Origin of the sequence: Mycolicibacterium iranicum, from assembly GCF_002101705.1 — a bacterium.
GTDB classification, from domain to species: Bacteria; Actinomycetota; Actinomycetes; order Mycobacteriales; family Mycobacteriaceae; genus Mycobacterium; species Mycobacterium iranicum.
This window is the reverse complement of the sequence record NZ_LQPC01000079.1, coordinates 1-44,051: the sequence shown is the minus strand read 5'-3', so window position 1 is coordinate 44,051 and position 44,051 is coordinate 1. Positions and strand designations below refer to the sequence as shown.

The 44,051-nt window shown below is 63.8% G+C and carries 44 protein-coding genes and 3 pseudogenes; 21 read left to right on the top strand and 26 right to left on the bottom strand.

Features of this window, described 5'->3' with window-relative positions; translation table 11 throughout:
* Positions 1-274: 274 nt before the first annotated feature.
* A complete protein-coding gene (locus tag AWC12_RS30115; RefSeq protein ID WP_005148625.1) occupies positions 275-664 on the bottom strand; it encodes a heavy metal-responsive transcriptional regulator in 390 nt (129 codons plus the stop codon).
* 56 nt (positions 665-720) lie between these two features.
* Here AWC12_RS30115 and merA point away from each other — a divergent pair, with 56 nt between their 5' ends.
* Genes merA through AWC12_RS30090 form a run of 5 tightly spaced genes read left to right on the top strand, consistent with a single transcriptional unit; the run spans position 721 to position 4,507 of the window.
* The gene (gene merA / locus AWC12_RS30110) at positions 721-2,124 is read left to right on the top strand and encodes a mercury(II) reductase (RefSeq protein WP_005148655.1); all 1,404 of its coding nucleotides are present in this window, start codon (positions 721-723) and stop codon (positions 2,122-2,124) included.
* Positions 2,125-2,150: 26 nt separating this feature from the next.
* Positions 2,151-2,792, top strand: coding sequence for an organomercurial lyase MerB (gene merB, locus AWC12_RS30105; RefSeq protein ID WP_005148656.1), 642 nt, complete (start codon positions 2,151-2,153; stop codon positions 2,790-2,792).
* Between the two features lie 32 nt (positions 2,793-2,824).
* Positions 2,825-3,115, top strand: coding sequence for a mercuric ion transporter MerT (locus AWC12_RS30100; RefSeq protein ID WP_005148657.1), 291 nt, complete (start codon positions 2,825-2,827; stop codon positions 3,113-3,115).
* Positions 3,108-3,662: a TlpA family protein disulfide reductase gene (locus AWC12_RS30095; RefSeq protein ID WP_024444597.1), complete on the top strand. Its 555-nt coding sequence runs from the start codon at positions 3,108-3,110 to the stop codon at positions 3,660-3,662. Before AWC12_RS30100 ends, AWC12_RS30095 begins: the two co-directional genes overlap by 8 nt.
* Positions 3,659-4,507, top strand: coding sequence for a cytochrome c biogenesis CcdA family protein (locus AWC12_RS30090; protein ID WP_024444598.1), 849 nt, complete (start codon positions 3,659-3,661; stop codon positions 4,505-4,507). The genes AWC12_RS30095 and AWC12_RS30090 overlap by 4 nt, the downstream gene beginning before the upstream one ends.
* 136 nt (positions 4,508-4,643) lie before the next feature.
* On the opposite strand, the gene AWC12_RS31800 is transcribed toward AWC12_RS30090, so the two are convergent.
* On the bottom strand, positions 4,644-5,075 hold the full coding sequence (locus AWC12_RS31800; protein ID WP_225503056.1) for a hypothetical protein: 432 nt from the start codon (positions 5,073-5,075) through the stop codon (positions 4,644-4,646).
* A 371-nt stretch (positions 5,076-5,446) separates the two neighbouring features.
* Here AWC12_RS31800 and AWC12_RS30080 point away from each other — a divergent pair.
* The 3 genes and pseudogenes from AWC12_RS30080 to ripB form a co-directional block, all read left to right on the top strand.
* Positions 5,447-5,869: pseudogene (locus AWC12_RS30080) on the top strand (sterol desaturase family protein); the annotation flags it as partial.
* A gap of 366 nt (positions 5,870-6,235) precedes the next feature.
* Positions 6,236-7,459: a L,D-transpeptidase gene (locus AWC12_RS30075; protein WP_024444600.1), complete on the top strand. Its 1,224-nt coding sequence runs from the start codon at positions 6,236-6,238 to the stop codon at positions 7,457-7,459.
* Positions 7,460-7,938: 479 nt separating this feature from the next.
* Positions 7,939-8,685 carry an NlpC/P60 family peptidoglycan endopeptidase RipB gene (gene ripB / locus AWC12_RS30070; RefSeq protein WP_024444601.1) on the top strand — a complete coding sequence of 249 codons (747 nt, stop codon included), beginning with the start codon at positions 7,939-7,941 and terminating at the stop codon, positions 8,683-8,685.
* A gap of 58 nt (positions 8,686-8,743) precedes the next feature.
* Here ripB and AWC12_RS30065 read toward each other — a convergent pair whose 3' ends face one another.
* The 6 genes from AWC12_RS30065 to AWC12_RS30040 all read right to left on the bottom strand — a co-directional run bounded on the left by AWC12_RS30065 (position 8,744) and on the right by AWC12_RS30040 (position 14,115).
* Positions 8,744-9,490, bottom strand: coding sequence for a winged helix-turn-helix transcriptional regulator (locus AWC12_RS30065; RefSeq protein ID WP_024444602.1), 747 nt, complete (start codon positions 9,488-9,490; stop codon positions 8,744-8,746).
* A 110-nt stretch (positions 9,491-9,600) separates the two neighbouring features.
* Positions 9,601-10,866, bottom strand: coding sequence for an MDR family MFS transporter (locus AWC12_RS30060; protein WP_024444603.1), 1,266 nt, complete (start codon positions 10,864-10,866; stop codon positions 9,601-9,603).
* Positions 10,863-11,981: a PLP-dependent cysteine synthase family protein gene (locus AWC12_RS30055; RefSeq protein ID WP_024444604.1), complete on the bottom strand. Its 1,119-nt coding sequence runs from the start codon at positions 11,979-11,981 to the stop codon at positions 10,863-10,865. Before AWC12_RS30055 ends, AWC12_RS30060 begins: the two co-directional genes overlap by 4 nt.
* Positions 11,982-12,083: 102 nt before the next feature.
* The gene (lpqS, locus tag AWC12_RS30050; protein WP_024444605.1) at positions 12,084-12,500 is read right to left on the bottom strand and encodes a putative copper homeostasis (lipo)protein LpqS; all 417 of its coding nucleotides are present in this window, start codon (positions 12,498-12,500) and stop codon (positions 12,084-12,086) included.
* A gap of 332 nt (positions 12,501-12,832) precedes the next feature.
* Entirely contained in the window at positions 12,833-13,753 is a 921-nt protein-coding gene (locus tag AWC12_RS30045; protein ID WP_024444606.1) for a M56 family metallopeptidase, read from the bottom strand.
* Positions 13,753-14,115, bottom strand: a complete 363-nt coding sequence (locus AWC12_RS30040; protein ID WP_024444607.1) for a BlaI/MecI/CopY family transcriptional regulator — start codon at positions 14,113-14,115, stop codon at positions 13,753-13,755. Before AWC12_RS30040 ends, AWC12_RS30045 begins: the two co-directional genes overlap by 1 nt.
* 342 nt (positions 14,116-14,457) lie before the next feature.
* On the opposite strand from AWC12_RS30040, the gene ripA reads away from it, so the two are divergent.
* Positions 14,458-15,861, top strand: coding sequence for an NlpC/P60 family peptidoglycan endopeptidase RipA (gene ripA / locus AWC12_RS30035; RefSeq protein ID WP_024444608.1), 1,404 nt, complete (start codon positions 14,458-14,460; stop codon positions 15,859-15,861).
* On the opposite strand, the gene AWC12_RS30030 is transcribed toward ripA, so the two are convergent.
* Positions 15,839-16,093 carry a hypothetical protein gene (locus AWC12_RS30030; RefSeq protein WP_234788710.1) on the bottom strand — a complete coding sequence of 85 codons (255 nt, stop codon included), beginning with the start codon at positions 16,091-16,093 and terminating at the stop codon, positions 15,839-15,841. The two genes, ripA and AWC12_RS30030, sit on opposite strands and share 23 nt — an antisense overlap.
* A gap of 137 nt (positions 16,094-16,230) precedes the next feature.
* Between AWC12_RS30030 and AWC12_RS30025 the strand changes: the two genes are divergently transcribed.
* The gene (locus AWC12_RS30025) at positions 16,231-16,977 is read left to right on the top strand and encodes a response regulator (protein ID WP_024444609.1); all 747 of its coding nucleotides are present in this window, start codon (positions 16,231-16,233) and stop codon (positions 16,975-16,977) included.
* Positions 16,974-18,158 (top strand): sensor histidine kinase, encoded by a 1,185-nt coding sequence (locus tag AWC12_RS30020; protein ID WP_024444610.1) that lies wholly within the window; start codon positions 16,974-16,976, stop codon positions 18,156-18,158. Before AWC12_RS30025 ends, AWC12_RS30020 begins: the two co-directional genes overlap by 4 nt.
* 17 nt (positions 18,159-18,175) lie before the next feature.
* On the opposite strand, the gene AWC12_RS30015 is transcribed toward AWC12_RS30020, so the two are convergent.
* The 7 genes from AWC12_RS30015 to AWC12_RS29985 form a co-directional block, all read right to left on the bottom strand.
* On the bottom strand, positions 18,176-18,868 hold the full coding sequence (locus AWC12_RS30015) for a DUF305 domain-containing protein (protein ID WP_024444611.1): 693 nt from the start codon (positions 18,866-18,868) through the stop codon (positions 18,176-18,178).
* A 532-nt stretch (positions 18,869-19,400) separates the two neighbouring features.
* Positions 19,401-20,054, bottom strand: a complete 654-nt coding sequence (locus AWC12_RS30010; protein WP_024444612.1) for a DsbA family protein — start codon at positions 20,052-20,054, stop codon at positions 19,401-19,403.
* A gap of 84 nt (positions 20,055-20,138) precedes the next feature.
* Complete coding sequence (locus AWC12_RS30005) at positions 20,139-20,600, bottom strand: HXXEE domain-containing protein (RefSeq protein WP_051226470.1); 462 nt, start codon at positions 20,598-20,600, stop codon at positions 20,139-20,141.
* A gap of 89 nt (positions 20,601-20,689) precedes the next feature.
* Positions 20,690-21,082: a DUF3703 domain-containing protein gene (locus AWC12_RS30000; protein ID WP_024444614.1), complete on the bottom strand. Its 393-nt coding sequence runs from the start codon at positions 21,080-21,082 to the stop codon at positions 20,690-20,692.
* Between the two features lie 53 nt (positions 21,083-21,135).
* Positions 21,136-21,831, bottom strand: a complete 696-nt coding sequence (locus AWC12_RS29995; protein ID WP_024444615.1) for a class I SAM-dependent methyltransferase — start codon at positions 21,829-21,831, stop codon at positions 21,136-21,138.
* A gap of 28 nt (positions 21,832-21,859) precedes the next feature.
* Entirely contained in the window at positions 21,860-23,398 is a 1,539-nt protein-coding gene (gene resB, locus AWC12_RS29990) for a cytochrome c biogenesis protein ResB (RefSeq protein ID WP_409506450.1), read from the bottom strand.
* Positions 23,399-23,445: 47 nt separating this feature from the next.
* The gene (locus AWC12_RS29985) at positions 23,446-24,216 is read right to left on the bottom strand and encodes a cytochrome c biogenesis CcdA family protein (RefSeq protein ID WP_024444617.1); all 771 of its coding nucleotides are present in this window, start codon (positions 24,214-24,216) and stop codon (positions 23,446-23,448) included.
* A 236-nt stretch (positions 24,217-24,452) separates the two neighbouring features.
* On the opposite strand from AWC12_RS29985, the gene AWC12_RS29980 reads away from it, so the two are divergent.
* Genes AWC12_RS29980 through AWC12_RS29965 form a run of 4 tightly spaced genes read left to right on the top strand, consistent with a single transcriptional unit; the run spans position 24,453 to position 29,534 of the window.
* Entirely contained in the window at positions 24,453-25,430 is a 978-nt protein-coding gene (locus AWC12_RS29980) for a cytochrome c oxidase assembly protein (protein WP_024444618.1), read from the top strand.
* Between the two features lie 32 nt (positions 25,431-25,462).
* On the top strand, positions 25,463-25,837 hold the full coding sequence (locus AWC12_RS29975; RefSeq protein ID WP_024444619.1) for an ArsR/SmtB family transcription factor: 375 nt from the start codon (positions 25,463-25,465) through the stop codon (positions 25,835-25,837).
* Positions 25,830-27,965 carry a heavy metal translocating P-type ATPase gene (locus AWC12_RS29970; protein WP_024444620.1) on the top strand — a complete coding sequence of 712 codons (2,136 nt, stop codon included), beginning with the start codon at positions 25,830-25,832 and terminating at the stop codon, positions 27,963-27,965. The genes AWC12_RS29975 and AWC12_RS29970 overlap by 8 nt, the downstream gene beginning before the upstream one ends.
* A gap of 24 nt (positions 27,966-27,989) precedes the next feature.
* Positions 27,990-29,534, top strand: coding sequence for a fused MFS/spermidine synthase (locus AWC12_RS29965; protein WP_064280687.1), 1,545 nt, complete (start codon positions 27,990-27,992; stop codon positions 29,532-29,534).
* A 31-nt stretch (positions 29,535-29,565) separates the two neighbouring features.
* Here AWC12_RS29965 and AWC12_RS29960 read toward each other — a convergent pair whose 3' ends face one another.
* Positions 29,566-30,363 (bottom strand): serine hydrolase, encoded by a 798-nt coding sequence (locus AWC12_RS29960; RefSeq protein ID WP_370476083.1) that lies wholly within the window; start codon positions 30,361-30,363, stop codon positions 29,566-29,568.
* Positions 30,364-30,872: 509 nt separating this feature from the next.
* On the opposite strand from AWC12_RS29960, the gene AWC12_RS31795 reads away from it, so the two are divergent.
* Positions 30,873-31,184: a hypothetical protein gene (locus AWC12_RS31795; RefSeq protein ID WP_234814211.1), complete on the top strand. Its 312-nt coding sequence runs from the start codon at positions 30,873-30,875 to the stop codon at positions 31,182-31,184.
* 171 nt (positions 31,185-31,355) lie between these two features.
* On the opposite strand, the gene ctaD is transcribed toward AWC12_RS31795, so the two are convergent.
* Entirely contained in the window at positions 31,356-33,101 is a 1,746-nt protein-coding gene (ctaD, locus tag AWC12_RS29950; RefSeq protein WP_024444624.1) for an aa3-type cytochrome oxidase subunit I, read from the bottom strand.
* A gap of 114 nt (positions 33,102-33,215) precedes the next feature.
* Between ctaD and AWC12_RS29945 the strand changes: the two genes are divergently transcribed.
* Entirely contained in the window at positions 33,216-33,812 is a 597-nt protein-coding gene (locus tag AWC12_RS29945) for a TlpA family protein disulfide reductase (RefSeq protein WP_024444625.1), read from the top strand.
* Here the strand turns inward: AWC12_RS29945 and AWC12_RS30915 are convergent.
* Positions 33,783-34,079 carry a hypothetical protein gene (locus AWC12_RS30915; RefSeq protein WP_131809428.1) on the bottom strand — a complete coding sequence of 99 codons (297 nt, stop codon included), beginning with the start codon at positions 34,077-34,079 and terminating at the stop codon, positions 33,783-33,785. The genes AWC12_RS29945 and AWC12_RS30915 overlap by 30 nt on opposite strands.
* A gap of 328 nt (positions 34,080-34,407) precedes the next feature.
* Here AWC12_RS30915 and ctaE point away from each other — a divergent pair, with 328 nt between their 5' ends.
* On the top strand, positions 34,408-35,001 hold the full coding sequence (gene ctaE, locus AWC12_RS29935; protein WP_024444627.1) for an aa3-type cytochrome oxidase subunit III: 594 nt from the start codon (positions 34,408-34,410) through the stop codon (positions 34,999-35,001).
* Between the two features lie 250 nt (positions 35,002-35,251).
* Here ctaE and AWC12_RS29925 read toward each other — a convergent pair whose 3' ends face one another.
* Complete coding sequence (locus AWC12_RS29925) at positions 35,252-36,169, bottom strand: M56 family metallopeptidase (RefSeq protein WP_024444629.1); 918 nt, start codon at positions 36,167-36,169, stop codon at positions 35,252-35,254.
* Positions 36,166-36,543: a BlaI/MecI/CopY family transcriptional regulator gene (locus AWC12_RS29920; RefSeq protein ID WP_024444630.1), complete on the bottom strand. Its 378-nt coding sequence runs from the start codon at positions 36,541-36,543 to the stop codon at positions 36,166-36,168. Before AWC12_RS29920 ends, AWC12_RS29925 begins: the two co-directional genes overlap by 4 nt.
* A gap of 286 nt (positions 36,544-36,829) precedes the next feature.
* On the opposite strand from AWC12_RS29920, the gene AWC12_RS29915 reads away from it, so the two are divergent.
* Complete coding sequence (locus AWC12_RS29915) at positions 36,830-37,483, top strand: class I SAM-dependent methyltransferase (protein WP_024444631.1); 654 nt, start codon at positions 36,830-36,832, stop codon at positions 37,481-37,483.
* 33 nt (positions 37,484-37,516) lie between these two features.
* On the opposite strand, the gene AWC12_RS29910 is transcribed toward AWC12_RS29915, so the two are convergent.
* Positions 37,517-38,437, bottom strand: coding sequence for a M56 family metallopeptidase (locus AWC12_RS29910; protein WP_024444632.1), 921 nt, complete (start codon positions 38,435-38,437; stop codon positions 37,517-37,519).
* Positions 38,434-38,808 carry a BlaI/MecI/CopY family transcriptional regulator gene (locus AWC12_RS29905; protein ID WP_024444633.1) on the bottom strand — a complete coding sequence of 125 codons (375 nt, stop codon included), beginning with the start codon at positions 38,806-38,808 and terminating at the stop codon, positions 38,434-38,436. Before AWC12_RS29905 ends, AWC12_RS29910 begins: the two co-directional genes overlap by 4 nt.
* A gap of 288 nt (positions 38,809-39,096) precedes the next feature.
* On the opposite strand from AWC12_RS29905, the gene AWC12_RS31430 reads away from it, so the two are divergent.
* On the top strand, positions 39,097-39,249 hold the full coding sequence (locus tag AWC12_RS31430; RefSeq protein ID WP_162562186.1) for a hypothetical protein: 153 nt from the start codon (positions 39,097-39,099) through the stop codon (positions 39,247-39,249).
* 529 nt (positions 39,250-39,778) lie between these two features.
* Positions 39,779-40,381 (top strand): annotated as a pseudogene (locus AWC12_RS29900) (NlpC/P60 family protein); the annotation flags it as partial.
* 7 nt (positions 40,382-40,388) lie between these two features.
* Here AWC12_RS29900 and AWC12_RS29895 read toward each other — a convergent pair.
* From AWC12_RS29895 to AWC12_RS29885, 3 genes and pseudogenes are all read right to left on the bottom strand, one after another.
* The gene (locus AWC12_RS29895) at positions 40,389-41,657 is read right to left on the bottom strand and encodes a L,D-transpeptidase (protein ID WP_051226997.1); all 1,269 of its coding nucleotides are present in this window, start codon (positions 41,655-41,657) and stop codon (positions 40,389-40,391) included.
* 113 nt (positions 41,658-41,770) lie between these two features.
* Complete coding sequence (ripC, locus tag AWC12_RS29890; RefSeq protein ID WP_207548301.1) at positions 41,771-42,865, bottom strand: peptidoglycan hydrolase RipC; 1,095 nt, start codon at positions 42,863-42,865, stop codon at positions 41,771-41,773.
* Positions 42,866-43,134: 269 nt separating this feature from the next.
* Positions 43,135-44,051: pseudogene (locus tag AWC12_RS29885) on the bottom strand (hypothetical protein); the annotation flags it as partial.

Sequence of the window (44,051 nt, the reverse complement as noted above, 5' to 3'; positions counted from 1 at the left end):
ACTTGAAATCCGTCATCGTTCCGTCCGTCCAATCTCCGCCAAGCATGCTCAAGCTTCACGATTTTTGCAACAGAGCCTGAACGAGTGTGGCTGGGCTCAGCACGGCCAATGCGACCAGCTTCGAGTGAAATCCCACCGCATCGGGTGAGCCTACTGCTCAGCAGGCCCCGCGCTCCCGCGCACCAACGACCTCCAGTGGGGCGGAAATTCATGACGACTGCCGGGGTCAACGGACTTGACGAAATACATGCCTCCGGTGCCACGGAGGTGGCTCCTAGAGGTATCGACATACGTCATCGGCGCTGCATGATTCCGGGTCGACGCTTTCGGCGCCCTGCCGCAGCCGGGCGATGGTCTCGCGCAGTGCCACCAGTGCGCTGATCTGCTCGTCGAGGTCGGTCAGTCGGATGTCGAGCAGGTCGCGCACGTGCGTGCACGGCGCGTGGCCGCTGTCACGGATGTCGAGGATCTGCCGAATCTGGGCGAGGCTGAACCCGGCGGCCTGTCCCCGTCGGATGAAGCCGACCCGGGCGATCGTGTCGGCGGCATAGTCGCGATACCCCGCCGGGGAACGTTCGGCGGGCGGGAGCAGGCCTTCGTCTTCGTAGTAGCGCAGCGTCGCGGTGGTGGCCCCGGTCGCCTCGGCGAGCTTCCCGATTCTCACGATGTCTCCTCAGAACACTTGACCTTCAAGCCTACTTGAAGGTCAAGGATGGGTGCATGAGTCAGGGATTGGACCTCGCGGTCATCGGTTCCGGCGGCGCGGCGATGGCCGCGGCGATCCGCGCTACCGCGCTCGGCAAGTCCGTCGTCATGATCGAGCGCGGCATCTTCGGTGGCACGTGTGTCAACACCGGCTGCGTGCCGTCAAAGGCCCTGATCGCAGCGGCCGAGGCCCGGCATACCGCAGCCGACACTGCCCGGTTCCCGGGGATCGCCACCACGGCCGGCCCGGTGGACATGGCGGCCCTGATCGCCGGCACGCACGATCTGGTGGAGTCGCTGCGCTCAGAGAAGTACCTCAACGTGGCCGAATCGTATGGCTGGCAGCGCATTCAGGGCCAAGCGCGGTTCGCCGGAACCCCGGACGCGCCCGTCATCGAGGTCGGCGATGCCACCATCGAGGCCGAGCACTACCTGATCGCCACCGGCGCGAACCCAGTCATCCCGCCCGCATTCGAGGGCGTCGCCTACCTGACCTCGACCACCGCGATGGAAGTCACCGAGGTCCCGGAGTCGCTGCTGGTGATCGGCGGCGGCTACGTCGCGTTGGAGCAGGCGCAACTGTTCGCCCGGCTCGGGTCAACGGTGACGGTGCTGGTCCGCTCCACGCTGGCATCGAAGGAAGAGCCGGAAGTCGGCATGGCGCTGCTGGAGGTGTTCGCCGACGACGGCATCCGGGTGGTGCGCCGCGCCACGGTGAGCGAGGTCGAGCAGGCCGACGATCAGGTCACGGTCACCGCGACCATCACCGGCGGAACGCAGCAGTTCCGTGCCGCGAAAGTCCTCGTCGCCACCGGCCGCCGTCCGAACACCGACGGCCTGAATCTCGAAGCGGTGCAGGTCAAAACCGGCGAGAACAACGAGGTCGTGGTGAGCGACGGGCTGCAGTCGTCGAACCCACGGATCTGGGCGGCCGGCGACGTGACCGGGCACCGCGAGTTCGTCTACGTCGCCGCCCATCACGGCGCGATGGTCGCCGACAACATCTTCACCGACGCCGGCCGCAGGGTCGACTACCGCCATCTGCCCCGCGTGACGTTCACCAGCCCCGCGGTCGGTGCGGCCGGGACGACCGAGGCCGAGCTCCTCGCCGCCGGGACACGGTGCGACTGCCGGGTGCTGCCGCTAAAACATGTGCCGCGTGCGGTGGTCAACCGAGACACCCGCGGTTTCATCAAACTCGTCGCCGACGCCGGCACCGGCCGCATCCACGGCATCACCGCCGTCGCCAAGGATGCTGGCGAGATCGCCGCCGCCGCGGTCTACATCCTCGACGCCGCGATGACCGTCGACCAGGTCGCCGGGTCCTGGGCCCCGTATCTGACCATGGCCGAAGGCATCAAAATCGCCGCCCAGTCCTTCAGCGCCGATATGTCCCGACTGTCCTGCTGCGCATCCTGACGCATGGCTCACTCGAAAGGTTCCTGATGCCCAATTTCCTTGACCGCCTGACCATTCCGGAAGAGTCCGGGCTCGACCCGACGATGCTGGTGCCGTTGCTGCGGCTGCTCGCCGCCGGCGAGCCGGTCACCGTGGAGGCGCTCGCCGCGGCCGTCGGCCTCCCGGTTGACGAGGTGACCCGGCGTCTGGCCGCGGTACCCGACACCGAATACGACGAGCAGGGCCGCATCGTCGGCCAGGGCCTGACCCTGCGCCCGACCCGCCACCGATTCACCGTGGCCGGCCAAGAGCTCTACACCTGGTGCGCCCTGGACACCCTCATCTTTCCCACCATCCTGGACCGGCCCGCCAGCATCGAATCCGAATCACCCGTCAGCGGGCACCCGATCAGGGTCTCGGTCGGCGAAAACGGTGTCACCAGCGTGCAGCCCGAGACCGCGGTGGTCTCGCTGGTCAACCCCGACGACCTCACCTCGATCCGGTCCTCATTCTGCAACCAGGTGCACTACTTCACCTGCGCGCAGGACGCCGCGCCGTGGCTCGCCGAGCACCCCGAAGGTCAGATCGTCAGCGTCGCTGAGGCCCACCAACTCGGCGCAGCCCTGACCACACAAATCCTTACCCAGCTCCATACCCCGCCAACTGCCCACCCCGGCTGCTGCAGCTGACCAGCCGCACCCAACCTGATGAGGAGAAATCAATGAATCAACGTCCACGAAGAAATCCCGTGCTGCTGGGTGCGGCAGCGGTGCTGGTGACGGCCCTGTGTTGCGCCGCGCCAGTCCTGATCGCCGGCGGCGCGCTCGCCGCCGTGTGTGGACTGCTCGAGAATCCATGGGTCATCGGGGCAGCCGTCGCGCTGCTGCTGGCGGCTGTGGTCGCCTTCGCCCGCCGCGGTCAACGCGGCGATCACTGCTGTCCCGCCGACAGCCATTCACCCGCGACGCACACGCTCGACGACCTGACGAAAGGAAGCATCGACAATGTCTGAAACGCGTTCGTTTACACCCCACAGGTGGGCGGGCGTTACGGCTGTGATGCTGGCAGCGGGCGCGCTGACCGCGTGCGGCCAATCGGCCACAACCAGCAATCCGACCTCACCGCCACACGCCAACGCCACAACCCAGGCGACGGCGGCGACACTGACCACGGTGGACGGCAAAACCGTCGAACTGCCCGCTGCCGCCCCGACCGCGATCCTGTTCTTCTCCTACGGGTGCGGCGAATGCGTCGGCGGCGGTAAATCCCTGGCCGCTGCTCGGGCGGCCGTGGAGAAAGCCAGAGGCAGCGCCAAGTTCCTAGCCGTCGACATCGTCCCCACCGAGAAACCCGCCGATGTTCGCCACTTCCTGGACCAGATCGGCGGCACCAGCCTGCCCGCGGTCGTCGATACTAACGGGGCCCTGACCAGCCGCTACCAGGTGACCGCGCCGACCACCGCCCTCGTCATCGACCCGTCCGGGCAGATCAGCTACCGCGGCCACGCCCCGTCCCAGGATCAGATCCTGGCCGCCCTCGGCAGCAGCGCCGCACGGTGAACCTGCTCGCGCTCGCGTTTACCGCTGGCATGCTCGCCCCGGTCAACCCCTGCGGGTTCGCGCTGCTACCGGCGTGGATCACCGGCACCATCGCCACCGGCGGCACCGATGCGGTGCTCGTGCGGCTGGCCCGGGCACTGCGCACCGGGGCCGTCCTGACCATCGGGTTCACCGGCACCCTCACCCTCGCCGGTATCGCGATCAGTGCCGGTGCCCGGACCCTGGTGACGGCTGCTCCCTGGCTCGGGATCACGATCGGGCTCACCCTGGCCATCTTGGGCGGCTTCATGCTCACCGGCCGCACCATCGGTCTGCGTATGCCTGCCCGGACGCGTCATCGGCCGGACTCCCCAACAGCCGGTGGTGTGCTCGCGGCCGGAATCGGCTACGCCCTGGCGTCACTGTCCTGCACCTTCGGGGTACTGCTCGCGGTGATCGCCCAGGCCCAGGCCACCAGCGGATGGGGCGGTCTGCTGGCAGTGTTCACCGCATACACAGCCGGTGCCGCCACCATCTTGATGCTGGTCAGCGTCGGCACCGCCATCGCCGGCACGGCCCTGACCCGGCATCTGGGTATCCTCGCCCGCCACGGGACCCGCGTCACCGCCGTTGTCCTCATCGCCACCGGCGCCTACCTCGCGTGGTACTGGCTGCCCGCGGCCACCGGGCACACCGCCAGCGGCGGCAACCTGCTCACCGGCTGGTCGGCCACCGCGACCGGATGGCTGCAGGACCACGCCCTCCCGGCCAGCGTCATTGCCGCCTTCGCTGTGGTGGTCAGCGCGGTGGCCGCGTGCTGGACCACCCACCGCCGGCCAATCACCGGCAAGCAGCGCCGCCGGTGATGATTCACCGGCCGATACACCCAGCCAGATACCACTGTCCCTAACGATTAGAAAGCCGATAGATACAACCGTCGGACACAGTCAGATGCACACCACAAGTGCCTTACTGATAAGGCACATTCAAGACTGCCGACCCCTAAGCGCGACACGCCAGTTCTGCGCCGTCTGAGCGTGTCGTCAATACGGCAGTGGCGAATAGGCGTCGGTACTGCGCCCATTGCTCGACGGGGGTGGCGTCGGCATGGTGGGCGCCGGTGCGTTCGTTGATGCGGTCGAGCAGTAGCGTCGGCCAGGCGGGTTCCGTTGGCGTCCTGGGCTGTTCAACCCGAGGGCGAGCTGTGAGCAATGTTGCGGCTACGGCGATCACATCGGGGTAGGCCACCACGTGCGCTTCTAGGCCATTCTGCAGAATCCCCGCCGCCACGTGACGCTCTGCGTGAGCCCAGAAGACCAGGATGTGGCGGGCGTCGCCCAAGGCGTCATGAAGGTCGACCTCTGAATACTGACGGGCCAAGCGCCGATGCGTGCGCCCGGCACTGAGCACCGTGGGCCGGTCACGAAGATCCACCTGGTCGTCAAGAACGCGCGTTGGTGAACCGATCCAGCGTCGGTGACGGTGGCATACGGAGACATGTGCAGGCAGGTAGCAGTAGACGGGTTCGTGTATTCCCTTGCGTGCCATACATCTTTGACACAAAGGGCGGCGGAGATATTGCTTGAGCGCGGTGGGGTCGCCAGCAAGCCCGCAGAGACGGGACCGGATTACCTGCTCAGGTTGGCCGCTGACGACGGCCAACCAGTCCGGTCGCGGCCGGGCTGCGCATGATTCGGCGACATGGCCGCGCAGTGTGGAGACGCCGATATGGTTGGCGCGGGCCAGCCTGTCGATGTAGGACGATACGGCTTCCCAACGGAACGGTGCGATCGTTCGCGGGAGCCGCTGGTGTGGCACCGCTCATCCTGATCGGTCTGCCCGTCAACGTCGCCTCCCTGCTCGCAATCGCGGTGGCGATCCAGCTGCTGCTGCAGCACTCCAACGCCGACTACCGCGTGGGCCCCGCCAAGCACGTCTTGGCTCTCAACGAAGGCCACCGCTTCCATCACCTCAAGTGGGCCGGCATCGGCGACGTCAACTTCGGGCTGTTCACCCTGGTCTGGGACCACCTCATGCGCACCTACTCCTATAACCCCACCCGCCGATTCGACTCCACCCAGCTCGGCATGGCCGCACACCCCGACTACCCCACCGCGTACGGGCGGCAGCTGATACACCCCTTCACCCCCGCCGGAGGGTGCAGCCTCAAGTCCACCACCGCGACGAAGGACCCCACCGCGACGAGACCGACACCGGAGCAGGGCTGAGAGGGACCAGCGTCTAGCGCTCCCGGACCGTGATTGCCTCAAGCGTTCCCGATCAGCCCAAAACGCGTACTAGACCCATAGCCTTCTACGTGGCCCATTTCGCGCCACGGTCCGACGATCGACGAACAAACGATCGGCAGCCCGTTCGGCGCCTGCCAGAGCTAGCCGGATGCCATGTCGGGCAGACCAGAGCGCAAGTCTGCGTCTTTACTGAATCTTCATCGAAGGACTAAGAAAGCCAAATGACGCATCAGCACACTTGAACCATATCCGTGAACGGTGCACCGCCGCCCGCGAACGGCCGTCGCGGCGCACGCAGTGCCCGCTCATCAGCGATGTCAACATTCGGATACGGAGACCACACTGATGCCGCAGGCGACTTGCCTCACACCGTTTCGCAGGACGGCGCAGTGGCTGCGGACGGCCGTCCTGGCGATGGCGGTGCTGCTGATCGCGGCCGCGTGCAGCTCGTCGCCGGCCGCCGCGCCCCAGCCCGAGGTCATCACTGATAAAGGCACCCCGTTCGTCGACCTGCTAGTGCCCAAATTGCAGGCGTCGGTGACCGACGGAGCGATCGGTGTCGCGGTGGACTCCCCTGTTACCGTGTCCGCCGGTGACGGCGTTCTCGGCCAAGTCTCGTTGACCAACGAAGCCGGCGAACTCGTCGACGGACAGCTCAGCCCCGATGGCGTGTCCTGGTCGTCTGCCGAGCCGCTGGGCTACAACAAGCAGTACACCCTTCATGCCCAAGCCCTTGGACTGGGCGGCGCGACCACTACGACAGCGACCTTCGAAACCCACTCGCCCGACAACTTAACGATGCCCTACGTCCTGCCCAACGACGGCGAGACGGTTGGCGTGGGCCAACCCATCGCGATCCGCTTCGATGAAAACATCACCGACCGGATTGCGGCGCAGCAAGCGATCAACGTGACCACCACCCCCCCGGTCGAGGGAGCCTTCTACTGGCTCAATAATCGCGAAGTACGTTGGCGCCCAGCCGAATACTGGAAACCGGGCACAAAAGTAGAGGTGGCGGTCAACGCCTACGGCGTCAATTTCGGTGACGGGCTGTTCGGTCAGGATGACGTCACTACCCGGTTCACCATCGGTGACGAGGTCATCGCCACCGCCGATGATGCCACCAAAACGATGACTGTGCGGCGCAATGGTCAGATCGTCAAGACCATGCCCATCTCCATGGGTAAAGCCAAGACCCCGACCGATAACGGCGCCTACATCATCGGAGATCGTTACTCGTTTCTGGTGATGGATTCGTCCACCTACGGAGTTCCAGTCAACTCTCCCGACGGATACCGCACCGAGGTGGAGTGGGCGACCCAGATGTCCTACAGCGGGATCTACGTGCACTCTGCACCGTGGTCGGTGGGCAGCCAAGGCATCGCCAATGTCAGCCACGGATGCCTCAACGTCAATCCGGCCAACGCCCGATGGTTCTACGACAACACCCGACGCGGCGACATCGTTGAGGTCATCAACACCACCGGCCCCACGCTGTCGGGAACAGACGGTTTAGGTGACTGGAACATCCCTTGGGATCAGTGGAAAGTCGGCAACGCCAACCTCTGAAATCAGATCAGAAGCGGAGACTCACAACCGCCGCCTCCCAGTCACCTCGTGGCACCAGTTACGCGTGTCAGCAGGACGTTCGCATCCACCGAACCGGGTTTCGCATGCCGAGTGTCACCCAAGCATCGCGCGCCGTGGGGCCCACGCCGCACAGGTAGCGCAGCCCTTTCCGCTACGACACCTTTGGTTTGCCGCCCCCAGGTAACGGCGTTTTCACATGTCCGGACCACCGCTACTTCGTAGTCCCGCCATCGACGATCGACTCTTTCAGGCACCCATCGCAAAACACCATTCGCAATTTCAGCCGAAATTCCAGCATTGTAATTATGTTGCTGATGTTACTAATGAGGCATATGTGAGTTAGGCTGATCTACGTATTTGCTACGTATATCGTTGCTGCGCAGTATGGAACGCTCTGTTTCGCCTTTGTTGGCGAAACCAATCACCGGCGCTCCGACAGCCGAAAGAAAGAACGCCATATGGAACCGATGGCCCGATGCGTCCGCCCGGAGGAAGGCCGCGTATCTGCGTTCGGCTTTCGCCTGACTGGGGTGATCGTTGCCGTCGTCGCGACGGTACTTCTGGCGTGCACGCCAGCAGCCTCCGCCGAGCCGACAGGCGGTCCGTGGGATCCACTCCTGCCCAAGATCCCGAGTGCGGGAGCGCCCGGCGATCCGGTTGCCATCGCCAACGCGTCCTTGCAGGCGACGGCCGTTGCCACCCAGACTGCGATGGATTTGGGGCGTAGCTTCCTGAGCAGTCTCGGACTCGTCAGTCCCGCGGCAAGCCCCCAAACGAGCGTCCGCGGCAACCGCCTCTACGGTGCCCAGGCGATCGAATACGTTATCCGCAGGGCAGGAACGCAGATCGGCGTTCCCTACTCCTGGGGAGGGGGCAGCCTCACCGGCCCTAGTCGCGGTGTCGACCAAGGCGCAGGCACCGTCGGTTTCGACTGCTCAGGACTGACACGATTCGCCTTCGCCGGCGTCGGAGTACTGTTGCCGCGATGGTCCGGCGACCAGTACAACGCTGGCCGCAAGGTACCTCCCGCGCAAGCTAAACGCGGTGACCTCCTGTTCTGGGGGCCCGGCGGAAGCCAACACGAAGCGATCTACCTGGGCAACGGAAAAATGATCGAAGCGCAACAAACCGGCGTTCCCATCAAGGTTTCACCGGTGCGTACCGCCGGGATGACACCCTACGTCGTACGGATTATCGAGACCTGACCGAACGCTTTCGCCACAGCTCCTCCCACCAAAAGCCTTGTCCGCACCGGGTAACGGTTCAGCCGGCCAGACAGTAGCCGATGCCGCGGACCGTCCGGACATAGCGCGGACAAGACGGGGCGTCACCGAGCTTGCGACGAAGATTGCCGATGTGCACACCCAGTGCCGACCGCCCGCCGGGCTGCGTTGCCCCCCAAAGGGCTTCCTGAAGTCGTCGGCACGTAACGGGCTCCCCTGGATCATCGGACAAAACCCGGAGGATCGCGAACTCCGTTCGAGTCAGCGATATGACGTTGCCGCGCTGATAGACCCGCCGGACCCCCACGTCGATCACCAGATCGTCGACGTGGCGTCGCTGCGCGCCGCCGTCCTCGCTGCGTTGGTGAGAATGCCTGAGTGTCCGCCGTATTCGCGTGCTGAGCATGTCGCGGGAGCCGATGGGAACCACTCCGACGCGCGATACCAGAGGCGCCACCTCTGTGTCGGCGAGCGCGACGACGCCGCACTGGGCAGCCTGGCGAACACGGTCAAGGACGACGGCGCCGTGCGCGGATGATCCCAGGCACACCACCACCACGTCGGGGTCATCGTCGCGCACCGCGGTGAGCGCTGCAGCGTGTGAGCGTGCGACGTCGACGGCGAACTCTTCGGCGCGCAGGGTGCGGGCCAACATGTCGGCGTAGATGCGCCGAGGTTCAACCAGCAGAACGCGAATGCGCCCAGCAGCTATCGCCGGAGAGGCAACGCTGCCCGAAGCGGGGTGCGGCTCGATGGTCGTGGCAGTCTCCTTGCCAGCGTGGGCCATTCACGGCGTGAAGGTGTTCGCGCGGATGCTGGAACCAGCATATCGCCATCTACGTAGTTATTACGTAGATGGCGATATGGGGTGTCGGGCATGTTCGCGTCTTCGGGTGTTCAGCGGGGGGTTTGCGGGCCAGAGGATGTCAGCTGTTCGGGTTGAAGTCGGCCGCGTCGGTCCAGCCGGAACAAGGCCGCTGCGGAGGCCAGCCCGATTGCCGACAGCAGAACCCACAGCAGCCAGGGTTGCCCGAGATCTCGGGCGGCCTGCATCAGCGAGCCGGTGGCCAGATTGCCGACAAGAATGCCGACTCCGACGATAGTGTTGTAGAAGCCATAGTGCGTTCCGATGAGACGGTTGTTGGCCAATGAGACGACGGTGTCCATCTCGAACGGGAAGACGGCCGCCGACCCGACCGCCAGCACCGCCGTGGCGACGAGTAGCGCGGTCGCGGCGGCGACTCTGCCTGCCCTGGTGTCATCGGGCAGCACGATCAGCGGCAAAAACGACGCCGCGAGGATCAGCATGCCGATCACCAGGGAGCGGCCGGCGCCCCAGCGGTGGGCGAACCATCGGGTGATCCGCATCTGGCCGAGGACGGCAACCAGACCCGAGACCACGAAGATCATGGCGGTGACAACGGAATCGTTGCGCGGAAACAGGTCTCGCGCCTGAAGCGGCAATGCCAGATAGACCTGGAATGACAAAACATACGACCCGATCATGGCCGCGGCGAAGAGCAGAAAGGAGCGGTTGGCCGCTACTGTTCGCCAGTCCTGCAGCACCGATGTCTTCTCATCAGGCGTCCCCGCGGCGCGGTGGGGCAATGCTAAGAGTTGGGCCACGGTCAGCGCTGCGAACACGACCGCTGCGGCGGCTGCTGTCATTCGGAAATCGACGAACATCAAGGCCAGCCCGACAAGGGGTCCGGCCAGGATGCCCGCCTGATAGAACACGTTGAACACCGCGAAGGCTTCCACGCGCCGTGGGCCCGCGTCGGCCGCCAGATAGGCGCGCACCGCAGGATTGAACAGGGCGCCGGCGAAGCCGGTTGCTGCCGAGGCGATCAGGACCGCCGGCAGCGATTCGGCGAAGACGAGCAGGCCGAATCCTGCTGTCCGTAGGACACATCCGCAAACGATGAGCGGTTTGTAGCCCAGCCGGTCTGCCAGAGTGCCGCCGATGAGAAACATGCCTTGCTGGGAGAAGTTACGTACACCCAGCACCAGGCCGATGGCCCACGCGGCCAGCCCCAACGGGCCGGCGAGGTAGCCGGCCAGGTAAGGCATGAGCATGTAGAAGCCCAGGTTGATGCCGAATTGGTTGATCATCAGCATCCGGCTGGGCCAACCAAAACTGCGGAAGGCTGACAGCAGGGTCATCGTGGCTGCACCTCGGTGGGGTCGACAACGGTGGTGCATCGCGTCCACGCCGTGACTGTCTGGGTCATCGGGTCCTCAATGGTGGCGGGATGCCGTGGGGGCGCTGCGTCGAGCAGGCCGTGGGCGCGGCAGTAGTCGTCGTTGTAGATGGTGTCGAAGTAGCGTTGCGGACCGTCCGGGAAGATCGCTGCGACAGTGGCTCCGGCAGGGCTATTGCGTGCGACCCAGCCTGCAACCAGGGCGACCGCACCGACGCTCCAGCCGCCACTGGCGTAGTGGGTGGCCGCCAGGGTGCGGCATGCCCACACCGACTCCGCGGGGGCAACCCAATGCACTTCGTTGAACGCTTGGTAGTCGACGTTGCCGGGATAGATGCTCGATCCCAGGCCGCGCATGAGCCGAGAAGCCGCGGGCTGGCCGAAGATCGTCGAGCCCACCGTGTCGACGCCGATCAGCCGCAGCTGCGGGTTGAATTCACGAAGGACGCGTGCGACGCCGGCCGAGTGGCCTCCGGTGCCCACCGAGCACACCAGGACATCAACGGCGCCGAGTTGTTCGTTCAGTTCCACTGCCAGGCCGCGGTAGGCCTCGACGTTATCGGGGTTGCTGTATTGATCGGGATGCCAGGCGCGTGGGTCGGTGGCCAAGATCTTCTGCACGCGGTCACGGCGGGCCTGCTGCCAGCCTCCCTGTGGGTGCGGTTCAGTGACCAATTCGATGTCGGCGCCGAACGCGGCGAGCATATTCTGGATGATCGGCTCCATCCCGGGGTCGGTGACCAACGTGACGGGGTGCCCGTAGACCGTTCCGGCTAGTGCGAGACCCAATCCCAGTGTGCCGCTCGTGGATTCGACGATGCGGGCGCCGGGGGCAAGTGCCCCGCGGGAGCGGGCGCGTTCGACCATGTGTAGCGCGGGTCGGTCTTTCATTCCTCCCGGGTTGAAGCCTTCGAGTTTGGCCCAAAAGCCCCGCTCTTCTGACGTGAACGGTGCGCTGATTCTCAAGACAGGGGTCTGGCCGACCATGGTGGCCGGCCGCTCGTTGCGGCCGCGTTGTGGCTGTGCCGATCGGGTGTGGGAAGTGCGTGCATGGCGGATTGGCAGGGCAGGATTCATCGATGAATGTCGCTTCTGTGAGGCCGCGACGATGCGCGGCGACTGACGGCAGGTAGCGGTCACCGGCCACCGTCGAAGACGACGGGGCCTGACGCTAGCCGATCAGCGGCGCGCGATACACAGGTGGGCGAGCACGTCGCGGCCGGTGCGCAGGGCGCGGGCGTTCCGTGGTGGACCGCGGATAGGCGCCTTCGCCGCCTGGCACCACAGCAGCGGAAGCACAGCCACGACGAGGCCCAACGCGAGCGCGATCAGGGAGACCGTTCCCCGCGGCAGGATCGCTTCGGCCAGGGTGTCGGGCGTGCACTCGGCGTCGGGTTGGGAGACGTGGGGGTGGTCGAGCTCGACAGACATCGGCGCGCCGACCGCACTGGCGGCCAGTGTGTGCGGTCCGTGCGCAGGTGCCGCATTCACGCCGGGCAGTGCCCACTCGGCTCCGACGATGACGGTCCAGAACGCGATCAACGCCGCGACGATGGCGCGGCGGCGTTGCTCAGAGTTCGCGTCGAAGTACTTCACGATGTTGCCGACTGTAGCAGCGGATCGGCGAATTCAGGCTCGGCCCCTGAGCCGATGCCGGGTTGTGATCAGACAGCGACCGCCGTTGCGCCGAGCCAACCGGCCGTTCCGTCGCATGATCGACTTCGCCCGATGCCCCTGCGAATACGCCCTTTTGAGGTTCCGCGAAGGAGATGCAATAGACCAGTGCGCTGCCTGTACCGCAGATCATCTACGGTTTTACTACGTAGATAATCTGCTCTCTATCGGCCCGCGCGCCAAGCGGTGTTTCCTTTGCTGACGGCCTACGCGCATTGGCTTCACCTGCGGAACGTGCGGCGGGCGTTGAGGCGCTAGTGGTGGCAGAGCACCTGAATGAGAGCGGGTGTGGCGAGCATGGCGGTGATCGCGGCTGTCAGGCAGATGCGGTGGCGCCATCGCACGTGCCGACGTGTCGGGGTGAGCAGGCGCTGCGCTCGCGCGATGACCGCTGTTCCCGCCGCGGCGAGGCCTTCCCGTGCAGGCGGGTGTTCTCCGGCCAGAGCAGATAATCCAGCCAACAGCGGATGCGTGCCGACGCGGCGCACGGCGGTGTCGTCAGCGCACATCTCCAGCAGTTCACCCACACGATGAGGGGCCGTCGCGAAAAGCGGAAGCCACGGCAGTGTGCCCCCCAAAGCGCGGAGCGCCATGAGGATGTGGTGGTGGCGCCCCGAGATGTGCGCGTTTTCATGCGCCAGAACCGCTTTGAGCTGTGATCGGTTCAACGACTTCATCGCCGCGGAGGTAACGATGATGGCGTTCGGGCGTCCGACCACGCAGTAGGCAGCAGGCCGGTCGGCCTCCACGACCACCACATTGGGATGGTCGGTGGGTCGGCCGACGATCCGCGCGGCATGCGCGTGCTCGTGACTTCGCGCCCGCAGCCGCGACAAGCAGCGACCGATCCGCATGACGACGAACCCTGATGTCAGGGTTCCTACCGCGATGAGAACAACAGAACCGATTCGTCCGGCCATGGGTGTGTGCTCGGAGAAGCCAAACAGCTCCAGGCACAGCGTCACGACCGCGCCCGTACGAATACTATCCGTCGTTGCGCCGATGACCAAGATCAGCGCGACGAGCCACGCCGCCAACGTCGCGGCGACGGTGGCCAGCCAGGCGGCCACTCCCATATGGGGGCTGATGCCGTGACTGGTCATCCGCCTCAGAACCGGTGGCGCCCACCAGGCCAGCGCGCTGCCATAGACGAGCAGCCACAGCGCGGCGGTCATCACCGACGCCCCTTGCGCAGAGCCGCCTTCAATTGAGCGGACTGCTCGGCGTTCATCTGCTCAACAAAGAAGGCCAGCACCGCATCGGTATCCCCGCCGGCGTCGAACGCGGCCTTCATCAAACGCGCGGAACGCTCCTCGCGGCTCATGGACGCCTGATACACGTACGCTTTCCCATCGCGCTGACGTTGCAACCAGCGCTTGCGGTACAGGTTGTCCATCGTCGACATCACGGTGGTGTACGCGATCTGGCGCCGTTGAGAGATCTCGTCGAAAACCTCACGCACCGTGACAGGCTCGGCGTAATCCCACACGCAATCCATGACCACCGCTTCGAGGTCGCCGAATCCTCGCTGTTCCATTTGCGCCTCTCCCGCTCTCCGCGACGAGCTGGCCTCCTCGCGCCCCGAGCCCCTTCAGCCCCCAATGTAGCCGCCGAGCTGGCAAAAGCCGCGATACGCCTCACCTCGACCGCATAGGCCAGCATCTCTGCACTACCGGCCGCGGCGCGTGAAACTAGCGCCCGTGGCGCACAGTCGTAACCGATCTGAGACTGTGACAGACGTTCCTCCTGATACCAAAGTGATGTACGTTCCGACTGAGTACTATCGTGCTACGTACTCAGCTCGATAGTAGAAGTGCCGCGGGCGCCGTTCGGCTTAGGTGCGCGGCTCGACAACGCTCACCCCAGCTGAGGAGATTCGATGCTGCGCCTCACTTCTTTTCTGAGTCTCTGCGCACTGACGCCGGCACTGGTAATCAGCGCCCCGGGTACCGCTGTTGCCGGTCACGACGGCACCCCCGACCGCGACGACGTTCCCTCATTGGTTGCAGCGGTCGCCGACGCGAACCAGCGGATGGCCGACGTCGGTAGCGACATTCAGATCAAGCAGGAGGGCGTCAACCGTGCCCTGGTCGAGGTCGCGGCCGCCCGCGACACCCTCGCGCAGGCCCGGCGCGACGTTGTTGCCAGCGACCAAGCCCTGACCGACAGCCAACACGCAATCGAGGCCGCGCAAGAGCGCTTCGACCGCTTCGCCGCGTCGACCTATATGAACGGGCCGTCGGGTGCGTTGCCGCTGGCGCAAAGTCCCGAGGAGATCCTGGCCGGGGCATCGACCCAGCAGACCCTCACTATCAGCTTTCAGCGGGTCCGCAACAACCTCCTGCGCCGGCAGACCGATCAGGCCAACAAGCTTTCTGCTGCGACGGCAGCGCGGGCGCGCGCCGAGAGCGCCGCCGCGGACGCCCAACGCCGCCAAGACGACGCGGTAGCCGCACTCCGGGACGCCCAACAGACGTTTACCGCACAGCAACGCGAGGTCGAACGGCTCGCTACCGAACGCGACTCCGCTCAAGCTCGACTGGAAGCCGCCCGACCGGTGGCGGCGACAGCCGCCGCGCCCAGTGCCGCGCAACCCGGCACTGTGCCGGCATCCGGTGCTCCGTGGGACCGCGGCACCACGTCGCCGGGGGGCGCCACCAAGGGGGGCCTGTGGGACACCACGTTGCCGATGGTGCCCAGCGCTAACGTGGCCGGCGACCCGGTGGCCATCATCAATGCCGTCCTCAAGATCATGGCGACCTCGGCGCAGCTGACGGCCGACATGGGCCGCAAGTTCCTCACCAAACTCGGCATTCTGTCTCCTGTCACCGCCGCCGCAGATCCCGGCATCACCAACGGACGCATCCCCCGCCTCTACGGCCGCCAGGCCTCAGAGTTCGTGATTCGCCGCGCCATGTCACAACTGGGGGTGCCTTACTCCTGGGGCGGCGGCAACGCCAACGGCCCGTCACGAGGCATCGACCAGGGCGCCAACACCGTGGGTTTCGACTGTTCGGGCCTGATGCTGTATGCCTTCGCCGGCGTCGGCATCAAACTCGACCACTACTCCGGGTCGCAATACAACGCAGGCCGCAAAATTCCCTCGTCACAGATGCAGCGCGGTGACCTTATCTTTTATGGCCCCAACGCCAGCCAGCACGAAGCGATGTATCTGGGCGACGGCATGATGATCGAAGCCCCCTACACCGGGTCGGTCGTCAAGATCTCGCCCGTGCGCACCTCCGGCATGACGCCCTACGTCACCCGCTTGATCGAATATTGACATCGCCGCGATGTCGAGCCGGTGGACCGGTCAGTGCGCCGCGGTGCGGCCGCTGCGGATCGGCCTCCTCGGGCACGTCAGGCCGCCCCGAACGACGCGGCCAGCGAGACGCATTGAATAGCGCCGTCGCGCCGGCGATCGCAGCCGCCCACAGCACCACGACCACGGCACACAGGATCAGCCACGCTTGCCACCCGAGACCGTTCGGGCACACGTCCATCAGCCAACGCATGTCAGGCCCTCCTCCACAGTGAGCCTCACCCCACCGCAGGAGGAAAACGGTATGAGTCCTGTGAAGATCTGCTGAAGATCGAGCCGCTCGGGCAGCCACGCCTCGTTACGGGCGCACCAGCAGGCACCATATGGGACATGCAGCACCACCACCTGGGCGCGCCTGAGAGCGCGAAGGGATACCGCGCGCTGGTCGTCGACGACGAACTCCCCCTAGCCGAAGTGGTAGCCAGCTACCTCGAACGCGAGCAGTTCGAAGCCGTCGTCGCCGGCAACGGTGTCGACGCAATCGCCGTCGCACGCGACCTGGATCCCGATGTCGTCATCCTCGACCTCGGCCTACCCGGCATCGACGGACTCGAGGTCTGCCGGCAATTGCGGACCTTCTCCGACGCCTACGTCGTCATGCTCACCGCCCGTGACACCGAACTCGATACCGTGCTCGGCCTCACCATCGGCGCCGACGACTACATCACCAAACCCTTCAGTCCCCGCGAGCTGGTAGCGCGCATCCGCGCCATGCTGCGGCGACCCCGCATCCTGCAAACAGCCGCCGCACCCGCCGAACGAGAGACAGCCCCGCCGCGCCGCTTCGGCGCACTGAGCATCGACGTCGCCGCCCGTGAGGTACATATCGACGACGAACTAATCCTGTTGACCCGCACCGAATTCGACATTCTCGAAGCCCTGTCCGCGCGGCCAGGAATCGTGCTGAGCCGCCGACAACTTCTCGAAATAATCCGCGACGAACCCTGGGTCGGCAACGAACACCTCGTCGACGTCCACATCGGACACTTACGACGCAAACTCGGCGACGACGCCGCACGCCCCCGCTACATCGCCACGGTTCGAGGTGTCGGATACCGGATGGGAACCGGACAGTGACTCCCCCACCTACGTCGACCCCTCGCCGGCGTCGACGGCCGGGCCGTCCCGGTATCGGCCTGCGACTCCTGGCGGCCCAAGCCATCGTGCTGGCGGCCGGAACGGCGACGACCGCGGTGGTCGCTGCCGTGGTCGGCCCACCGCTGTTCCGCGAACACCTCCACCGCGCCGGTGTCCCGATGGACTCCCTGGAAGAAGTCCACGCCGAAGAGGCCTACGGCTACGCAACGGTCATCTCCATCGGAGGCGCCCTAGCGGTGTCAGCACTGGCCGCCCTCGCGGTCAGCTTCTACGTCAGTCGACGCCTCCAACGCTCCGTCACCGAAGTCGCCGCCGCGGCCACCGATGTCGCTGAAGGGAACTACGACATCCGCGTGTCACCGCCGCGCCTCGGCGATGACTTCGACGCCCTCGCAACCGCATTCAACCAAATGGCCTCCCGGCTTCAAGCCGTCGATTCGACACGGCAGCAACTGTTCGGAGACCTCGCGCACGAGATCCGCACACCCGTGGCAGTACTCGAGGCCTACATCGAGGCACTCGAAGACGGTGTGCGCTCCTTGACACCCCAGACAGCAGCCATGCTGCGCGACCAAACCCGTCGGCTGGTGCGATTCTCCGATGACGTCGCCGCGCTGGCGAAGGCGGAGGAAAGTGCGGTGTCTATGTCCTACGCCTCCCTCGACGTGGACCGCCTAACCCGCCAGTGCGTCGCAGCAGCACAAGAACGCTATGACACCAAGGGGGTCAGACTGCACGTACACCTCCAGCAACCGCTGCCGCCGCTGTGGGCCGACGAACAACGACTGTCTCAAGTGTTGGGGAACCTGTTGGAGAACGCGCTACGGCACACACCGCCCGGCGGGTCGGTACACCTTCATTGTCTTCGTGACGGCGACCGAGTAAAAATCGCTGTCGCTGACACCGGAGAAGGGATCCCCGCCAAGCACGTCACCCGAGTGTTCGAACGGTTCTACCGGGCAGACACCGCCCGCGACCGCGAGCACGGCGGCGCCGGATTAGGTCTCGCCATCGCCAAAGCGCTCATCGAAGCCCACGGCGGATCCATCTCGGTAGCCAGCGCTGGACCCGGCGCCGGCGCAACATTCACCATCGCCCTGCCCATCACCCCGATACGCAGCGAGCACCACCCTGCGACGGCTGACTCAACGCGTCCCTGACGAGTGCCCCCTCCGCGCTACTTGTCCAACATTCCCTGCATCGTGTCGATCTCCGCTTGCTGAGAAGACACGATGTTGCGCGCCATCTCGACCGCCGCCGGGAACTTGCCGTTGTCAACTTCCTGCTGCGCCATCATGATCGCGCCCTTGTGATGCTCGATCATCTGCGTCAAAAAGAGTCGGCTTGCCTCAGCGCCTTGCGCGTTCTGAAGTGCAGCCATATCGGCCTCCGACATCATGCCCATACCCCCGCCGCTCATGCCCGGCATGTCACCCGCGTCTCCGCTGGGCATTTGATGGCCGGGCATGTCATGGCCGGGCATTGCGGCGGTGGTGGAAGCAGTTGTCGACGAGGAGGCTCCCCAGTCCTGCAGCCAGCCCTGCATCTGTTCGATCTCAGGACCCTGAGCGTTCTTAATCTCGTTGGCGAGTGACACTACGGCAGGATCAACTCCCTGCTTGCCGAGCAGCATGTCGCTCATCTCGATCGCCTGCTGATGGTGCGGGATCATGCCCTGAGCGAACGTCACGTCAGCATCGTTATGGGCAGCGTCGCGGCTAGCAGTACTGGGCGAAGCCGACGCCGACGCTGCTGCCGAGGTGCTGCTCATCGATGACGGAGACTCGTTTCCCGCATTCGAACAGCCGCTGATAAACAGGGCCGACACCGCAAGCGCCGCAACCCCGAATCCAAAACGCTTGTGCTGCATCGCACATCCTTCCTCGAACATCGTCGTGACACCGTGCCTCAACGGCACGCCCTCGCGCCGCCGCACTCAAGCGTCGGCAAGCCGGGTATGGGTCGGCTCGTGATCCGATGAAGATTTGATGAAGACGTTTCCAGCTGCGAAGAAGTGTTCGAGCTACCCACTGCCGCGTCACGCGGTAGCCGAAAACCGCCCCTCTATTATTGACTTACGTAGCCTGAACCTCGGGTTGTTACTGGAATGGTGCACATCCACGGCCTTGACATCAACCCGTCGAACGGCAGCTTTACGTGGCAACTCAATACTGCCCCTACACCCCTGAGCAAAATAAGGCGCCGCAGCTACTGCACCAGGCGGATCTTCCTCAATTACCGACAGACGGACGTCAGCGGGTCGACGGTCGTCATCCCTAGGAGGCTGCGCAGCGCCGGGCATGCTAGCTCTCTAAGCGTCGCGGCATCAGAAAGGTGTTCCACGGCATTCCCACGGTGGCGCGGACCAGCTGATCACGCGTGAACTGCATCCCGAGCTGGTTCTATTTAGAGAGTGCCTCCTTGATCGCGGTGCCGAGGTCTGCATAAGTTTGGATCTGCAGTTGCTCGCCGTTGAGGAAGAAGGTGGGTGTGCCCTGGACGCCGAGTGCCGTGCCGTCTGCGACATCCTCTTGGATCCGATCGAGCGTGGCCTGCGCGTTGTAGGCTTCGTCCCACGCGGCCATGTCGAGGCCGAGTTCCGTTGCGAATCCGCGAAATACGTCGTCAGCCGGTACCTGCTTCTCGCCCCACTGGTCTTGCGTCTCGAACATCTTCTTGTACATAGCCTCAAACTGGCCCTGCTGGGCGGCCGCCTCGACTGCGCGGGCTGCTCGCTCTCCGTTGAAATGGCCGGGCATCGGGAAGTAGCGCGCAACGAAGTTGACTTGCTGGCCATATTGGGTGCGCAGTTGTTCAACGGCAGGGAAGGCTGCGCGGCAGCCTTCACACTCGAAGTCGAGGAACTCGACAAACGTCACATCGCTGTCCGGAGCCGAGCTCAGGCGATGGCTATTCTCGCGGACCACCTGCGGCCCGCCTTCTGCCTGCGACGTCGGTGCAGATCCCCCGTCCCGGGTCGAGAAGTACACACCCGCGCCAATGGCGACCGTTATGGCGAGGAAGGCGGTCAGCAAAATTCGCGTCATTGGGTTCATGGTGCGTTTCCTTTCGCTCCGTAGCACTTCGCACGCGGAGCGATCTACGGTGTATCTACGTAGATAGTTCTACCATGGTGACGATCATCGGCGTCCGAGCGCCAGTCGCTTCATGCCCCACCAAGCGACCGGAGCAAGCACGATTACCGTCCACATGCCAGGAACATAGGCGAACACGCGATCGTTCAACCACGGAAAGACGAGGTAATGGGCCAACTCGGTGATGCCCATGGAAGTGAAGAACGTCCACGCGAGATAAGTTCCGAATGGGCTCTCGCGCTTCATCAACGGCGGGATCAATGACCACGCGCCGACCGAAACGATCACCAACGCAAGGACCGTCGGCGACAGTGTCGAAGGTTTGCTGGCCCCAGTGACATTCGATAGGAAGTCGAAGAAGCCGAACTGTTTCTCCTCGACGCGGTGGAGGACAAACAAGAACAACGCGATCCAGTATGGCGCCTTCACATCGGCCCAGTTTCCGTTGGATGGTGTCACCAGCCATAACACCAACCCGCCGGCGAATCCCACAGTGAAGATCAGCATGGTCAATGGTCCGAATGCCACCAAACCCAGCACCAGCGTTCCGGCACTGAGGCAGACCGCGAATAGAACCGAACTCAAAGACGCCTTACCTAACGGTTGCTTGGCGGCTCCAACGCCGTTGCCGGATGGCGGTTCGTCGCTCGTCCCGATAGTTCCGCCATCAGGTCGGGCGGAATCGCCATGGGAGTCATCAGGCCGACGGTGGCCCGGCCGGTGTTTCCCGGAGGATAGCGCCCGCTCAGCGAGCCTGGCGCCGCCACGGTCACCCGGAGCAGTTGTCCGAGTGCTTCGCGCCTATCCCGCTGGCACACCGCGAGATACAGCATCGCAGCGTGGTTGCGCGTGTGAAGCCAGGGGTAGGGCTGCGACACGATGTGAGCACGTTCTAGGTGCAGCCAGCGGTCATCGGTTGAAGCCGCTGCTCTGGCCGAGCCCATCTCTCGGTCATACAGTTCACGAACGTGAGCTGAGGGTCGAATCATGGTGTCTGCCGCCTTTCGGTGAAAGTCGCTTGCTTGCCATTCCTCTGTACGACTCAATTCATTCGCGGGTCGCGAAGTTCGGCGCGGACGATCTGAAACGGCACGGACCAGCTGCTGGCAGGGTGATGGTTAGTGACGACGAGGCGATGGTCGACGAACAGATCCGCAAGGCCGCTCCCCAGAACCTCTCGCGCATGCGCGCGCTCAATCAGTCCGATGTACGCCCGATAAGCCCGGCCAAGTTTGGGCGGCGCGTCGTGATCGATCGCGATAATGGCGCCACCGGGTCGAAGCACCCGAACGGACTCCTTGACTGCCTCGCGGCGGGTATCCGTGGGTAATTCATGCCAGCCGAAGACACTCATCACCACGTCGAAGGTGTTGTCGGGGAATGGGAGTATCGCAGCATCTCCTCGGTGAAGTGTGACGTTGCCAACTCCGCTGCGCCGCAGTTGAGAGCGGCCGACGGCGAGCATTTCCGGCGAGATGTCAATCGAATCAATTCTTGTATTGGGCCTGAGCTCGGCGACCAACCGTGACGCGTAGCCGGTACCGCCACAAAGCTCGAGCACTCTGCGCGGCCGCTCGGCCGCGACCTCCTGGGCGAGGCGCTGGTGCGGGCGACCGAGCATGAACCGATTGCCGGCCTCCAGCAATGGCCCGGCGAGGAGAAACTTCAGTCTGTTCCGCGTCCACCGTGACGACGTGCTCATGCTGTTTTGCCCTTCCGTGTTCACCACACCATACATAGTGACATTCGCATATGTCTATATGTTTCTACGTCAGCGAGCGTCGCTCAGCGACTGCAGGAGTGCGGGTATCCGCCGGCATGGCCGTCACCCGTTCCACGAGTCGATCGAATTCCTCGCCCCAGCCCGCGTTGTCGGTGCGCGCCAATCCCCCCATCTCGACCTCGGCGTGCTCCGAATCCAGTCCCTGCCGGATCTTGATCCACAATCGTCGGCGTCTGACGACCAGCGACACCAGAAGTCCCCCCATCATCGTGATGGCGAAGACCAGCACCCAAACCTGCGCCGGGTCGTAGGAGACCTGGAGGCTCACGAAATCTGTGACGGCGTCGAATCTGATGATGGTGCCATCGTCGAGTCGCGTTTGCTCTCCGAGACTCAGATTGACGCGCGCCATCCGGACGAGGCGGCCCTGGTCGATCATGCGTCTGTCGAGCGCGAAGATTGATTGCGGCCTACCGGTGTCGAGCCCCGTGTCACCTTTGTAAATGTCGATAGCCACTGCGGGGTCATTCGCGGCCGGGAATGCTGACGACAAGAGCGTGCCGTCGCGCTGCTGCGTAGGCGCGAGAAGCCCTTCAATCGCGATCTGGTTCTTGCGTCGCTCGCCAGGATCAGGGAACGTACCGGCCGGAGGATCGAATCTCAGTGCGCCCGCGGACAACAGCGTCTGCAGCTCTTCGGGCTGCCATTGCAATGTCTGGGTTCGTTCTTGCCCGTCGGGGAAGACGACCGTGAAGGTTGGCGCGTAGCCATGCCCCAGGAGGTAGACACGAACGTCGCCGACCCGAAGGGGGTAGTTGACCCGTAGCGGGTAGGACCGCCAGGTGCCGTTGATAAGGTCTTCGTCCGCCTGATACTCGACGTCCGCGGAAAATGAGGTCGCCTGACCGCTGGGTTGAAACTCGGCGTCGAAGTTGTTGACTCTCAGACAGATCGGATAGAGCGATGTGCCGTCAACGGTAGTTCCTGGCCGGAACGCGTCGAACGCGGCGGGCGACGCTGAGCACAACCCGGGCCGTCCGTCAGCGATCACGATGGCGTTTCCCTCGTAGGCAAAGAGTTTGCCCGCTGCCATCGCGACCAGGAGGCCGATCAGCGAGAAATGAAAGACGAGGTTCCCCGCTTCGCGCAGATAGCCGCGTTCCGCGGATAGCTCTAGAACATCGCCGTCTCTGCGTAAGACGGTGCGCCACCCGCGGAGTCGGCGCGACATCTCGTCGGCGACCGTCTGCGGATCCCCTATAACAGCGGGGTTCTGATGTTTGGGGAGTCGGCTGAGGTTGCGCGGAGCGCGCACGGGCGTGGCGCGAAGACTGCGCGCGTGATCGATTAACCGCGGCACCAGGCAGCCGATTAGCGATACGAAGAGCAGGACATAGATCGAGGTGAACCACACGCTGGAGAACACGTCGAAGATCTGCAAGCGGTCAAGCCATGGGGCGAGATTCGGATTGTCAGCGATGTAGCGGTCTACGGTCGTCGGGCTGACGGGGCGCTGCGGCCACAACGCCCCGGGAATCGCTGCAAGAGCCAACAAAAACAGCAGGGCCAGTGCGGTACCCATCGAGGTGAGTGTGCGCCACGTATTACGCACCAAGGCGCGAGCGCGTTTCATATCGGCAACGTCGTGTTCGTGACGAATGCGTCTCGGACCCACGTGACGAATTCATTCCACAGTCCGGTCACCAACGCGGCACCGACCGCGACGAGCATCACTCCCCCGACGATCTGGATGGTGCGCGTGTGGTCGCGCAGCCAACTCAGAGCGTGTATTGCACTCGCAGAACCCAAGGCGAGCAAGAGAAATGGGATGCCGAGCCCCATGCAGTAGGCGATGACGAGCACCATTCCGCGAGCAATGTTCGCGCCTTGGGTCGCCGACGCTACGGCGATGACACCGGTGAGCGTCGGCCCCAGACAGGGTGTCCACCCCAAACCGAAGACTGCTCCGAGCAGAGGGGCACCGCCGACCGTGGACAAGGATCGAGGGGTGAATCTGATGTCCCGTTGGAAAGTGGGGACGAACCCCATGAACACCAATCCCATGAGGATGGTGACGACGCCGCCGATACGTTGCAGCAGAATCTGATTGGCGATGACGGACGTCGTCAGCCCGAGAATCGCGATCGTTCCGAGCAGGAAGACGGCGGTGAATCCCGCAACGAACAGCGCGGCCGCCCCCGCCACGCGGAGTCGAGCGCTTCTGGACGCGCGGTCGGCCGACCGGTCATCGACGCCGACCACCGCGGCCAAGTACGAGAGGTAGCCCGGCACCAACGGCACGACACACGGCGATGCGAACGACACTAACCCCGCCAATACAGACACCAGGAGGGCGAGCGCCACCGGCCCAGTGGTGGCGATCTCGGTGAAATCGTTCACTGCCGCCTCCAACACGTCACGCCGTGACTGCGAACGCCCAAAGAGTGTCCTCACCAGAATGTCTACGTATCTACTACGTAGGTTAGTAACATTACGAACACTGGCAAGTTCTTGTCCAACACCGCAGTGCGACATCCCAGCGCAGACAGGTACCGTCTGTCCTACGTACTTCGTTAGTAGATTGCGATCGGGAGGCTGCAGCGTGGCCGATTCCACGTCCTCCGGCTTCGCCGCGCATGTTTGACGGCCTTGGCACGCTCCCGTTAGAGCCGCCCACACTCGGCACGTTGATCGGTTGGTACCCGACCGCCGTCCCGCTGTTCCCGGCGCTGGCCGCCCTGGCAGCCACCCTTTACCTTGTTGGTGTACTTCGCTTGCACAGGCTGGAGCGGCCGTGGCCCTGGCCGCGCACGGTGAGCTTCCTCTGCGGATGCCTCGCCCTGGCGGCGGTCACCGGGCTGGCGATCGAGGGATACGGATTTCGGCTTTTCAGCGCCTTCATGTTTCAGCACCTGACGCTGTCGATCCTGGTGCCGCCGCTGCTCGTGCTGGGCAGCCCGGGGGCCTTGCTGCTCAGGTCGACGCCCCATCACGGTGTTGGCCGGTTCGCACTCATCGTCGCCCTCGGCGCATTGCGCAGCCGAGCTGCGCGGATCCTGCTACACCCCGGCGTCACGATCCCGCTATTCCTGTTCAGCTACTACGGCCTGTACTTATCGAGCCTTTTCGACGTCGTGGCGTCGTCGTGGATCGGCCACACTGCCCTGGAAGCGTTCTTCCTCGCTTCCGGAATCTTGTTCATCGTGCCAATCCTGTCTGCGGATCCACTTCCGGTGCGGCAGTCGAACCTGGGCAGATTTTTCGACATCTTCCTGGAGATGCCGCTGCACGTGTTCATCGGCGTGATCTTGATGATGGCGCCACGGGCATTGACGACTACCTTCGCTTCGCCGCCTCCGGAATGGGGCATCGATCCCGTCGCAGACCAGGCCGTCGCCGGGGCCCTCGCCTGGTCATACGGGGAGCCCATCGCACTGTTGACGGTCCTGATCTTCGCCATTCGATGGCGGCGGGACGAGGAGAAGACGGCAGTGCGGCACGACATCGAAGGCGGAACCCATGATGAAGACCTGGCGGCGTACAACGCCTTTCTGCAACGTCTGCACAATCCTTCAGCCACTGACCCGGATTCCTCGTCGGACCGCACACCCTAGAAAGTCATTACAACGTCCGTTAGTATGTCGAGATGACCGAGTCAATGGACAGTTGCGATCTCCTCTGCCTCGATCTGCCTCACGCGGAATCAATCCGCGCATCACTCCCCAACCTGGCGGCGGTCGAGTCCGCCGCCGCGGCGTCCCGCGCCCTGGGCGATCCCACACGTCTGTCCATTGCGACCGCGTTGAGCAACGGGGACGAGCTGTGCGTCTGCGACATGGCATGGGTAGTCGGGTTGGCACAGAATCTCGTCTCCCACCATCTGAGGCAGTTGAAGATCGCCGGCCTGGTCTCCTCGCGGCGCAGCGGCAAGCTGGTGATGTACCGGCTGACCGAACGTGGCCGCCAGCTCGCCGCGGCAGTACTGGCTCCGATACGCGCCGAGGAGGTTGATCATGTCTGATGCATGCTGCGCGACCGACGTGAAGGATCCAGAGTCAGGGCCCGAACGGCTCTGGCGGGTCCGCGAACTGCAAATGTCAGCCGCCGCGGCGGCGCTGCTCGCCGTCGGCTGGCTGATCGGGCCCGCCGGCTATGAGCGCATAGCGTTGGCGACCGAGCTGATCGCCGCGGTCGTCGCGGCATCGACGTTTGTCCCCGACGCGATTCGAAACGCATGGCACCGCCGCATCGGGGTCGGGACACTGATGACCATTGCCGCGATCGGCGCCATTGCTCTCGGCCAGATTGCAGAAGCGGCCCTCTTGGGCATCTTGTTCTCGATCGCCGAGGGGCTGGAGCACTACGCCGTTACCCGTACCCGCCGGGGTCTTCGCGCGCTGTTGTCACTAGTGCCTCCGCAGGCCTCTGTCATCCGCGACGGTCACGAAGTGGTGGTGTCGCCGGAGGACCTCGTCGTTGGTGATGTCATGGTCCTGCGTCCGGGCGAACGCGCCGCCACCGACGGAACGATCACTACAGGCCGGACCAGCCTCGATCTGTCAGCCATCACCGGTGAATCCGTCCCTGTGGAGGCTGGCCCGGGCAGCGATGTCTACGCAGGTGCGATCAACGGAGGTGGAGCGATCGAGGTCAAGGTCACCGCCTTGGCCGCCGACAGTTCTCTTGCCCGCATCGTTCATATCGTCGAGGAAGCGCAGGAGCGCAAGGGCGTCGGGCAACGACTGGCGGATCGGATCGCACGCCCCCTGGTTCCGGCCATCATGGCGCTGGCCGCAGCCATCGCGGCCCTCGGGGCGCTACTGGGTGACCCGATGCTGTGGATCGAGCGGGCGCTGGTGGTTCTGGTCGCCGCCTCACCGTGTGCGCTCGCCATTGCGGTTCCTCTCACGGTGGTGGCGGCCATCGGTGCCGCCAGCCGCCAGGGGGCCCTTGTCAAGGGTGGCGCCGCGGTCGAAGAACTTGGGCGCATCAAAGTCGTCGCCCTGGACAAAACCGGGACGTTGACGCGGAACAAGCCTCAAGTGGTGGAGGTCGTCACCGTCGAAGGGACGACCGCATCGGAGGCTTTGCGGGCAGCTGCAGCCCTCGAATCACGCAGCGAACACCCTCTCGCACAAGCGATTTTGGCTGCCACAACCAACGTGCCGCCCGCTTCCGACGTCACCGCGATCGCCGGCCACGGCATCGAGGGCCGCATCGACGGAGCGCAACTGCGACTCGGTAAACCCAGCTGGGTAGCCCCGCTCTCCCTCGCCGATGACGTCGCCCGCATGCAGGGTGCCGGCGCGACCGTGGTGGTGCTCGAACGGGACGGCCGAACGCAGGCTGCGATCGCCGTACGCGACGAGCTTCGCCCCGAAGCTCCCGAGGCGGTGAGACTGCTGAGCAAGATCGGTATCGAGGTGGCGATGCTCACCGGCGACAATGCGCTGACCGCCAAGGCGCTTGCGAGGGATGCGGGGATCACGAGAGTCGAGTCTGAGCTCCTGCCGGAGGACAAGGCGCGAATGCTCGGCGAATTGTCGCGCGGTCGCCCCATCGCCATGGTCGGAGATGGCGTCAATGACGCCCCAGCTTTGGCCACTGCCGATATCGGGATCGCGATGGGGGCGATGGGCACTGACGTCGCCATCGAGACCGCTGATGTCGCGCTGATGGGTGAGGACCTGCGCCACCTCCCGCAGGTCCTGGCCCATTCCCGCCGTGCACGGCGAATCATGGTGCAGAACATCGGCTTTTCGATGGCAATCATCGGGTCTTTGATTCCGTTGGCGGCGTTCGGCGTGCTCGGACTAGCAACCGTGGTGTTCATCCATGAGGCTGCCGAAATTCTGGTGATCCTAAACGCAATTCGAGCTGCACGCACCCCATCATTGCCCGGGTTGACAGCGGCGCCCGTTAACAACTCGGCAGCGCATCACCTCAATATCGGTCAGGCGCCTACCCCCATTGACGCGTGCTGCGGTCCTGCCGTCGTCGCACCGCAACGCTCATCGCTGCCGTTGACCCTGATCGAACCTGCCCCTCAGGGCTCGCCAGATGACGGGTGTGACTGCTGCTCCGCGGTTGAATCCTCAGCGCCACAACAGCTAGAGATCAGCAACAGCGAACGGCGCGATCAGCGTTGACGAAAAAATGCCGACGTTGACGCCGTGAACGATCCCGACCCCGATCGCGCTAACCTTCCTTCCTCTGCGGCACTACCCGGCATCGGTGCGCGGACTGCGGCGGTCCTTGTATTCGCCTCGTCGGCCGCGGTGCTCGTCGTCGAGATCACCGCGCTGCGGTTGCTGGCGCCCTACCTGGGGCTGACGCTGGAGACCAGCACACTGGTTATCGGGATCGCTTTGGCAGCAATTGCTCTCGGCTCCTGGGCAGGAGGACGGCTTGCTGACCGCGGCGATCCTCGCCGCTACCTCGGGTTGTCTCTGGGAGTATCCGGCGCCGTGGTGGCGTTCACGCCGGCCGGAATTCGGATGGCGGCCGAATGGGCGCCTCCGACGCTGCTGCTCGTCGCTGCGCTGGCGATCCTGGTGCCCGGCGCTCTGCTGTCCGCGGTGACTCCGATGGTGACCAAGATGCGCCTGCTCACCCTGGCGCAGACCGGGACCGTCGTGGGACAACTCTCCGGACTAGGCACGATGGGCGCTATCGCGGGCACCGTCCTCACGGGGTTCGTGTTCATTTCGCGAGTGCCAGTCAGTGTCATTCTCATCGGGCTCGGCCTCCTGCTGGTTCTCGGTGGCATTCTCATCGAATGGCGCCTACGCCGCTGGAACACCAGGACCGCCATCGTGCTCACCATCGCTGTCTTCGGCGCCGGACTGGCCGGCTATACGGCTCCTGGCGGATGCGATGTGGAGACCAAATACCATTGCGCCCGGGTTCTTTCCGACTCCGAACGAAACACTGGCCGCACGCTCGTCCTCGACGGTGCGCGTCACTCCTACGTCGATGTACTGGACCCGACACTGTTGAAGTTCCTGTACATCCGCGCCTTCGCAGCGGTTGTCGACGGGGCCTTCCCGGCAGGCGAGCCGCTTCAGGCCCACCACCTCGGTGGGGGCGGGTTAACATTCCCGCGGTACCTCGCCGACTCACGGCCGGGAACCCAGAGCCTCGTCTCGGAAATCGACGGTGGTGTGGTGAACATCGATCGCGAACAGCTGGGATTGGTTTCCGACTCGGGTATTGAGGTCCGCGTCGAGGACGGTAGGCGCGGGCTGGCACAACTTGCCGACGACAGCCGCGATCTGATCGTCGGTGACGCCTTCGGCGGCGTCAGTGTGCCGTGGCATCTGACTACTGTGGAGGCGCTTGCCGACGTACGCCGGGTCCTCAAGCAGGATGGCATCTACGTCGCAAACCTTATCGACTACGGCAGCATGGCATTCGCCCGCGCTGAAGTTGCCACACTCACAGAGGTTTTCGACCATGTCGTCCTCAGCGGTGAACCCAACGACATCGGCATGAATTCGGCGGAACCCAACGGCGGGAATGTGGTCGTAGTGGCCTCTGATCGCCCCGTGGACCGTCGCGCGATACAGAGCATCTTGGACACCCGCCAGACGCAGTGGATCACGACAGCTGGTGCCGAACTCTCGACGTGGATCGGTAATGCCCGGGTGCTCACCGATGACTATGCGCCAGTAGACCAACTCCTTGATCCCTATCGGCGGGAACTGAGCGGGTCGTAGTCGGCGCTATGGCGGCGCCCGTCTGATCCGTTTAAAGACTCAAGAGAATTCGGCTGAGTTCGGTGGTCGTAGTGACCCCGTCCTCGTATCCGCCCTCGCCGCCGAGTGAGTTCATGATGGCCAACGTGTATCGCTGCTGTGGTCCGGCGAAGCCAACGGAGTTGACGACCCATCCACCTTCCTCCTGGGACCAGCCGTTCTTACTCCCGGGATTCATGGCCTTTCCCGCTCCCCACACTCCCCACTGCTGATCACCGACGACGCGTTGCATCTCGGCGACGACGGCGGCTGCGTTCGCCGGTGTGAGCTTGGTCAGGACGTAGTTCATCAGTCCGTCGAAATCGTCGGCAGTTGCCTTCTGATATCCCCAGTACGGATAGACATCACCAAAACCAGGCTGTGGTCGCACGTTTGGCATGCCATAGCGCGCGAAATTGGTGTTGAACACCTGTATCGAACCACCGTAGCGAGACCACAGCGCGTCAGCCGCAGCGTTATCAGAACTGCGCAGCATGTCGGCCATCTGCTGCCGGTCGGCGGCGGGCAGGCGAAGGGCACCAGCCTGTTCGCGCGAAAGAAGGTCAGCGACCATCGCAAGCTTGATCGTCGACGCGGTCCAGATCGGCGTGCCGGCCTCGGCATTGCGATATCGAGCCCCCGTCGCGCGATCCCGGAGGACAAATCCTACTGTTCCTGGCCGGGTGGCGATGTATCGCTCAGCGGCGGCGAAGCGATCACGCAACACACATTGGACATCAACGGAGGCACAGGACGAGCTCGTGTCGGGCTGAGCCTGGACACCGGCGGTCACGGTCAGGGATCCACTCACGGCGACGACGGTCGCCAACAACCTCCAGCAGAACGATTGAGCCACTACACCACTCGATTCCAGCCGCGACGCCACCGACCTGTCATCGCTTCTACTGCTTCAGTACGTAGGTAGGTGTAGCACGGACAACACCGTGAGCGGCGGCGCAACCGCGGTGTGTCGATAAGATCAGCGGTGTTTCAGCAACACGGAGATTCGGCGTTGTCACGCAGGGCCGAGACGGCAGCTCCCTCGGGCACATACGTTTGCGGCCGCCGGACAAACTGCTCAGCACAGAGCGGGGAACAGAACCAGTACAAGCGGTCCTCATGCGTCGCCGCTGAATGCCTGGCGTCAGCCGAAAGGTGTACGCGGCAGACCGGGTCGACGTGATCTTGGTGGCTGGACCCTGAGTCGATGATGACGACATCGACGGGCGCACGCACATTACGGATGGTGGTCGAGCCGATGTCCCTCACGAGGTCAGCAGGCACACAGGCACGCGAGGCGACGTCGCGTGTCGTCGCGACTTGTCCGCCGTGGGCGAGTCCAGCCAAGCGCGCTGCGGTATTCACCGTGGCACCAAAGATGTCACCGCGGCGCCAAATCACCGGGCCTTCGCTGAGGCCGGCACGTACCAACGGGAAGCCGGGAGTGCGACGGGCCGCCTCGCCGAGACGAGTGAGATAGGCAAGAGCCGCGTGGGCATCCGGCGCTGTCACCATGACGGCATCGCCGATGGTTTTGATGAGAGCATCGCCAGGGCCCAGGACTTCCGTCGCGATGGAGCCGAATTGATCTGCCAGTTCCGCAGCGCGGTGATCCCCATGGACCTCGGTTGAGTGCGGTGTAGCCTGACATGTCGGCGAAAATGACGACGGCCTTCGCGTCTGCATGCTCGAAGCCGCTCACCCGACACCTCCCGTCACGGTCACCGAACCCACAATACATGCATATATGCGCATATGTCTATGCGCTCGTTAGCGGGGCACACGCCTGTTTGTCCGACCCGGTCAGCTTCGGACTTCGACGTCGTCGATCCTCGTCACGTCGCCGTCTTCGGGTCCGTGGGCACGGCCGACGTGCGCTTCTCGACGCATCCGCTCGATCATGTGCGGGTAGTGCAGCTCAAATGCCGGACGCTCCGAACGGATCCGGGGCAGCTCGGTGAAGTTGTGCCGCGGCGGTGGGCAGCTGGTGGCCCACTCCAGCGAGTTGCCGAAGCCCCAGGGGTCGTCGACCGTGACGACCTCGCCGTAGCGCCAGCTCTTGAACACATTCCACAGGAACGGCAGCGTCGACGCACCCAGGATGAAAGCACCGATCGTCGAGATGATGTTCAGCGTGGTGAACCCATCGGTGGGCAGGTAGTCCGCATAGCGCCGGGGCATCCCCTCATTGCCGAGCCAGTGCTGCACCAGGAACGTGGTGTGGAAGCCGATGAACGTCAGCCAGAAGTGCACCTTGCCCAGGCGTTCGTCGAGCAGCCGGCCCGTCATCTTCGGGAACCAGAAGTAGATGCCCGCATAGGTGGCGAACACGATGGTGCCGAAGAGCACGTAATGAAAATGGGCCACAACGAAATACGAATCCGTCACCTGGAAATCCAACGGCGGACTCGCCAGCAGCACGCCGGACAGACCGCCCAACAAGAAGGTGATGATGAAGCCGACCGAGAACAGCATCGGTGTCTCGAACGTCAACTGCCCCTTCCACATCGTGCCTATCCAGTTAAAGAACTTGATACCCGTGGGCACGGCGATCAGGAACGTCATGAACGAAAAGAACGGCAACAGCACCGCACCGGTGGCGTACATGTGGTGCGCCCACACCGCCACCGACAGCGCCGCGATGCCCAGCGTCGCGTAGATCAGCGTCGTGTAGCCGAAGATCGGCTTGCGGCTGAACACCGGGAAGATCTCACTCACGATGCCGAAGAACGGCAACGCGATGATGTACACCTCGGGGTGCCCGAAGAACCAGAACAAGTGCTGCCACAACAGCACACCGCCATTGGCGGGGTCATAGACGTGGGCGCCGAGATGGCGGTCGGCGGCCAGGCCAAATAAGGCCGCCGTCAAGATGGGAAAGGCCAACAGCACCAGGATCGACGTCACCAGGATGTTCCAGGTGAAGATCGGCATCCGGAACATCGTCATACCGGGAGCCCGCATGCAGACCACGGTCGTGATCATGTTCACCGCCCCGAGGATGGTGCCCAGACCACCGACGGCCAGACCCATGATCCACAGGTCAGCACCCGCACCCGGCGAGTGGATCGCGTCCGTCAGCGGCGAGTAGGCGGTCCAGCCGAAGTCGGCAGCACCACCAGGGGTGACGAAGCCCGCGGTGGCGATCAACGCACCGAACAGGAACAGCCAGAACGAGAAGGCGTTCAGCCGCGGGAACGCCACGTCCGGAGCGCCGATCTGCAGCGGCAACACCAGGTTCGCGAACCCGAACACGATCGGGGTGGCATAGAACAGCAGCATCACCGTGCCGTGCATCGTGAACAACTGGTTGAACTGCTCGTTCGACAAGAACTGCAAGCCGGGAGAAGCGAGCTCCGTGCGCATGAACAGCGCCATCAACCCACCGATGAGGAAGAACGCAAAGCACGCGACGCAATACATCATGCCGATCAGCTTGTGATCGGTGGTCGTGATCAGCTTGTAGATCAAGTTGCCCTTGGGGCCGATCCGCGCCGGGAACGGACGCCGGGCCTCAAGCTCACCGATAGCGGAGACATCCAGTGCCACACCGACCTCCAGAGCTACGGGCCGGGTATTCACAGCCCGTCCATCTACTATCGAGCTTAGTAGATAAACGTCTGGGGTTGAAAGCCCCTATCGTCAGATGGATACAGGAGATGGATGCTCTCGCTTCCACGCCCATTCCGAACCCTCTTCGCCGCGGCTGTCACCACCGTGGTGCTTGCCGCGTGCACGGAGTCCGGACAGACATCGCCGGGTAGCGGAAGCTTCGACTTCGTCTCGCCCGGCGGAAAAACCGTGTTGTTCTACGACCCGCCGACGGACCGTGGATCCATTGGCGCAATGTCCGGTCCCGACTTGATGAACGACGCCACTGTCAGCGTGGCCGACTTCGCCGGCGACATCGTCGTGATCAACGTGTGGGGGTCGTGGTGCGCACCCTGCCGCACGGAGACACCGGAACTGGAGACCGTCCACGCCGAGTTCCAGAGACGTGGCGTTCAATTTCTCGGGATCAATGTTCGCGACAACCGTGAATCGGCACGCGATTTCGTCACCGATCGCAATGTGACGTACCCATCGATATTCGATCCCGAGATGCGCTCACTCATCGCGTTTGGGCGCCGCTATCCGACCAGCGTCGTGCCGACCACCGTCGTCCTCGACAGACAACATCGGGTGGCTGCGGTGTACTTGACGGCGGTACTTGCCGAGGATCTGCGGCCCTTACTCCAACGCCTCACCGCGGAGTCCTGAGTCGTCCGAAGATGGCCTGCGCCAGCCGTCGAGCAGATATCCAAATCCACTAGAAACGAGATCGGCGCGCAGTGCCGGACTTGGCCTGTGAGCACCAAGCCATTGACGTAAGACCTCTGCCTGCTTGCCGTGCGGCGCGTCCGCGGCGCCGGCGTCATCGAGGATGAAATAGCACAACGTTTCCCGCCCATAGCCCCCGAGTTCCATCGTGTAGTCGGCACAGCGCAGGTCCATTGCGGCCAGGTGGAGCTCCAACCACACGGGCATCCACGGGTCGCACGGATCCAATGGCGGCGAAGTAACGAACCACTCGTGAAACTCGTCAAATAGATTCCGCGGCAGCGGTATCCGACACCGCACCAAGGCGCGCACTGACGCGAGAATGACATGGACCGACTCCGAAGCGTTGAGTGCCACACACATCGTTGAACGCTCGGTATCCGATAGACATGAGTCAGCGACCTCCCACATCAATTCGGCGAGTGCAAACTCCTCGCGCATTCAGCCTCCGGCAGACCCGCTAGCACCAATGCCTTACTATCTCAGATAGTACTGAGTTAGTACGTAGATAAGCTGATCGAGCAAGAGGCGGACGATGGCAACTGGTACTGCGATCACCTCGCGGGTGCACTCGCTCAATCGTCCCAACATGGTGAGCATCGGCACCATCGTGTGGCTTTCGAGCGAGTTGATGTTCTTTGCCGGCTTGTTCGCGATGTACTTCACCGCCAGGGCTCAGGCCGAGGAGTGGCCACCGCCTCCGACTGAGTTGAACCTCACTCTGGCAGTGCCGGTGACTCTCGTTCTGATCGCCTCGTCGTTCACCTGTCAGATGGGGGTATTCGCAGCCGAGCGAGGCGACGTCTTCGGATTACGCCGGTGGTACACGGTCACATTCTTCATGGGCCTGTTCTTCGTGCTCGGCCAAGGCTACGAGTACTTCAAGCTCGTCGAAGAGGGCACGACAATCGCGAGCAGCGCCTACGGGTCAGTCTTTTATCTGACCACCGGTTTCCACGGTCTCCACGTCATCGGCGGTCTGATCGCCTTCGTCATGCTGCTGGCGCGCACCAAGATGAGCAAATTCACGCCCGCCCAGGCGACGTCAGCGATCGTCGTGTCCTACTACTGGCATTTCGTGGACGTCGTGTGGATCGCCCTTTTCGCTGTCATCTACTTCGTGAGATGAGATTCCAGCGTTGGCTGGCGGCCGCCGCCGCAGTCGCATGCCTAGCCATCAGCGTGCCATCAATCGCAGTAGCGCAGACCTCGCAGCCCGCCGCTCCGACAACTCATTCCTACGACGACTCCCATACGTCGGAGAACCGCAGCGAATCGCTGCCGGCGTTGTGGATCTTCGTCGGCGCCGTCGGGGGGCTCGCGCTCATCGCCACACTCCTCATTCGGCATAACGCCTCTGGCGGGCGCCATTCGACCACTCAGGAATGACAGATGACGGCGATGAGCACTGGGGCGAGGACCACCGCCGCCAGGGCTGAGATCGTTGCGATTCGCTCGCGCAGGAGGGCGCCGGCTACGGCCGGCACGGCGAGACGCTCAGCCCTGGCTAGCACGGCAGTGTCGGCCGCTCCGAGCGCGCCGTCTGCAGTTCGAGGGGCTCCCGCGAGAGCAATCAAGCCATCCAGAACAGTCTCACGTCCGTGACGGCGCGCCGCCGTATCGTCGGCACACATCTCGAGCAACCGACCTACCACTGCAACGGCGTTGGGAAGCAACGGGAATCTCGGCATCGAGGTTGCCAATGCTCGTAATGCCATCATGAGCTGAGGATGACGGCCCGCCAGGTGGGCACGCTCGTGGGCCAGCACTGCCGCCAGCTCTGCCTCGTTCAGTGTCGACATCGCTGCGCTGGTCACTACGATCGCGTCCGGACGTCCCACGACGCAATATGCGGCCGCGCTTCGCTCCTGGAGCACGACAACTCCCGGATGTGTCGACGGCGACCCGAGGATGTGCGCGGCGTGCGCATGCTCCCGGCTGCGCCGCCAGAATCGACGGACCGCGACCAGCGACCGGCGCGCCACCACTGACGTCGCGATCAATGCGGCAGCGCAGGCCACGATGATGGCAACGTGGCCGGCCCACCCCAGATGGTTGAGCGCCAGCAGTGCGTCCATGCAATAGCGCAAAGGGCCGGCGGGGTGGGGGCCAAAAACTTCAGCAAGCATGCCGACCGCGCCAACGAGCCACGCGGCAATAGCGATCACAATGGTCACCAACCACAGCACGACCGACAACCGAGGCGCTCCACCACCGCGTGACAGCCAGGAAAGAAGTCGCGGCCCCATCCACACCAGTGCTGCCCCATAGACCAGCAGGCAGAGTGCCGCGCTCATGATTTACGAGAGCGACGACTGACTTTGCGCAACGCCGCACGGAGTCGCTCCGACTCGTCGTCGTTCATCTGGCGCAGAAAGTAGCTCAAGACGACGTCGACGTCTCCCCCGTGCTGAAACGCGTCACGCATGAGTTGAGCGGACCGTTCTTCGCGGGTCATTGCCGCCCAGTAGCTATAAGCTTTGCCAACCCGTCGACGCTCCAACCAGCCTTTACGGTGGAGGTTGTCCATGGTGGACATCACGGTTGTGTAAGCGATATCCCGTTCAGCAGCCATGTCATCGAAGATCTCCCGTACGGTGACCTCTTCGCCGTAGCCCCACACGTGATCCATCACCGCCGACTCCAGGTCGCCGAATCCCCGCTGCTGCACCGCCCTGGCTCCTACCCGTCGGACAATATCTGCACCTTATGTTAGCTGCCAGCCTCGTCGAAGTGCGTCAAGCGACAAGCCGCCAAAGGCGGAGTCCCCGCGCATGCCAACGACCGAGCGCCTGATCCACCTGCACAACGCGGCTGCACGAGCGATCGATCCCCGACGGGAGCACCTTGCCCCGCCCACAGCATCATCTACTATCCGCCTACGTACTATTGTACTTAGTAGCCGGTGGCCTCGGCCACGACCCATTGCGCGCGGACATCAAGAGGAGACTTGCGGAGTGTCACTTTCGCATCGAATGCTCGGCAGCCAACCCGGACATCACGCGGGGATAATCCACAACCCACGCACGTACGAGATGCTCGCCAACCTGCAATTCCTCGGCAAGCGGCGACGGATATGGAGACAGTTCGCAACAGCATCTCGCGCCACCCTCGGCGAGAAAGTCATCGACATCGGTTGCGGGACCGGCTACTTCGCCGCGACACTCGCACCCATCGTGGGTAGCGGCGGTTTCGTCGTCGGTATTGATCCGTCCGCGCAGCTCATCCAGTACGCCGACGATCACACTCCCGTGAACTGCGGCTTCACCGTGACGGGCGCTGAGAATCTACCGTTCCCGGACGCAGCTTTCGACCTGGCCGTGTCAAGCCTCGCATTCCACCACATTCCCGAAGAACTCTGGCCCCAGGCCCTCAGTGAGATATTTCGCGTTCTACGACCAAGTGGCCGACTGTTCCTGGCCGACTACCGTCCGCCCGAGCGCCGCTGGGCGCAGAAGTTATTGAAATCTGTCGGAGGCGAGCAAGCCACGCACGACCCTCGGCCAGACCTCAAATCCGCGATTTTGACAGCCGCTTTCGCCATTTCCGACGTAGGCACATATCCTCGCATGCACCACATCGTGGCCTTCAAGACACAGACGGCTGCATGAGGTAGCACTCACGCCACCTCCACCCACCCACTTTCACGTTTGGCAGAGCGCGATGACCACGGCTGGTGCCGAGATGATGAGCGCCATCAATGCCAGCAGCACAACACGGTTGAGGGTTTCGCCGACTCCTCCGCCAGAGGTGCTGAGTCGGCTGGCACGCAAGGTAAACCCCTGGTCGGCGACTCCCAGAGCGCCGCCGGGCGACAGTCGATACGGCGCGGTGAAAACCAGCAGACTGTCCAACAGAGCATCGCGACCATGGCTACGGGCGGCGCGGTCGTCGGCACACATTTCGACCAAGAACTCGACGGTAGCCGCAGCAGCCCGGAATAGCGGTACTCGCGGCACTGATGACGCCAGTGCACGCAGAGTCATCTTGATTTGAGGGTGACGGCTCGATAGATGAGCACTTTCGTGAGCCAAGACAGCGGCAAGCTCGGTCTCCTTCAAACGCGCCACCGCGCCGGTGCTGACCACCACGGCATGCGGGGGCCCTGCTACGCAATATGCCGCGGGCTGATCGGCCTGGATGAGAAAGACTCCCGGATGCTCGGTTACTGATCCGAGAATCCTTGCTTCTCTAGAGATCTCACTGCTTCGCTCCCGAAATCGCCGTAACGTCAGGAAGACACGTTTGGCGATCAAGATGGACACTCCCAGGACAAGAAGCGCGGAAGCGACAAAGACGACGTGCCCACGCCAACCGAAGTGATTGAGCGCGAGAAACATATCCACACAGAGTTGCGCGGGCAGTGCCGCGTGTTTGATCAGGAGCTCGGCCATGACATTGACGCTGGCCGCCATCCAGGCGGCGAGGGCACAACCCACGGCAGTGAGCCAGACCGCCACGGACAGGCGCGGATTGCGTCCACTACGAGTCACCTTCTCAAGGACCGGCGGCAATAGCCAGGCCAGAACGAAGCCGTAGAGCAGAATGCAGAGGGCGAAATTCATGACGCCCGGTGCCGAGGCGCCTTGCGCACCGCAACCCGAAGTCGTTCCGACTCCTCGTCATTCATCTGACGCAGAAAGAAATTCAACACCTGATCGGCGTCGCCTCCGGAATGCAGCGCATGCGCCATCAGGTGAGCCGACCTCTCCTCGCGCGTCATCGTCGGCCAATAGCTATAGGCCTTCCCGATCCGCTTCCGCGCGAGCCACCCTTTCCGATGCAGGTTGTCCATCGTCGACATCACCGTGGTATACGCGATGTCTCGGCTCGCGACCAAATCATCGAACACTGTGCGGACCAACACGGGGCCCCCCGTTGCCCAGACCCGATCCATCACCGCCGACTCCAGGTCTCCAAAGCCCCGCTCCTGCACCGTCACTCCTACCGCGAATGTCGTCACAACGATGATTCCTTCAATATGCCCGCCGCTAACAAGTTAACCGCACGGGGACCACTTACGTACAGCGTCACCGCATTCAATTGGCCACTAAACCCCCGCGTCGAGGTCCCAGGTCTGTGACAAACGTGAATTGAGAGACCAAAGTGATATACGTTGCGTCCACGTACGTAGCTGCGTAGTAGATTGGCTCACCGCGGAGGCGAAAGGTATATCCCAATGGATCCGGCGCAAAGACCGGCACGATGGGTGCTAGCGCTGTCCATGGCTTCAAAGCTGGCGTTCAATTGGGTCGGCACCGCCACTGCAGAACCCGGCTCAGCGCAGGACAATTCCATCGCGCGACTGGGCGGAGATGTTGCGCGCGCCGATCAACGCCTCGCCGATCTGCAGGCCTCTGTCCACAGCCAGTCATGAGAGCGCTCGTCCAGGTCGAAAGCGCCCGCGCCGACAAGACTTCTGTCCAGACTGCCCGCAGCCGGGCCCAAGACGCCACCACCCGGATGGAAGACGCCCAGCGTCGGTCGACGAGTTCACCGCCACGCAGTACATGAGTGGACCCGCGGAGAACACGATCTGGGCCCCAAGCCGAGAAGAGGTCGTTTCCGTCGCGCGAACACAGCAGACGCTCGCGTTGGCCTTCACTCGAAGCCCGTAACGAGCTGAAAGCAGCGAGAACCGAACACACGAATCTCGAATCCGCGGCTCGTCGAGCTCAATCCGACGCGAGATCGCAGAACGTCTGGCGCAGAGTCGCTACGACGAAGCTGTCGACGCTGTGCGCGCCTCCGAGGATGCCTTTATCGCGCCACGGAGCGAAATCGACTCTGCCACCGACGAAGCGCGGACGGCGCGGGGGCGACTCGAGAAGGCCCGCAGTACCCCACCACCGTCCGAGCCGGGTAGCTGGGATTCTGCGCCCGACACCCAGGTCACTGGCACAGAGTGGGACACCGCCGTGCCGGCGGTTCCCGCCGCGGACCTCTCGGATCCGGTGGCGATTGTCAACTCGGTGCTGCAGATCTCGGCAGCGTCCGCACAAGTCACAGCCAGCCTCGGGCGGCAGTTCCTTGTCAAGCTTGGCTTGATAGCCGAACCCTCGCCCTCTGTTGCCGCCGTTCCTGGGCAGATTCCGCGCGTATACGGCCAGCAGGCAGTGGAATTCGTCATTCGCCGAGGCATGACCCAGCTCGGTGTCCCGTATTCCTGGGGCGGCGGGAACGCCAGCGGGGCCACCCGTGGCGTCGATCGAGGTGCTGGCACAGTCGGTTTCGACTGTTCCGGGCTCATGGTCTTCGCCTTTGCCGGGGTTGGCATCAGCCTTCCGAAATACTCTGGCGCGCAGTATGAAAAGGACCGCCGGGTGCCTGTGGGAGAAATGCGTCGAGGTGATCTGATTTTCTACGGCCCCAACGGCAGTCAGCACGTTGCGATCTATCTGGGTCAGGGCCAGATGCTGGAGTCACCGTTCACAGGCTCCCAAGTGCGGATCGCTCCTGTCCGCACCAGCGGGATGACCTCGCACGTCGTGCGACTCATCGACTACTGACAGTCGGTCAGCGCAGGGCGCTTCCGCTGATCCACTTCTCCCAAGGCACGGACCAGTCTCCGTTCTGCCACTGTTCCAGCGGTGCGCCGCCGGTATTGCGAATCTCCACCACGTCACCCGGGTTGGCAAACTCGTAGTACCACTCGGCGTTCTCTGCACTGAGATTCAGGCAGCCCGCTGACACGTTTGTGTTGCCCTGCGCCCAGACTGTTGCCTCACGCTCGTGGAGGTAGATGCCGTCGGGGCTGATCCGAACCGCGTGCGGGACGCTGATCTTGTATCCGGACGCGGAATCCACCGGTAGCCCGTACGTCGACGAGTCCATCAGGACGGGATTCTGCTTCTCCATCACGGTGTACACACCGGGTTGCGTCCAGAACGCAATAGTCTTGCCGCCGACGGTTTCCGTGCCGCCCCTGCCCATCGACGTCGGCATCGTCCGTATGAGGACGCCGTCTTCGTAGACGCTCACCTGCTTGGTGGTGTCGTCGGCGATCGCGATCCGCGATTGCCCGATCCGGAAACTGACCTGCTTGTCCTCTTCACCGAAAAGGCCATCCCCCAGGGGGGTGCCGTAGAGACCGGCCTTGACCGTCACTTCGGTGCCGGAGGGGAAGTATTCGCGCGGGCGCCAGTGTGCCTTTCGGTCGTTGATCCACGTCCAGGCACCCTCGATCTTGGGCGCCGTGGTGACCTGAAGTCGACGCTCGGCGGCAGCCTTGTCCGATATTGCCCTGTCGAATGTCGCCACGATGACAGTTCCGACGCCATAGACGCCGCCCTCCGAAAGGGAAGCGCCATTGGTCATCCCGAGTGTGACGCCGACTTGCGCCTGTGGCGAGACGGTGGAGAACTCCGAGACAGTGGTCACTGTGGTGGCGCCGCTGCCCTGGCCGGTTGCGCTGAGGGTGTATGTCCGTCCATACCCAAGCGGCTCGTCGGGCTGCCAGGCGCGGCCGCCCGCCGTCAACCGACCCGTGACTACTCGACCGTGTTCGTTCTGCATGCGCACGTCGGTCAGCGTGCCTGATGTCGCGGTCACCTTTACCGCGCCGACAGGCACAACATCGCTCGCGCCAGTTCGCGGAAGAATGTCGACCGCGGGCGGTTCGGGCACGGCCTTGGGCTTCTGTTCAGCCTCCAGAGCGCTGGGAGCCACCACTGCGTCAGACAGCCGAGACTTGAGCGCGCTTGTCTGCGATGCGGTCACAAGCACGCCGACCACGGCGAATACGCTCAGCGCAACTATCTTTCGGTGTCCAGCCAACACTTTCATCACAACTATCCGTCGGGGTGGTACCTCGTCAAATTACGTATCCACATAGTAGTTGGTCGATGCGGTGAAGGTGCGACGGCGCGACGACCAGCGGAACGAGTCGCCACACAGGTTCAGTACCGACGCGCGTTGTAGATCGGCGCCATCGTGATAGGGGCGACTTTGACAGGAGTCCCGTAGGTGGATGCGTGCACCATCATGCCGTCGCCGATGTAGATGCCGGCGTGGGAGGCGTCGCTGTAGAAGGTCACGATGTCGCCTGGAAGCAGGGCTTCCAGCGCCACAGGCTGGCCGCCACTGGCCAATGCCTGGCTGGAGCGGGGTAACGATTTGCCTTGCTGCAGGAATGACCACTTGATGAGTCCCGAGCAGTCGAATGCGTTGGGCCCATTCCCGCCCCACACATACGGGGAGCCCACTCGACTCAAGGCCGTCTGCACTACTGCAGCTCCGCCGCCGGTTCCTGCCGGCGGCCCCGGGACGGCGCCGTCAGGGTTCGGCATCGCGACGATATCGGACGGCGGTGGCGGTGCGGCCCCAGAAGGCGGGGGCGGTCCGGGCGCAGCGAGAACGGCGCGCTGCTCCGTGGTCAGAGCCGCATATTGTGCTTCGACACTTGAGATCTGAGTGCGCAGATCACCCTGCCGACGTTGAATGTCGGCGCGCACTTTCGCGGTGGCATCGGTCGCTGCACGCGCCTGCGCGGCAGCGACACGAGACTCGTCTTCGGCCGCGGCAGCACGGGTGCGCGCTGCGCTGAACTGAGTCATCGCGTCTCTCATCTGCCCGGACATCACTCGCTGCACAGACAGCCGGTCGAGCAGCTCCTGGGGTGAGCCGGCACCCAGCGTCGCAGAGATATTTCCGGAAGGTCCACTGACGTACTCGGCGACAGCGACGCGGTCAACAGCAGCTTGATAACTACGCAGATCCGCCGAGGCGGCCTCCGCTCGACCAAGATCCTCCGCCAGTTTCTCCTCAGCGGCTCGCTGCGCCTCGACTTTGAGGTCGAGATCCAATTCAGCCGAATACAACTCTTCGCTGGCTTGTTCGGCTTGTCGCGAGAGCTCCGCCATTCGCGCGAGCGCGTCCGCGGCAGGGTCTGCGCTGACCACGCCCGCGACGCTGGAGGCACCCACCGTCAAGACTGCAAGGGTAAGTAGAGCGATGACGCTTCGCAAAATCTGCGGCGGGCGCCCGTGTCTCAAAGCGACTGTCCTCCGGTGACCTTGATCTACGTAGTTGGTACGTAGATAACGGATCACACTAGAGAACGCTCACACTTTTGTCCAAACAATCAGCCCGCAGAGCATAGGCAAGGCCCGACCCGGGATGACTATGGCGGAATCCCCCGACAGGATTCCGCCATAGCGCCTTCGCCGGGATCAGCCCATACGCGGCGCCGCTCCCGACGTCTGGATAATCTACTATTCAACTTAGTAGATGGTTTGACGTTCTGCTTACGGACGCGTGATCCTCAACCGCCGAAGAGCAGGTACAACCCTGCGAACGTGTAGCCGACCATTGTCAGCATCATCGCCACTTGGCCGGTGATCTGATGATCCCGCGGCAACAGTCGCAGAGCGCGATCATGTGCAGACACCACCGCAACCATGTGTCCCACGACCACGCACGAGACCTTGATCGTCCAGAGCACCGAGGGATGCTGAGACAAGATGTAGCTGACGTCGTCCTGCGTAAGCCCGAGGAGCTGCCAGCCCAGCCCGAAAGGATCTGCTAGGCGCACGATCGTCTCTTGCCCGCGTTCAACGAGGTACGACAAGTAATGGGCGAAGATGTAGCCGACGACGATCGGAATAAGTGAATGCGCCAACTGTCCCGGAAGTTGCTGTCGCTGCTGTGGATTGATGCCCCCCGTCGCCCGAGCGGCGCCACAGAACGTCAGTCCGACGACGGCGACGAACACGAACAGTATCGCCGTCCGCAACGCTGTCGCGCCGCCGGCATCCCCCACGAGTGGAACTGCCGCCGCCGCGCGATCGACGAAGTTCCGAAATGTCGGGGACTGGGAGAAGCTGTCGAACGCCGTGGAGCCCAGCAATACCGCCAGAACTGCCACCGTTCCAGGTCGGACCGGCAGCGTCGGCAGGTGGTCGAGCGGATTGACCCACTCCACGCGTCCGGTGCCTCGGGCACGTCGGAAAGGCGACATCCGCGACACGGCCATGCTGTACACCTCGAAGGGGTCAGCGCGTGCGAACCACCGAGCGCCGAAGACCCAGGCACCGATCCCCACCACCGCCGCGTAGATCAATAGCCACAGCTTGATGGCCGTCAGCGAACCGGGGTCCGGGCTTGCTAGCTGTACTGACCACGGACGTTGGTGACGGCGTGGTGAGGTGACAAGACGAAGACCTCCGAGTGAAGTGCGAA

What these genes read in the sequence shown, in the direction of transcription:
- merA (WP_005148655.1), top strand. Translation starts at nt 721, where the DNA reads ATGAGTCAGGGATTGGACCTCGCGGTCATCGGTTCCGGCGGCGCGGCG.
- merB (WP_005148656.1), top strand. Translation starts at nt 2,151, where the DNA reads ATGCCCAATTTCCTTGACCGCCTGACCATTCCGGAAGAGTCCGGGCTC.
- AWC12_RS30100 (WP_005148657.1), top strand. Translation starts at nt 2,825, where the DNA reads ATGAATCAACGTCCACGAAGAAATCCCGTGCTGCTGGGTGCGGCAGCG.
- AWC12_RS30095 (WP_024444597.1), top strand. Translation starts at nt 3,108, where the DNA reads ATGTCTGAAACGCGTTCGTTTACACCCCACAGGTGGGCGGGCGTTACG.
- AWC12_RS30075 (WP_024444600.1), top strand. Translation starts at nt 6,236, where the DNA reads ATGCCGCAGGCGACTTGCCTCACACCGTTTCGCAGGACGGCGCAGTGG.
- ripB (WP_024444601.1), top strand. Translation starts at nt 7,939, where the DNA reads ATGGAACCGATGGCCCGATGCGTCCGCCCGGAGGAAGGCCGCGTATCT.
- AWC12_RS30065 (WP_024444602.1), bottom strand. Translation starts at nt 9,490, where the DNA reads ATGGCCCACGCTGGCAAGGAGACTGCCACGACCATCGAGCCGCACCCC.
- AWC12_RS30060 (WP_024444603.1), bottom strand. Translation starts at nt 10,866, where the DNA reads ATGACCCTGCTGTCAGCCTTCCGCAGTTTTGGTTGGCCCAGCCGGATG.
- AWC12_RS30055 (WP_024444604.1), bottom strand. Translation starts at nt 11,981, where the DNA reads ATGAATCCTGCCCTGCCAATCCGCCATGCACGCACTTCCCACACCCGA.
- AWC12_RS30045 (WP_024444606.1), bottom strand. Translation starts at nt 13,753, where the DNA reads ATGACCGCCGCGCTGTGGCTGCTCGTCTATGGCAGCGCGCTGGCCTGG.
- AWC12_RS30040 (WP_024444607.1), bottom strand. Translation starts at nt 14,115, where the DNA reads ATGGAACAGCGAGGATTCGGCGACCTCGAAGCGGTGGTCATGGATTGC.
- ripA (WP_024444608.1), top strand. Translation starts at nt 14,458, where the DNA reads ATGCTGCGCCTCACTTCTTTTCTGAGTCTCTGCGCACTGACGCCGGCA.
- AWC12_RS30030 (WP_234788710.1), bottom strand. Translation starts at nt 16,093, where the DNA reads ATGCGTTGGCTGATGGACGTGTGCCCGAACGGTCTCGGGTGGCAAGCG.
- AWC12_RS30025 (WP_024444609.1), top strand. Translation starts at nt 16,231, where the DNA reads ATGCAGCACCACCACCTGGGCGCGCCTGAGAGCGCGAAGGGATACCGC.
- AWC12_RS30015 (WP_024444611.1), bottom strand. Translation starts at nt 18,868, where the DNA reads ATGCAGCACAAGCGTTTTGGATTCGGGGTTGCGGCGCTTGCGGTGTCG.
- AWC12_RS30010 (WP_024444612.1), bottom strand. Translation starts at nt 20,054, where the DNA reads ATGAACCCAATGACGCGAATTTTGCTGACCGCCTTCCTCGCCATAACG.
- AWC12_RS30005 (WP_051226470.1), bottom strand. Translation starts at nt 20,600, where the DNA reads ATGCTGATCTTCACTGTGGGATTCGCCGGCGGGTTGGTGTTATGGCTG.
- AWC12_RS30000 (WP_024444614.1), bottom strand. Translation starts at nt 21,082, where the DNA reads ATGATTCGACCCTCAGCTCACGTTCGTGAACTGTATGACCGAGAGATG.
- AWC12_RS29995 (WP_024444615.1), bottom strand. Translation starts at nt 21,831, where the DNA reads ATGTATGGTGTGGTGAACACGGAAGGGCAAAACAGCATGAGCACGTCG.
- resB (WP_409506450.1), bottom strand. Translation starts at nt 23,398, where the DNA reads ATGGGTACCGCACTGGCCCTGCTGTTTTTGTTGGCTCTTGCAGCGATT.
- AWC12_RS29980 (WP_024444618.1), top strand. Translation starts at nt 24,453, where the DNA reads ATGTTTGACGGCCTTGGCACGCTCCCGTTAGAGCCGCCCACACTCGGC.
- AWC12_RS29975 (WP_024444619.1), top strand. Translation starts at nt 25,463, where the DNA reads ATGACCGAGTCAATGGACAGTTGCGATCTCCTCTGCCTCGATCTGCCT.
- AWC12_RS29970 (WP_024444620.1), top strand. Translation starts at nt 25,830, where the DNA reads ATGTCTGATGCATGCTGCGCGACCGACGTGAAGGATCCAGAGTCAGGG.
- AWC12_RS29945 (WP_024444625.1), top strand. Translation starts at nt 33,216, where the DNA reads ATGCTCTCGCTTCCACGCCCATTCCGAACCCTCTTCGCCGCGGCTGTC.
- AWC12_RS30915 (WP_131809428.1), bottom strand. Translation starts at nt 34,079, where the DNA reads ATGCCCGTGTGGTTGGAGCTCCACCTGGCCGCAATGGACCTGCGCTGT.
- ctaE (WP_024444627.1), top strand. Translation starts at nt 34,408, where the DNA reads ATGGCAACTGGTACTGCGATCACCTCGCGGGTGCACTCGCTCAATCGT.
- AWC12_RS29925 (WP_024444629.1), bottom strand. Translation starts at nt 36,169, where the DNA reads ATGAGCGCGGCACTCTGCCTGCTGGTCTATGGGGCAGCACTGGTGTGG.
- AWC12_RS29910 (WP_024444632.1), bottom strand. Translation starts at nt 38,437, where the DNA reads ATGAATTTCGCCCTCTGCATTCTGCTCTACGGCTTCGTTCTGGCCTGG.
- AWC12_RS31430 (WP_162562186.1), top strand. Translation starts at nt 39,097, where the DNA reads ATGGCTTCAAAGCTGGCGTTCAATTGGGTCGGCACCGCCACTGCAGAA.
- AWC12_RS29895 (WP_051226997.1), bottom strand. Translation starts at nt 41,657, where the DNA reads ATGAAAGTGTTGGCTGGACACCGAAAGATAGTTGCGCTGAGCGTATTC.